Genomic DNA, 56,256 nt, shown 5'->3' on the forward strand with positions numbered 1-56,256 from the left:
TATCGCCCACGTCGCTGCATTCCACCACCGCGACGTGGAACTGGCGCGGCAGGCAGACGATGGCGAGGAACCCGAGCAGCGTCTGCGCGATGAAACCCACCGGTGGCGCGTTCTCGAACAGCGTGCGTGCCGAGTCCGTCACCCGGATCTCATTGCCATCCAGCCACAGGTAGGCGAACACGCCGACGGCGATCATCGCCACCAGCTTGACCACCGATTCCAGCGAGATGGCGAGCATCATGCCGTGGTGGTGTTCGGTGGCATCCACCTGGCGGGTGCCGAACAGCGCGGCGAACAGCGCCATCAGCAAGGCGACATACAGCGCAGGATCGGTGAAGAAGCCGTGCGCGCTGTCGCCGCCTTCGCCGCTGAGCACGCTCAGGCTCATCGCCACGGCCTTGTACTGCAGGGCCAGGTACGGCACCACGCCGATCAGGGCGATCACCGTGACCAGCGCGGCCAGCCGCCGCGAGCGGCCGTAGCGCGAGGAAATGAAATCGGCGATCGAGACCGTGTTCTCGCTGCGCGCGATCAGCGCCAGCCGTTCGATGATGCGCCAGCCGAACAGCAGCAGCAGGACCGGCCCGAGATAGATCGGCAGATAGCCCAGGCCGTTGCGGACCGCGCTGCCGACCGCGCCGTAGAACGTCCACGACGAGCAGTACACGGCCAATGCCAGGCTGTAGACCACCGGGCGCAGCCACGGGCGGTCGGGGTACATCGGGCGGCGGTCGCCCCACCACGCCACGCCGAACAGCAGCGCGGCATAGCCGATCGACACCAACAGCAGGATCCAGCTGGAAACCAACGCCCTCTCCCCCGGCGCTCAAGCCGTCGCCGAGTGTACTGCGTGGCGTGCGCTCAGGCGGCGTCCGGTCCGAACAGTCCGCGCACCGCGGTTTCGGCCTGGCCACGCAGTTCGGGGATGGCGATGCTCTCCCAGACGCAGCCGATGCGCAGGCTGCCGAGGATGAATACGCGCGGTTGCGACACGCCCTGCGCATCGACCATCCGGCCATCGCGCGCGGCCTTCAGGCCGATGCCGTGCGGTCCGCCCTGTGCATGGCCCTTGCCGAGCAGATCGTGCAGCAAGGGGCTGCGCATGGTCTGCGCGCGCATTTCCACACCGGTGGCGTTGACCACGTAATCGACGTCGAACTCGTCGATCCGGCCGTCGCGTGCATGCGTGCTGACGCGCAGGCGATGGCCTTCCGCCATCACCGTATCCAGGCGGCCGCGGTGCAGGCGCAGCTGGCCGCGCTCGAGCAGCGCCTGCAGGCGCGCATGCACCTCGGGGGCGATGCGGTGGCGATGCACGTCCCACTGGCGCACCACGTGGCGCAGGAAGCGGCGCTGGTCCGGTAGCGAAAGCGATTGCCACAGCGCCTGGCCGTGCGGGCGGATGCGCTCCATCACCGACTGCCACGGCAGGCCGTCGGCCACGGCCTGCTTCGCCGACGCACGCAGGAAGCGCATGCGCGCGCGCAGGCCCATCGCCTGCAGCGGCGCGGGATCGTACGTGGCGGCCGGGCCGTGGCAATGCGGCAACGGCAGCAGGGCATGCCGCGACAGCACATGGATCGTGCCCGCGTGGTCGTTGTCGGCCAGGCTGAGCACGGTGTCGACCATGCTCAGGCCGGAGCCGACGATGCACAGGTCGGCATCGGCCGGGATCGCCTTGATCGCATCGAAATCCCAGGCGGCCAACGAGCGCCCCGCCGGCAACTGCGGGGCGCCCCGGGCCGGCAGCGGCTTGGGCGTATTGCCTACCGCCAGCACGACGCCCTTGGCACGCAATGCGCCGTGCGCCTCGAGGCGCAGCGTCGCGCTTTCGGCATCCGGTTCGAGTTCGGTGACGCGGTCCTGCACGATCTGCAGCGTCGCCGGACTCGCCGCGATGGCTTCGCCCAGCCGGACGCGCAGGTAGTCGCCGTAGCGTCGGCGCTCGATGAACGCATGCGCCAACGTGTCGCGATCGGGGCCGCCGGGCGGCGTGGTGGCCACCACGTAGTCGAGGAAGTCCGCGGGCTGGTCGTCGAAGGCGCTCATCCGCGCGGCCGGCACGTTCAGCACGTGCTCGCCATGCGTCGTCGCATACGCCACGCCCTGCGCGAGTACATCGCGGGGCTCGATCATCACGATGCGCAGCGGGCCGTTGGCCTGGCGCAGCGCCTGCATCGCGACCAGCACGCCGCCGGCGCCGCCGCCGATGATCGCAAGGTCGCAGGGCGGCAGCGGGGCGGTCGGGGTGTCTTCGCTCATGCGCCCATTGTAGCGAATGGCCCGCGTTGCCCCGGTCCGGATGGCTACATCAGCGAGTCCGCCAGGCGCGCGATGCCTTCGCGGCTGCGCTGCCAGCCGGGGCGCCGGCGCCATGTCCCTGCTTCCACGACGTCGGCATGCGCCAGGTAGTCGGCTTCGATGGCGCGGATGCGCGCCACGACATCGGCGTCGTAGCAGACCAGCCCGATCTCCGCATTCAGCGCGAACGAGCGGATATCCAGGTTGATCGAGCCGACCAGAGCGATGTCGTCATCCACGGTCAGGTGCTTGGCATGCAGGAAATGCGGGCGATAGAGCGCGATCTTCACCCCGCAGGCGAGCAGTTCCGCGTAGTAGGACTGCTGCGCCCACGCCGTCAGCGGCTGGTTGTTGGTGGCCGACAGCACCAGCTGCACGTCCACGCCCGACAGCGCCGCGATGCGCAACGCGCTCAGCGTGGCGTCGTCGGGCACGAAATAGGGCGTGGTCAGCACCACCTTGCGGCGGGCCAGGTGGATCAGCGCGTTGACGGTGTCGCGCGCGTTCTCGAACGGATAGGCCGGTCCGCTGGGCAGCAGTTGCGCGGGAACATCCTGCGGCTGCACCGAGAGGTCCGGCGGCACGTCCAGCCGCTCGCCGGTCTCGATGTACCAGTCGCTGGCGAATACGGCCTCCAGGTGCGAGACCACCGGCCCCTGCACGCGGGCCACCAGTTCGCGGTTGGGATGGCCGACGACGAAGGAAGCGTCGGCCAGATTCTGCGAGCCCACGTAACCGATGCCATTGTCGATCACCGCCACCTTGCGGTGGTTGCGCAGGTCCATGCGGCCGCTGCGCCGCCAGCGCAGGCCACCGGGGAGCATGTCGTGCACGATGACGCCGGCCGTGCGCAGTCGCGTGCGATACGCGCGAAGACCGCGCTTGGCGCCGACGGCATCCAGCAGCACCCGGCACGTCACGCCCCGCGCGGCGGCGTCGCACAGTGCCGTGGCCACCGCCTCGCCGACAGCATCGTCGAACATCAGGTAGTACAGCAGGTGGACCTGGCGCTTCGCGGCGCCGATGTCGTCGAGCAGCGCACGCAGCGACGCGTCGTAGTCGTCCAACAGCGCCACCGCATTGCCGTGGGTGGGCATGAACGCGCCCTGGCGTTCGATCAGCGGCGCCATCTCGGCGGCGGCACCGTCGCGCGGTGTCCAGCGCAGCGCGCTGAGCGGGCGCTGTTCTTCGCGGATCACATCGGTGGCGCGGGCCTGCCGGGCGATGCGTTCCCGCGACAGCCAGGGATGTCCCAGCAGCAGGTACAGCGGCAGGCCGAGCAGCGGCACGAAGCCGACCAGCAGCAGCCAGCTGCGCGCGGCGGCCGGAGTGGTCCGGCTGGGGATCCACCACAGCGCCGCCAGCCGGATCAGCCAGTCGATGATCAACAGGGCGGTGCCGAATGACCACTCCATGCGGCGCTACCGTCGGAAGGGGATGTGCCGATTCTGCGCAGGCACGCGGGCAAAAGAAAACCCGAGTAGCTGCTCCTTCTCCCCGCATCCGGGGAGAAGGAGCCCGAAGAGCCTGCCCCGCACTTGATACGGGGGCGGATGAGGGGCAGCTTTCCTGCGTTGCTGGAGCCGGAAAGAAAAAACCCCGCCGAAGCGGGGTTTTCGTTGAGACGCGGGATCCCCGCCTGCGCGGGGATGACGCCATGACACCGGCGAACGCGCGAGCGCGTTCGCGTCATGGCGTCACTTGATCTTGCCTTCCTTGTAGATCACGTGCTTGCGCACGACCGGGTCGTACTTCTTGATTTCCATCTTGCCCGGGGTGTTCTTCTTGTTCTTGTCCGTCGTGTAGAAGTGGCCGGTGTTGGCCGAGGAGATCAGACGGATCTTGTCGCGCTTGGATGCCATGTGTAGTTACTCCTCAGACCTTTTCGCCGCGGGCACGCAGCTCGGCCAGAACGGAATCGATGCCGTTCTTGTCGATGGTGCGCAGCGCGTGCGCGGACACTTTCAGCTTGATCCAGCGGTTTTCGCTGGCGACCCAGAAGCGGCGCTCGTGCAGGTTGGGCAGGAAACGACGACGGGTCTTGTTGTTGGCGTGCGAGACGTTGTTACCGGTCTGCACACGCTTGCCGGTGACTTGGCATACGCGGGACATACGCACCTCGATAGGTAATTGTGTCGCCCATAGCCCGGGAGACGGCGGCCCGGCGGACGTCCTGCAGGGCAGGACGGACACCACGCGAAACGGTGGAAAACCGCTGCAGACACAAGCCGGAATCGCGTTTCCGGCCGCAGATCCGGACAGACCGGACGCAGCGAGCCGCGCATTATGCGTGACTTCCCCTTTGTGCGCAAGCACTTACGGCAGGTCCGGGGAGGGCGCCTTGGGCTTCCGGCCCCCAACCCGGGGTTATGGGGTCCGCATGGTTTTCGATTGGCCGCCTCCCGGGCGCTTGGTTACGGTGGATGGGCCGGATACGCCGGCATCCTGGAGGAACACGCATGTCCGAGCCCGCCAGCTGGGGTCCCCCTTACCTGCTCTATCTGGGTAACGCGCAGGACGACCTGGCAGCCAAGACCGCCCGGGGACTGGCCTACTGGCGGCCGACGTGGTGCGTGGGCCAGGTGCGCGGACCGCGCTGCCAGACCAGCGTCGGGCTGCCGGACCTGGATTTCGCCCAGGCACGGGCCGCGGGGGCGCGGACGCTGCTGGTGGGCGTGGCCAATGCGGGCGGGGTGATGGATGCCGATACCGTGGAAGCGGTACTGGCGGCGATGGAGGCGGGGTTGCACGTGGCCTCGGGCCTGCACCAGCGCCTCGCCGACGAGCCCCGTATCCGGGAGACCGCCAGCCGACTGGGGCGCGTGCTGTTCGATGCCCGCCGCCCGCCGGTGCTGGACGTGGGCAAGGCGGTGCGGCGCGTGGGGCGGCGCCTGCTCACCGTGGGCACCGATTGCTCGGTCGGCAAGATGTACACGACGCTGGCGCTCGAACGCGAACTGCGGTCCCGCAACGTGGCGGCGGACTTCCGCGCCACCGGGCAGACCGGCATCTTCATCGCGGGCGGGCATGGCGTGCCGATCGACGCGGTCGTCGCGGATTTCATCTCGGGCGCGGCCGAATGGGTGTCGCCGGCACGCGACGACGACGGCTGGGACCTGATCGAAGGCCAGGGTTCGCTGTTCCACCCCTCGTTCGCAGGCGTATCGCTGGGTTTGCTGCATGGCGCGCAGCCCGATGTGCTGGTGCTCTGCCATGAACCCACGCGCCAGCACATGCGTGGGTTGCCCCATTACGCGTTGCCCAGGCTGGAGGACTGCCTGGCCGCGAACCTGCAGGCCGCGCGCCTCACCTCGCCCGGCGTGCAGGTGGCGGGCATCGCGATGGACACGTCCCGGTTGCCGCGCGACCAGGCGGCCAGCCTGTGTTCGCATGTCGAAAGGCGCTTCGGCCTGCCATGCCAGGACCCGCTCGCCGACGGGGTGGCGCGCATCGCGGACCGGGTGCTGGAGCTTCATCCCGCCGCGTGAGGACAGGGGTGCAGGGTCCGGGCCTACGTATGATGCGGACCATCAGGAGGAGGGACGCATGCGCCTGCGCCATATCGAACTGTTCCAGGCGCTGCTGCAGGCCGGCACGCTGACCGGCGCCGCGCGGCTGCTGCACATCTCGCAGCCGGCGGCCAGCAAGTTGTTGCAGCATGCGGAGGCGCAACTGGGATTCACGCTGTTCGAACGCGTGAACGGACGATTGGTGCTGACGCCGCAAGGCCTGCTGATGCGCGAGCACATCGAGCGTGTCGGGGATGAACTGGCCGACCTGGACCGGCTGGCGCGCAACATGGTCGCCCCGGGCAGCACGGCGCTGCGCGTGGTCGCCACGCCCACGCTGGCCGGCGCGTTGTTGCCGGCGGCGATGCGCGCGCTGTCGGCGCGCTACGCCGATGCGCAGGTGCAACTGCTCACGCAGCACACGCGCGAGATCGTCGATGCGCTGCGCCTGCGCGATGCGGACATCGGCCTGACCCTGCAGGCCGTGCACGTACCCGGCATCCGCCTGCTGGCCCTCGGCGAAAGCCGCGCCCATGCCATCGCACCGCCCGGGTACTGGAGTGACGAAGCGCTGCGCGAACCGCTACCCCGTGCCGCGCTGGCCGACCAGGCGATGGTGGGTCTGGACGTGAGGGACGCGCTGGGCCGCGCTGTCCGCCAGCACCTGCAGGATCTCGCGCCGCCGCCGCGCCTGCGCATACGCGTGCAGACCTATCCGCTGGCCCGTGCGCTGGTCGCCGACGGTCATGGGCTGGCGGTCGTGGATGCATTCACCGCGCGGACGCCGGGCCCGGCGGTGCAGGTGCGGCCGCTCGATCCGCCACTGCCGGTCACGTTGCACGCGCTGTTGCGCGACGGCGAGCCGCCGATGCCGGTGCAGCGGCACTTCATCGACAGCGTGAAGCGGTTGGCGCGCGACTACGGCTGAGACGCGACCGCCTGCCGGCGCTCGCGCACCCAGGCGCGGATCTGCTCTTCCAGCACGGGCAGCGTGACGGAACCCTGCTTCAGTACGGCATCGTGGAAGGCCTTGATGTCGAACTTCGACCCCAGTTCCCGCTCCGCCTCGCCACGCAGGCGGACGATGGCGATCTCGCCCAGCTTGTAGCTCAGTGCCTGGGCCGGCCAGGAGATGTAGCGGTCCACCTCGGTGGTCACTTCGTGCTCGGACAGGGCGGTATGGTCGCGCAGGTAGGCCAGGGCCTGGTCGCGGGTCCAGCCCTTGTGGTGCACGCCGGTGTCGATCACCAGGCGGGCCGCGCGCCACATCTCGTAGGTCAGCCGGCCGAAGTCCTCGTAGGGCGTCTCGTAGATGCCCATCTCCTTGCCCAGCTTCTCGGTGTACAGCGCCCAGCCTTCGCCATAGGCCGAGATGTAGTTGTCCCGACGGAAGGCGGGTTGTTCACCCTGCTCCTGCGCCAGTGCGGCCTGCAACGAGTGACCGGGCGAGGATTCGTGCAGGGTCAGCGCCGGCAGGTTGTAGAGCGGGCGCGAGGGCAGGTTGTAGGTGTTGAGCCAGTAGGTGCCCAGGCCGCCGCGACCGGCGGTCCAGAACGGCGCGATGTCGGCCGGCACCTCGACGATGGTGAAGCGCCCGCGCGGCAGCGTGCCGATGTACTTGCCGACCTCGCCATCGACGCGCTTGGAGATCCACGCCGCGCGGTCGAGCAGTTGCTGCGGCGTCTTCGCGTAGAACTGCGGATCGGTGCGCAGGAAGGTCAGGAATTCGGCGAACGTCCCCTTGAAGCCGGTCTGCTTGATCACCTCCTGCATCTCGGCCTGGATGCGTGCGACTTCCTTCAGGCCGATGGCGTGGATCTGTTCTGCGCTCAGGTCCAGCGTGGTGTATTCGCGGATCTGCTGCGCGTAGAAATCCTTGCCGCCCGGCATCGCTTCGGCCGCCAGCGTGGTGCGTGCCTGCGGCACGTACTCGGTGCGGAAGAACGCCAGCAGCGCGCCGAACGCGGGCACGACCTGTTCGCTGATGGCCGCGCGCGCCTCCTTGCGCAGCGCTTCCTGCTCCGCCGCGGGGATGCCGGCCGGCATCTTCTTGTACGGTGCGTAGAAGGTGGACTGCTCGGGGTCGCGCTGTTCGGCCACGGCGGCGATCGAGACATCGCGGCCGTCCAGCACCGCGCGCGGCACGGTGAAGCCGCGCGCCAGGCCGGCACGCATGTTGGCGATGTGCTGGTCGAAGTGGCGCGGCACGTCGCGCAGGCGCGCGGCATAGGCGCGGTAGTCGTCCGCCGTCTTCATCTGGCGGCGCGCCATGAACGACAGGTTCGACCAGAACGACGAATCGGAATTGAAGGGCATCTCGTATGCGCGCAGGCGCACTTCCGCCGCCAGGTTCTCCACCTGCGGGCGGTAGATCGCCAGGTTGATGCGGTTCTCGGCCGACAGTTGCGTGGCGTCGATGCCGTCGAGGTCCTTCAGGACCTGCTCCCATACCTTCAGCCGCGCCTGGTGGGCGGAGGCGCCGACATCGGGCAGGCGGGTGTTGTCTCCGCTGGTGTCGGTGTCCTCGTCGGCCTGGCCGGTCTGTTCCTGCCGCCACTTCCATTCCTTCTCGTAGAGCGCCTGGAAGCGCTGGTCGGCGTCGGAGGGCGTGAAGGCGAGCGCCTGCAGGGGCGCGCAGGCCAGCAGGAGGGCGGCGATGCGGAGGTTCAAGGCGTACATCCGGTGGAAGCAGAAACCGGATGGTAATGCAGCGGCGCCATCGGTGCTTTTTGTAGGAGCGACGTAAGTCGCGACTGTGGCATCGACACACCATGACGCCCGCATCATGCAGTGAGCGGGCGGCCTGAGGCTGGGTTCTTGCGCAGCGCTGCGCTGAGAGGCGCCGTAGCCTGAGGGCGTGCGGTCGCGACTTACGTCGCTCCTACAGAAACGCCCGCGTCAGGCGCGCGTGCGCAGGCGCTCCAGCACGCCGTCCAGCGTGTCCAGGTCGGTGTACTGGATGACCAGCTTGCCCTTGCCGCCGCGCCCGTGGGCGATGGTGACGCGGGTGCCCAGGCTCTCGGAGAGTTCGGTTTCCAGCGACGCGATGTCCGGCTGCGGCGCGGCCTTGGCAGGCTTGGCCTTCTTGCCGTTGACCGGTACCTTGCCGGCGGCGAACTGCTGCGCGCGATGCTCGACTTCGCGCACCGACCAGCCCTGTTCGGCGGCGTCGGACGCCAACTTGCTGGCCAGGTCCGGCGACAGCGTCAGCAGGGCGCGGGCGTGGCCCATTTCCAGGCGTCGGGCTTCGAGCAGGGCGCGGATTGCGGGCGGCAGTTCCAGCAGGCGCAGCAGGTTGGAGACCGCCGCGCGCGAACGGCCGACGGCTTCGGCCGCTTCCGCATGCGTCAGCGAGAATTCGTTGATGAGGCGTTGCAGCGACTGCGCCTCTTCGAGCGGATTGAGGTCTTCGCGCTGGATGTTTTCGATCAGCGCCATCGCGATGACGGTGCGGTCGTCCAGTTCGCGCACGACCACCGGCACTTCGGCCAGCCCGGCTTCCTGCGAGGCGCGCCAACGGCGTTCGCCGGCGACGATCTCGAACTTGCCCGGCGACAGTTCGCGCACGACGATCGGTTGGATGACGCCCTGCGCCTTGATCGATTCGGCCAGCTCGGTGAGCTTGGAGGCATCCATCTGCATGCGCGGCTGGTACTTGCCCGGCTGCAGCTGCTGCACGGGCAGGGTGCGCAGCGCCTCGCCCGGTTGCGCTTCCGGCGGCGGCGTCTCGGCGGCCTTCGGGCCGAGCAGGGCTTCCAGTCCGCGACCCAGGCCGCGCTTCTTCGGGGCGCTCATCACGCATGCTCCATGTGCTGCTGTTGCTTCTTGCGGTCGGCCTGGCGGCGCAGGATCTCGCCGGCCAGGCCCAGGTAGGCCACGCCGCCGCGCGAGGCGCGGTCGTAGCCGACGATGCTCTGGCCATGGCTGGGCGCTTCGGCCACGCGCACGTTGCGCGGCACGATGGTGCGGAACACCTTGTCGCCGAAGTGGGTGGTCAGTTCGCCGGACACGGCATTCGCCAGGTTGTTGCGGATGTCGAACATCGTGCGCAGCACGCCTTCGATCTCCAGGCCCGGGTTCAGGCGCGCGCGCAGCGCGTCGATCGTCTCCATCAGCGCGGACAGGCCTTCCAGCGCGTAGTACTCGCACTGCATCGGCACCAGCACGGAGTCGGCGGCGGTCAGTGCGTTGAGCGTGAGCAGCGACAGGGCCGGCGGGCAGTCGACGATGATGAAGTCGTAGTCGCCCCGGAGTGGCTGCAGCGCGCTCTTCAGGCGCTGTTCGCGGCCGTCCGAGTCCATCAGCTGGATCTCGGCCGCGGTCAGGTCGATGTTGCCCGGCATCAGGTCGAAGCCTTCGGCCGTGGTGACCACGGCCCCCTTCGCTTCCACTTCGCCCAGCAACACGTCGCAGGTCGATGCTTCGACTTCGCGCTTGTCCACGCCGCTGCCCATCGTCGCATTGCCCTGCGCATCCAGGTCGACCAGCAGCACCCGCTGCGGCGCGCGTGCGAGCGCGGCGGCGAGGTTCACGGCGGTGGTCGTCTTGCCGACTCCGCCTTTCTGGTTGGCAATGGCAATGATGCGGGCCATGCGAGGGCGCCTTATCGATTACGGGGTGGGTAGGGGATTATGGGGGGTCGGGAGCGGGCGTGCGAAATCATCCCAACGGGCGTACCGGCCACACCCGGTCATGAGCCCGCTTCCCCACGTCGCGATGACGTAGGTCGCTCAGTCATATCAAAGGGTTACATCGCGCGCACCGGCGCGGTGCGGGGTTCAGTCGCGACGGACGACAACCATGTGACGTTCACCGACCAGCCCGGGCACGGCCAAGGGCTGGACCGTGGCCGCGGTCCAGCCCGTCGGCAGGGCCGCGATCTCGTCGTCGGGGCGCACGCCCTTCATCGCCAGCAGCGCACCGCCGGGCTTCAGCAGGTGGCCGCCGACCTCGATGATCCCCGCCAGCACGTCCAGCGCGCGCGCGGTGAGCGCGTCGTAGGCCTGCGGTTCGTCCAGTGCTTCGGCGCGCGATTCGGCCACACGCGCATTGTCGAGCTTCAGCGTGCGCACGGCTTCGCGCAGGAAGCGCGCCTTCTTGCCGTTGCTCTCCACCAGGGTCACGCGCAGGCCGGGCTTGGCGATGGCCAGCGGAATGCCCGGCAGGCCGGGACCGGTGCCGAGATCGGCGAGCGCGCCGCCCTTCGCCGCCAGCGCATCCACGAACGGATGCATCGCCAGCGAGTCCAGCAGGTGGCGGGTGACCATCTCGCGCGGGTCGCGGATCGCGGTGAGGTTGTAGGTCTTGTTCCAGCGGTCGAGCAGGGCCAGGTAGGCCAGCAGGCGCGGCGCCAGCGCATCGGCGTCGAGGTCGAGCGCGACGAGTCCGCGATGCAGGGTGTCGCGCAGGTCGGCGGGAAAGGCGGTGTCGTTCATCGCTGCATTATCGCAGGCCTTCGCGCCGGCCCCGCGGGTGCCACGCGAGCGCGGCCTGGTACTCCGGCCGCGGCGCCCATTCGTGCAGGCGCCAGTCCTCGGGCCGCCCCAAGCTGGGATCGCAGGCGGCCAGGCGCGGGCCATTCCCGTCCAGCACGACATGGAAGCGATGCAGGCCGAAGGAAATTCCCTGGCCATGCGCCTTCAGCACCGCTTCCTTGCAGCACCACAGGCGCACGAATGCCAGCAGGCGCGCATCGTCGTCGTCAAAGTCGCGCAGCCAGGCGGTCTCTTCGGGATGGTAGAAGCGCTCCGCCAGTTCCATCGCGCGTGGACGCGGGCGCAGGCGCTCGATATCGACGCCCAGTTCGATGTCTTCGCCCAGGGCCAGCAGCAGGGCCTCGCCGCTGTGGCTCCAGCCGGTTTCCAGATGGTGCAGCGGTGCGATGAAGTGCGGCCGCCCCTGCGCGTCGCGGGTGATCGGCAGGGCCTCGGGCGCGAGCCCCAGCGTGCGTGCCAGCGACTCGCGTGCCTGCGGCTCGCCGCGTTGCCGTGGCGCGTGCGCCAGCAGCCACATCGCGATGCCGTCATGGCGCCAGTCGGCGGGTGCCTCGCGCCAATTCATGCGGTCTCACGCGGCGCGTGGTGCGGCACGGCGTGCAATCGCGGCGCGACAGCGGTATCCAGCAACGGCAAGGACGCGTCCCCCATGTGAGTTAACGGTGGTTTCACGCCGGACGGTAAAGATGCAAGCGTGCCCCGCAGCGTGGGGTTCTGTCCATCAAGGGAGGAAGCGGCATGAATTTTCTGATCTATCTGATCGTGGGTGGCGTCGCCGGCTGGCTGGCCAGCATCGTGATGAAGCGCGACGGCTCGCAGGGCATCATCCTGAACATCGTGGTCGGCATCATCGGCGGGTTCCTTGGCGGCTGGCTGCTGCCGACGCTGGGCCTGGGCCTGGGAGGCGGCTGGGTTGGCTTCCTGATTACCGCCTTCATCGGCGCGGTGGTCCTGCTGCTGATCGTCAACCTGCTCAGCCGGGGTCGCGCCCGGTAGCGGTTCCGCTGCGGCCGCGTGCGCGTTCGAGACGCACCCAAGGCCCGTGGCAAGGAGAAGGCCCGGCATCCGCCGGGCCTTCTTCGTTTGCGTCGCTCAACCGCCCAGGCGCACCCATGCCGGAGCGTGGTCGCTCGGGCGTTCCCAGGTGCGCGGTTCGCGGTCGATGCCGGATTCCACCGCCTGCCCGCGCAGCGCATCGGAGACCAGCGTCAGGTCGATGCGCAGGCCCAGGTTGCGGCGCAGGCCGCCCATCCGGTAGTCCCACCAGCTGTAGACGTTGGCTTCCTCGCTGTGCAGGCGGAAGGCATCGTGCAGGCCCAGCGCGTACAGGCGTTGCAGGGCGGCGCGCTCGGCCGTGGAGGTCAGGATGTGGTCGTCGTTCCACACCTTGGGGTCGAACACGTCGCGGTCGTCCGGGGCAATGTTGAAATCGCCCATCACCACCAGCTTCGGATGCGCCTGGAGTTCGGCGGCCAGCCAGTCGTGCACGGCATCCAGCCAGCGCAGTTTGTAGGCGTACTTGTCGGTGCCCACGTCCTGGCCGTTCACCACGTACAGATTGACGATGCGCACGTCGCCGACGGTCGCGGCGATCACGCGCTTCTGTTCGTCGTCGAAGCCGGGAATGCCCACCTGCACGTCGCCGATCGGCTCGCGCGACAGCAGCGCCACGCCGTTGTAGGTCTTCTGCCCGGCGAATACGCTGCGGTAGCCCAGCTCGGCGAGCGCGGTGTCGGGGAAGCGGTGGTCTTCCAGCTTGGTTTCCTGCAGCCCGACGATGTCCGGCGCGAATGCGCCGAGCCACTGCGTGAGGTGCGGCAGGCGCACGTTGAGCGAATTGACGTTCCAGCTGGCGATGCGCATGTTCGTTTTCTGCGTGCTCGGGAAGAGGCGTGTGTCCGCGGGCGCATCTTACCGCGGCCCACTCCCAGCAAGCGGCGGGCTGGCCCTCGATGGGCCAGCCCTTCCATGCGACGCCTCAGAACGACCAGCTGAGGGTCACGCGCGCATTGCGGCCCGGTTGCGACCAGCGCCCGATGCCGGCGGCACTGGTGGAACCGGAGAACACCGCGTTGCCGGCCCCCGCCGTGCGCACGCGGTTCCACAGGTAGTACTCCTTGTCGAACACGTTGTAGACGCCGGCGGTGAGGTGCAGGTTCGGCGTGATGTCGTAGCTGCCGAACAGGTCCAGCAGCGTGTAGGCGCGCGCCTTGTAGGCGTACACCGGCACGACTTCCGCGCCGTAGCTGGAATTGGTGATGCTCCTGCCGTAGTCCGAGGGATCCTTGTCTTCCTGGTGGGTGACGTTGGCGGTCAGGTTCCAGCGCCGCGACGGCGCGGCGTAGTTCAGGCCCAGCACCGCCTTGGCCGGCACGATGCTGCCGAGCGGCTCGCCGTCGTTGTCCTCGCCCTCGTTGTACGAATAGGCCAGCCGCGCCATCCAGTCGTCCGCCAGCAGCCACATGCCTTCCGCCTCGACGCCCTTCACCTTCACCTCGCCGCGGTTGATCGGCATGGTGTAGATGTAGCCGTTGGTGACGACCGTCTGGCCGCCCACGACGGTGCTGTACTGCACCGTCGGATCGCCGACGAACTCCGCGGTGTCGATGAAGTCGCTGTAGGTATCGTGGAATGCGGACACGCCCAGGCGCAGGCGATCGCTGCTGTAGCGCCAGCCCAGTTCGATGTTGAAGCTGCGCTCGGCATCGAGATCCGGATTGCTCTTGCCATCCGGCACCGTGACGAGGGCGCCGTCGGACACGCGCGTGACCTGCGTGGTCGATGACGTGCCGTACATATCGTTGACGCTCGGTGCCCGGAAACCGCGGCCGAGCTGCGCCCACAGCGACTGGGTGTCGGTGATGCGGAAGTCGGCGCCCAGGTTCCATGTCGGCGAGCGGAACTCGGATACGCCGACGCTGCCGCCGCCGTCCGTGTAGCCGGAATCGCCGTCCGCGCCGGGGCGCACCTTCGGCGTGTACTTGTAGCTGTCGTAACGTAGTCCACCGGTCAGCGTCAGGCGATCCTCCAGCAGCCGCACCTTGTCGCGGGCGTACAGCGTCCACGCGGTCTCGCGGGTATTCGGCCACAGCGAGGGATCGGTATCGCGACTGACCAGTTGGCCCGCGTTGTTCCAGCGCGAGTCGACCGAGTTCCAGTCGATGTCGGCCTGCTGCCAGGCGGCGCCATAGACCAGTGCGTGGTGCATGCCGCCCGCGTCGAAGGACTTGTCCAGGTCCACCGCCGCGCGGTCTCGGTCCTGCGTGTCCCAGCGGAATTCCTGCCGTGAACAAAGCGCCGCCACCGAGCAGCGGGTTCCGCCCGACGTGCCGCTGGCTACCAGGACGTTGGTCTGGCCCTGGATGTAGTTCTCCTGGCGGTCGACCGTGGCTTCGAGCGTGTCGAACGCCGCCACGCCGGCCTTCCAGGTGTACTTCAGGCCATAGCGGTCGCGGTCGCTGCGATCCACTGCGGAGCGCTCGTAGTACGAGCCCACGCCATCGCTGCGGGTCCAGTTGTCGACATGGCCGGTGGTGCGCGCGCGCTCGTAGATCAGGCCGAACGTCTGCGTGTCGCTGATCAGGACATTCGCCTTGGCCAGCAGGTTCTCGCTTTCGCGATCGATGGGGTCCGGCGTGCGGCGGCCCGGCCCCATGCGGTTGATCGTGGTGTCGTACCAGGACTCGGTTTCGTGGCCTTCGCGCTTGGTGTAGATCAGCAGCGACTCGAACCGGCCGGTGCGGTTGGCGAGGGTCAGCGTGCCGGCGTTCTCGTCGTTGCTGCCGGTGTACGCATACTTGAGCGCGCCCGCGGTGTCGTTGCCGGTGGGCTTGAGGAAATCGGACGGGTCCTTGGTGGTGAACATCACCGCGCCGCTGAGCGCACCGCTGCCGGCGGTGATTGCGTCGGCGCCCTTGATGATCTCGACGCTCTTCACCGCTTCCATGTCGACGCTGCCGCGCCCCGAACGGAAGAACTCGTAGGGCTGGTAGGTGCCGGGGTCCATGCTCTGCGGGAAGCTCAGGCCATCCAGCGTGATGGAGACGCGGTCGGCTTCGAGCCCGCGGATGTTGAAACCGTTGAAGCCGGCACGGCCCAGATCGACCATCTCGACGCCGGGCACGTAGCGGATCGCATCTTCCATGCTCTGCGCGCCCTGCTGCTCCAGTTCCTTGCTGGTCAGGGTGGTGACGCTCTGGTTGGTCGATCGCTGCTGCTCGCGCTTGGCCTTGACCTCGATGGTGTCCAGCGTCTGGGCGCCCTCCGGATCGGCGGGGATTTCCGCATGGGCGGGCATCGACAGGCACGACGCGATGGCCAGCGCCAGCAGGTGGGGGGACAACTTCATGGTGTGACTCCACAGTCAGGAAAAAACATGCGCTTCGATGGGAGCGCTCCAATCCTGGCTGCGGCCGCGATGGCGGAAGTACGTCGCTGGGATGGCGCGGGATCGCGCCGACGAAAGAAGGGTCGCGCTACGTCTTGTCGTAGCGCAGCAGCAGGCGGCCGATCTCGGCCTGGCCCTGGTGCCGCAGCGGCGACGTGGTGCCGCCAAGCGGGAACGGCAGCGCGATGTCCTCGTGGCCGCCGTGCTCGCGCGCGGCTTCCACGCGCAATACGTAACGACCCGCAGGCATCGGGTGGCCGCGATCGTCGCGACCATCCCACGCCAGCGTGTAGCGACCGGGCGCTCGGGTCGGGCGCGCGATCCCCAGTGCGCCGGCCGGATCGTTGCGACCGTAGTGGCGCCACCAGCGCGGCAGCTCGCTCAACCAGCGCGAACGATCGCCCAGCACGTGCAGTTGCCGTACGGCGCGTCCGTCCTCGTGTTCGATCCATACCGCGAGATACGGCTTTCGATAGCGATCCGCATCGATCGCGGGAATCTCGTAGTCGATGAGGACGGCAGGCGCGGAAAGCGGAGGCGCCCCTTCGTCCTTCGCTAACGCCGCCGGCCAGCGCGCCGAGGCGAAGGGAATGCCGGCGTCCGACACCAGCAGGGCCGCGGCGCCTTCGATGCGGTCGACGAGGGCGATGCCGTCGCGGATGGGCATCACCGTCAGCGCAGTGGCCAGCGCATCGGCCGTCGCGGCATCCGCGGCGATGACCGTGGCGGCGGGCGCGTAGCTCAGCGGCCAGCCGTCCTGGGGGTCGAGGATGTGGCTCAGGTGCCGACGACCGATGACGTAGCCACGGCTATGGTGGCCACTGGCCGCGACGGCTTGGGAGGCCAGTTGCACCTGCGCGATGCCGGGCTGGTTGTCGATCGGTCGCTTCGGGTCGGCCACCTCGACGCGCCACGCGTCCCGGCCTTCAGGGTGACCCCAGTACACGGCGTCACCGCCGATGTCGATGCGGATGCCGGATGCCTTGGGCGCGATGCGGCGCGCCCGTGCGAGCGCGCGGTCCAGGATGTAACCCTTGGCGATGCCATCGACATCGAAGCGCAGGCCCGCGGCCGGATCCAACACGCCTTTCGCGGGTGCAGGCAAGGCCGACAGCGCACGTGCCTGGCGACGCAGCGCGGCGCGTTCGGGCAAGCGGTCATCGGCATCCGCCTGGCGCCATTGCGCGATCAGGCCGCCGAGACGACAGCTGAAAGCGCCATCCGTCTCGACGCGCCAGCGCTCGCACTGCGTCAGTACATCGACGACCGCGTCGGGCAGGCGGTCGGCGGGCAGGCGGCCGTCGTTGTAGCGGGACAGCGCGCTGTCGTCATTCCATGTGCTGAGCTCCCGCTCAAGGCGGATGATTTCGTCCAGCGCGGCATCGACGGCGCGCGCGCCGCGTGCACCGTCGCCTTCGACCTGCATCTCGAACGACGTACCGAGCACGCCTTCCCGTTGCGCCTGCACGGGCGCCGCCATCACGGCCGGGCTGACCAGCGCCAGCCACAGGCCTATCCCCTGGAGTGTCATCGACGGCCGCATCCCCATGCGAGCTCTCTGCTCAGTTCGCGGCAGGCCGCTCTGGACGTGGAGGTGGCGGCAGTTTGGCGTCCGCCGCGTCCACCACGCCGTCGTGGTTGCGGTCGGCGGCGTCGAACGTGCGCTTGCCCGACACCTGGTACTCGGCGAAGGTCATCTTGCCGTCCTTGTCGGTGTCCAGCGCACCGAAGCGCACGCGCGTCTGCTTGTCCGAGCCGCCGGTCTGGGTGGCGATGTGGCGATCGAGCCGGTCCTCGTACTCGGCCAGGTACTCGTCCTGGCTGAGGCGACCATTGCGATCGGCATCCGTCCGGGCGAACTGCTCGGTGCGGGCACGATCGAACTCGCCGCGCTCCACCTTGCCGTCGCCGTTGCCGTCGTACAGGGCCAGGAATCCCTCGGCCGTGTGGCTGCTGGGCAGCGCCAGGCGGTTGGGGCGACGGTCGAAGCGCGCGGCCGCTTCGGCCGTCTTCTCCTCGTCCGCCTTCGCATCGCCCTTGCTGGCCATCGCTTTCTGGCCTTCGGTCCAGACGCGTTCGCCGGAGGCATCGAATTCCTTCTTCGACACCTGGCCATCCTTGTCGGCGTCCAGGGCCGCGAAACGGCGCCGGGTCTGTTCGACCTGTTCGCCACGGCTCTGCTCCATCTCTTCGCGCATGCGGTCCTCGAACTCCTGCACGTACTCCTCCACGTCGACCGTGCCGTCGCCATTGGCGTCGGTCGCATCGAAGCGGGAGCGGCGGAATGCGTCGAACTCCTGCCAGGTCAGGCGGCCATCGGCGTTGCCGTCATGCTGCGCGACGAAGGCGTCGATGTTGTTGCCGTGACCACCGACCAGGGGGCGCGGCGTGGGCGCTTGCTGGGCGAAGGCGGGAGCGGACAGCAGCACGCAGGCACACGCGCTGGCGAGCAGGCCAGGTTTCATGGGCATCTCCAGGGAAGGGGGGATTACTGTTCCAGCACGCGGAACGTCAGCGTGTAGCTGTTGCTGTATTCGTCGACCGGCGCGCCGGCCGGTGCCTTGGTGCGATGGCGTGTCAGGGCGAGCCAGGTGCCGGCGCGCTCGAGCTTGAAGCTGGCCTTGCCCTGCGCATCGGTCAGTACCGTCACTACCTGCGGCTTGCGGTCCGACGTCCATACCGCTTCGGTGATCTCCACCTTCTGGTCGGCCAGCGGCTTGCCGTCGTACTGCACGGTGAACTCGAACGACTCGCCGACGAACAGATCGTTGGGGTGGGTGCTCGGCACCAGCTCGATGCCCTTGCCGCGCGGCTGCAGCGCGGCCTGCCCGGGTTCGCCGACGGTGACGTAGGTTTCCGCCAGCGTCAGCGACTGGAAGTTCGAGAGCACCTTCGCGCCCGCGGGGATCTTCGCCGCCGGATCACGCGAGCTTTCCTGCTTGCCATTGAGCTCCCAGGTGCGGAACAGCGCGCCCAGGCGCGGCCCGGTACTGAAGCGGTAGGTGCCGGTCGTGCCCTTCGGCAGGGTGTACTCGCCTACCGCGCGGACCTTCAGCAGCTGCACGCTGTCCAGTGCGGCTTCCTTGCCGTCGGGACCGGTCACGGTGAAGCGGCTGTTGTCGAACACCGTTTCCGGAACGAAGAAGGTCTCGGCGAACGCGGCATCCAGCGCGACGGTATCGCCTGCGCGCGGCGCGAACGTACTGGGAGCGAGGTAGGGCGTGTGGGCCGAAGCCGTTGCAGCGAAGACGCAGGCGAAAACGCCGGCGAAGAGGGGCGCCAGTCTCATGTGCGGGTCCTGTCAGGCGGTGAATCGCTGGCGGGACCGGGAGAGACGGCCGAGTGCTGGCTGAACGCGGGCAAGTATGACGATGAACGATCGACGGCACAACAGGATCGCGTGCATGCCGGGGCGCGACGCCCGTGCATGGCGTCGCCCGTCGCGATGCGAGGCCGCGCGATCAGGCGTCCGTATCGGTCGCCATCGTCGCGGCATGACCGGCGCCTTCGCCGTCGCGCATCAGCCGCGCCGCCATCCAGGCCGCCAGCAGCATCATCGCCATGCCGAACACGGCGATCGCACGCATCGCGCCGGTGAAGGCGGTGCGTGCGGTCTCCACGACCGCCGCGCCTGCCGATCCGCCCAGTTCGCTGCCGACGGCAACGGCGCCACCGAGCGTGGACAATGCACGGGCCGCGTCGTTATCGGCGAGCGAGGCGGGAAGGGCGGGATCCAGCCATAGCCGGTAGGCCAGCATGCCGGCGCTGCCCAGCAGGGCGATACCGAGCGCGCCGCTGAGTTCGGCGCTTGTCTCGGCCAATGCGGACGCGGCGCCGGCACGCTCCGGCGGCGCGGTCGTGATGATCAGTTCGTTGCCGACGGTGAACACCGGCGCCATGCCCAGGCTCATCGCCAGCATGCCGGCGATGAGGATCCACAGCCCGTACGGCGGCACCACCAGCGCGGTGATGCCGAAGCCGACGGCGGCGAGCAGCAGGCCGCGCACCATCACCCGGCGCGCGCCCCAGTGGCGCGCCAGCCGTGGCGCCAGCAGCGACCCGAACGTGAAGCACAGCGACCACGGCACCGTCGCGATACCGGCCTGCAGCGGCGTCAGCCCGAGCACCAGTTGCAGGTACTGGGTCATGAAGATGTACACGCCCATCATCGACAGGCCGGCGAGTGCATACGCGACGATGGCGGCCGAGAACGCCGGTCGCCGGAACAGCGCCACGTCGAGGAACGGATACGCCAGATGCTTCTGCCGACGGACGAACAGCACGCCGAGGGCGAGGCCGACCAGCAACACCGCGAATCCGCGTGGATCGATGCCGAACTCCGCGATGCGCTTCAGCCCGTAGACGACGGCCAGCACCGAGAACAGCGACTGCACCATGCTGAGCGGATCGAGCTCGCCAGCGTCCGGGTCGCGGTACTCCGGCAGCAGCTTCGGCCCCAGTACCAACAGCAGCACCATCACCGGCACCGCAGCGAGGAACGCCGCGCCCCACCACCACCATTGCAACAGCAGGCCGCCGACCAGCGGGCCGATGGCACCGCCCACCGAGAACGCCGCGATCCACACGCCGATGGCGAACTGGCGTTCGTGTTCGTCATGGAACATGTTGCGGATCAGCGACATCGTCGAGGGCGCCAATGTTGCGCCCGCCACGCCAAGCAACGCACGCATCGCGATCAGCATCTCCGCGCTGCGCGAGAACGCCGCGATCACCGAGGCCGCCGCGAACGCCGCCGCACCGATCAGCAACAGCTTGCGCCGGCCAATCCGGTCGCCCAGCGTGCCCATCGTGATCAGGAAGCCGGCGACCAGGAAGCCGTACACATCGACGATCCACAGCAGCTGGCTGGCGCTGGGGTCCAGCTCGGCGCTGATCGCCGGCAGCGCGAGGTTCAGCACGGTCAGGTCCATCGCATAGACCATGCAGGGCAGCGCGATGATGGCCAGCCCGATCCATTCGCGGCGGGTGGCCTTGGCAGGCGGGTTCAGAATCGACATGGCGGTCCGTCAGGTAGGCGTCTTCCCGTCCGACGAACGGGAAAGGCGATTCTCGACGAAGCCGCGGACAGGCGTCGCCCGCGATGTCCGCGACGGGCTCAGCGGATGATGAAGTCGATGAACCGGGCGACCTTCGAGTAGGGCGGCTTCAGCAGGTCGCTGCCGGCGCGTCGCGGCTGCCACAGCACCGGCAGCGCCTTGCTCATCGCATCGAAGCCGGCCCGCCCATGGTAGGCGCCCATGCCGCTGGGCCCGACGCCGCCGAACGGCAACGCGTTGATGCCGAAATGCAGCACCGTGTCGTTGACGGTCACGCCGCCGGCGAGCGTCTTCTGCAGGATCTTCTCCACCCGGTCGCGGTCGTGGCTGAAGGGATACAGCGCCAGCGGTCGGTCGTGCGCGTTCACGTAGGCCAACGCCTCATCCAGCGAACCGACGGTGCGGATCGGCAGGATCGGGCCGAAGATCTCGTCCTGCATCACCTTCGCCTCGTCACCCGGCTCGAGCACCAGCGCGGGCGCGAACAGGCGCTGTGCGCGGTCGTGGGCGGCGGCGAGCGGGATCACCTCGTATCCGCGCAGGCGCGCGTCGTCCAGGTAGCTGTCGAGGCGCGCGAACTGGCCGTCGTTGATGATGCGGGTGTAATCGCCGGCATCGGACAGGTCGCCGTAACGTGCCGCCACCTGTTCGCGCAGCGCCTGCACCAGCGCATCGCGCCGGCTGCGGCCCACCAGCAAGACGTAGTCCGGTGCGATGCAGGTCTGCCCACCATTGAACCACTTGCCGGTCGCCAGCCGCGCCGCGGCCTGTTCCACCGGATAGTCGTCGCAGACGATGGCGGGCGACTTGCCGCCGAGTTCCAGCGTCAGCGGGGTCAGGTTCGGCGCGGCGGCCGCCATCACCTTGCGGCCCACGGCGGTGGAGCCGGTGAACACCAGGTGGTCGAACGGGAGCGCCGCGAACGCGGCCGCCACGTCGGCACCGCCGGCCGCGACGGTGACGCGTTCCAGCGGAAAGACTTCCGCCAGCAACGAGCGCAGGAATTCAGTGGTGTGCGGCGTGTGCTCGGACGGCTTCAGGTAGACGTGGTTGCCGGCGGCGATGGCCGTCGCCAGCGGGATCAGGGCGAGATTGACCGGATAGTTCCACGGCGAGATCACGCCGACCACGCCAACCGGCGCCTGCCGCACTTCGGCACGCGCGGGCCAGAAACGCCAGCCCACGCCGACGCGTTTCGGCTTCATCCACCGGCGCAGGTGCGAGGCCAGGTGGTCGATCTCGTTGAGCACCGTCATGCCGTCGGCGATCAGCGACTCATGGCGCGAGCGGTGGCCGAAGTCGGCGGCGACCGTGTCGGCCATTTCCGGCAGGCGACGCTTCAAGGCATCGCGCAGCCGCCGCAGATCGTCGCGGCGCTGGGCGTAGTCCGGCTTGCGGGCCTGCCAGGCTTGGCGCAAGCGTTCCAGCGTCGGCGCCAGGTCGGCCACCTGCGTGTCGCGCAGGGTGTGGCCACCCGGTGGCGGCGCGGCGGGCTCACCTCCCGCCGTGGTCGCCGTGATCGCGGCATTGGCGGCGGTGATGGCCGCGTTCGCGGCGGTGGTGGCGGCATGCGGAAAGGTCGTCATCGCCCGAGTGTATGCCTTCCCCTGCGAGCGGGCGCACTACAATCCCGGCATGACCGACACTCTGACCGCCCTGCGCCCCTATCTTGGCCGCTTTCCCGTCCTGGGCCCGCGGGTCTACGTCGATCCGGCCGCCACCGTGATCGGCGATGTGGAACTGGCCGAAGACGCTTCAGTCTGGCCGGGCACCATCCTGCGCGGCGACGTCAACTTCATCCGCGTCGGCGCACGCACCAACGTGCAGGACGGCACCATCGTCCACGTCAGCCACCACAGCCCGTACAACAAGGCCGGCTATCCCACGCTGATCGGTGCCGACGTCACCATCGGCCACGGCACCATCATCCATGCCTGCACGATCGAGGACCTGTGCCTGATCGGCATGGGCGCCTGCATCCTCGACGGCGCCACGGTGAAGAAGTACGGCTTCCTCGGTGCGGGTGCGGTGCTCGGCCCCGGCAAGGTGGTGGGCGAAGCCGAACTGTGGCTGGGCAATCCGGCCCGCTTCGCCCGCATGCTGACCGAGAAGGAAATCGAGAGCCTGCATTACTCGGCCGGGCATTACGTGCGGTTGAAGGATCATTACCTGCAGCCAACACCGCCAACGGCATGATGGTCGCGGCGCATCCCGCGCCGCCTGGGAGATCCGCATGGCCTGGAAACCGCACGGTTACACCTCCGCCGCCCCGTATCTGGTCGTCGACGGCGCGCAGCGCACGCTGGATTTCCTCGCTGCGGTGTTCGATGCAAAGCCGCTGCGCCTGCATCCGATGGGTGATCGCCTCGGACATGCGGAAGTCCGCATCGACGACACCGTGCTGATGCTGGCCGACGGCATGGAAGGCTGGCCGGCCATCGCCAGCCATGTGCATGTCTACGTGCCGGACGTCGATGCCACCTGGGCGCGCGCGCTGGCCGCCGGCGCCGAACCGGTGCAGCCGCCGGAAGAGAAAGGCGACGGCGACAGGCGTGGCGGTTTCCGCGATGCCGGCGGCACCACGTGGTGGATCTCGACGCAGGTGGCGTGAGCGGCAGCGGTCAGCGCGTCGGCGGCAGCCCGCGTTCGACGGCCCGCAACAGCAACGCGGTGGCCAGCGCCGCGGCCAGGATCACGAGCAGGGTGATGCCTACCCGGCCATAGCCCAGTGTGTCCGCGTTGAGGAACGGATACGGATACCAGCCGGTCAGCGCGCCATGCGCCATCGTGTAGGCGAGCCACGCCACCGGCCACGCGAAGGCCCAGCCGACGGTACGCAGGTCGATGCGCGGGCGCGGGCCCAGCAGCAGCCAGCCCGCGAGTGTCCACACCGGCGAAAACTGGTGGAAGCCGGCATTGATCCAGAGCCCGATGCCGGTGTGCTGCACGAGTCCGGCCAACAGGGTGGCGGCCACCACGCCGGTCACGGCGATGCCGAGCAACGCATCCAGCCGCAGTACCCGCCACAGGGCGCCGTCCCGCTGCGGATCGACGGCCAGGCTGACCGCGGCGGCCAGCACCAGCAGATTGCTCTGCACCGTGAAGTAGCTGAAGAAGCGGAGCAGCCGGGTCGGCAGCGCCACCGGGACCGCGGCGGTCGTGGTGTTCACGTCCTGCCCGCCGGAGACCAGCAATACAAGCTGCGCGACGATCGTCGCGCCGACGACCAGGGCCAGGATCAGGTTCCAGGTGCGCTGCATGCGGGGTCTCCACCGTGGAGCGGGCGCTGGAAGGGTGCGGTCGCCTGTTCGAGTGCGGCCAGCAACGCCATCGCTTCCTGTCGGCTATGGCCGCACATGTCCGGGCCGGGCTTCAGCGTGCCGCAGAACGCCGGCCGTTCCGGTCGCCCGAACAGCCGGCAGCGCAGTGCGTCGTCCAGTTGCACGCACGGGATGCCTGCCGGCTTGCCATGCGGCATGCCGGGGATCGGCGAGGTGATCGACGGCGCGGTGCAACAGGCCGCGCAGCCCGATCGGCAGGAGAAGACCGTGTCCACGGGGGCGGAGTGTAGTGCGGCTGGGCAAGCGTGGCGCGTCCGGCTAAAGTCGGCGGGTACAGGGGATCCCGCATGGAAAGCGCCGACGAGCAAGGCAATCCGTATGCCGCGCCAGCGACCGTCATCGCCACGGTCGCGGAGGATGTGCCGCGCGTGTTGGCGGGCCGTGCGGAACGCCTGGGAGCCGTCATCGTGGACAACCTCATGGCCAGTGCCCTCCTGTTTCCCGGCTACATGCTGCTGCTGGAAGCCGCGCCCGAGTGGACGCACGTGCTGGTGCCCGCCGCCTGGGTGGCGACGCCGCTGGCCCTGGTGCTGGTCGGCATCAACGTCTTCCTGCTGGTCCGCGATGGACAGACCGTGGCCAAGCGATGGTTGGGTCTCCGCATCGTGCGCGCGGATGGCACGCGTTGCGCCGCCGCCCGGCTGCTGGGGCTGCGCTACGTCGTGCCGACCCTGATCGCGGTACTGCCCTGCATCGGCCCGCTGTTCTCGCTGGTGGATGCGCTGACGATCTTCCGCGAGCAGCGCCGGTGCCTGCACGACGACATGGCCGACACGATCGTGGTGCGCGCCTGATGCTGGATACCTACCGCGAAGTCGTCACGCCCGAAGGCGTTCCCCTTCATCTGCCTGCCGCCGGTCCGGTGCCGCGCGCGCTGGCGTGGAGCATCGACTTCGCCATCCGCCTCGGCGTGCTGAGCATCCTGGGCACCGTCCTGGCGTTGCTGGGCCAGGCGGGCGTGGGGTTGTATCTGATTGGCCTGTTCCTCATTTTCTGGGCCTATCCCATCGTGTTCGAAGCGGTGTGGAACGGGCAGACGCTGGGCAAGAAGGCGCTGGGCCTGCGCGTGGTGTCGGCCGATGGCGCACCGGTGGGCTGGTTGGCGGCCATCACCCGCAACCTGCTGCGTACCGTGGACATGCTGCCGTTCGGCTACGCCGCGGGACTGGTGGCATGCCTGACCGACACGCATGCGCGCCGCCTGGGCGACATGGTCGCCGGGACACTGGTGGTGCACACCGTGGGCGAACGCGAGCATGTGCCGGCACCGGCGAACGAGATCTTCGCGCTGCCTGCGGGCCTGTTGCCCGAGGAGCAGGGCGCGGTGGTGGCCTTCGGCGAGCGCGCGCCACAGCTGACGCCCTCGCGACAGGAGGAACTCGCCAACCTCGTGGCGCCGGTCACCGGTGCGCGCGGCCAGGTCGGCGTGCAGCGCCTGTACGGCATGGCCAACTGGCTACTGGGGCGGCGATGAGGCAGGAGCAGTTCGTCGCCCGCCACCAGGCGGAATGGCTGGCCTTCGAATCCTGGTTGCAGGCGCGCGGCGAGAGTGCGCGGCGCGCGCGCAAGGAGCGGAACGCCGGCGTACTGACCGATGAAGACGTCCCCGCGCGCTACCGGCGTATCTGCCAGCAACTGGCGCTCGCGCGCGCGCGCGGCTACAGCCCGGTGGTCGTGGACCGGCTGCAGGCGCTCATGCAGCAAGGCCATGGCGTGCTCTACCGCACGCCCGCGCCGCGCTGGCAGCGTGCGATGCGTTTCCTGCTGGCGGATTTCCCGAAGCTGGTCCGCAGCGAGGCGGGCTGCATGGCCGTGGCCGCGGTGGCGTTCGTGTTCCCGCTGGTGCTGATGTTCGTGCTGCTGCAGGTGCGCCCCGAACTGGTGTACAGCATCGCCTCGCCCGCGGACGTGCAGGGATGGGAGCGCATGTACGACCCCGGCGATCCGCGACATGCGCTGGGCCGCGAAAGCGGCACCGACTGGCAGATGTTCGGCGTCTATATCTGGAACAACATCAGCATCGGCCTGAAGACCTTCGCCGGCGGCCTGGTGGCCGGGGTGGGTGCGTTGTTCGTGCTGATCGCCAACGGCATCGGCATCGGCACGGTGTTCGGGCACCTGCACCAGATCGGTTCCGGCGATCCGCTGTGGCGTTTCGTCTGCGGGCATGCGCCGTTCGAACTCACCGCACTGGTGCTGGCCGGCGGTGCCGGCCTTCGGCTGGGACTGGCGCTGATCGCACCGGGCCGACACCGGCGCATCGATGCGCTCGCCATCGCCGGCAGGAAGGGCGCACGGCTCTGCCTCGGCGTGGCCTTCATGCTGCTGGTGGCGGCGTTCATCGAGGCATTCTGGTCTTCGACGCAATCCATCCCTGCGGTGGTCAAGTACAGCGTGTCCGGCGTGCTGTGGACGCTGGTGGCGCTGTGGCTGGGCCTGGGCGGACGCGGAGTGGCCGATGAGGATTGAAGAACTCACCGTCCGCCTGCGCGCGCGTTCGGGCTGGGAAGCCATCGAGCTGGGCATGGCGCTGGTGCGCCGGCATGCCGCGGCGATCTGGAAGCCCTGGTTGTGGCTGACGCTGCCGGTGTTCATCGCGCTCAACCTGGGCGCGTGGTGGCTGGACATGTTCTGGCTGGCCGCGCTGCTGATGTGGTGGCTGAAGCCCGCGTTCGACCGCGTGCCGCTCTACGTCATCTCGCGCGCCGTGTTCGGCAGCGTGCCGGATACCCGCGATACGTTGCGCGCGCAACGCCAGTGGGGCCTGCGGACGATGTTGCACCTGCTCACATGGCGCCGCCTCAGCCCGGTGCGTTCCCTCTACCTGCCGATCGACCTGCTGGAAGGCGTGCAGGGCGAACGCCTCGGGCAGCGCCGTCGCGTGCTGGGCGGCCAGGCCTACGGCACCGCCTTCCTGCTGACGCTGGCCTGCCAGATGTTCACCCTGGTGCTCGTGCTGGGCGGCGTGGTCGCCGTGCTGGTCTACCTGCCGCGGGACCTGCTGCCCGACAGCATGCAGGCGGCCTTCCGGATCATGGCGATCGAATGGCCGGTGTGGCTGCACCTGGCGTGGAATGCGTTGTTGTGGGCGGCGATCAGCGTGACCGAGCCGTTCTTCATCGGCGCGGGTTTCGGGCTGTACCTCAATCGCCGCACCGAGATCGAAGCCTGGGACGTGGAAATCGTGTTCCGCAAGCTGCGCGCGCGGCTCGCGGCGGCGGCGCCGGTGCTGCTTGCCGCCGTGCTGCTGGCGGGCCTGCCCGGCCATGCCGGTGCGCAGGAACGCCATGGCGCACCGCGGCCGACGGTGCCGGCCACGGAAGCAACGCCCGACAAGCCGACGCCCCCCACATTGCCGATCGTGTTCGCCGACCAGCGCGTCGACGAGCGGGCCTTCCGCGAGGCGGCCGACCGCGCGTACCGCGACCCGCTGCTGGAACGCAAGCACATCCAGGGAAGCTGGGAGCCGCGGAAGAAAGCCGAAAAGAAGAAAGACGACGGCCTGCGCGACAACGCCCTCCTGGCGGGCCTGGGCAACGTGCTCGCCTTCATCGGCGAGTGGGGGCTGTGGCTGGTGGTTGGCGTGCTGGTCCTCGTGCTGCTGGCCACCGCGCGTTACTGGTGGCCGTGGATGCGCGGCATGGGCCGCGCGCCGGCGCCGTACCGCGAGAGCCCGCAGGTCGAGGCGCTGGTGCTGCCGGAGGCGTTGCCCGATGACATCGCCACCGCCGCGCGCGCGCTGTGGCGCGAAGGGCGTCCGCGGCATGCGCTGGCGCTGCTCTACCGCGCGAGCGTGGAGAGCATGAGCGCCCGCGCGGAGATCGCGTTGCCGCCGGGCGCGACGGAATCCGAATGCCTGCGCGCCTCGCGGCGCATGCCGCGGGCCGAGGACCGCCAGGCGTTCGCGCTCATGGTCCGCGTGTGGCAGTACGCGGCGTACGGCCAGCGTCTGCCGGCCGACAACGAATTCGATGCGCTGGTGGGCGAACTGCAGCTGCGCTACGGGTGGGCGTCATGACCGCCGCGCGTCGCAATGGCCGCATCGTCGGTGGCGGCCTGGTCGTGTCGTTCGTGCTGCTGGCGCTGGTGGTGATCTGGTTCCGCCACACGTACGTCCGCGTGGAGAAGACGCTGTACCTGCCGCCCAGTGGCGAAGCGGCGTACAACCCGCTCTACGCGCTGGCCCGCACGCTCGAGGCCGATGGGGTCGAGGTCAACGCGCGCCAACGCCTGATGCTGGACGACAACGCGCTCGGCGCGCGCGACACGCTGCTGCTGTTCAACGATCCGCGTGCGCTGTCGCCGACCGAAACCGAGCGGTTGCTCGCATGGGTGGAGCAGGGCGGACACCTGATCGTGCGCACGCCGATGCGCAGTTTCGAGGACGGCCTGGCCGACGGCGACGTCCCGCACACGGAACTGCTGGACCAGCTCTCCGTATGGCTGGTCGAGGAAGATCCCGATTGCGAGGCCTTCCAGGTGGAAGGCGAAGGCCATCACGTCGAGTTCTGCCGGGGCCGCCGCTTCGCGTTCGACGGCGTGGTGCCCGAGCTCTCGTGGGGCAATCTGCAGGCGGGCTACGTCTACGCGCGCGTGGCGCATGGACGTGGCAAGGTCGATGTCCTGGCCGACCTGGATTTCCTGGTGAACACGGGCGAACGCGGGGGCATGGACGGATCGGTCGAAGCCGCCCCCGAGGGCGGGCTGCGCGACGGCCCCCATCGCGCGTTGGCGCGACAGGTGCTGGCCCCCAACTACGGCCGGGGCACCATGCACCTGGTCTATGCGGCGGAGATGCCCACGCTATGGCGCACGCTGCTGCTGCGCGGCTGGATGGTGTGGATTCCGCTGATGCTCGCGCTGGCCGCCTGGCTGTGGATGCGCATGCAGCGCTTCGGTCCGCCCGTGCCGTCGCCGGCCGGCGAGCGTCGGTCGCTGCTGGAGCACGTGCGCGCCAGCGGCGAACACCTCTACCGCTATGGCCGGGGCGTGATGCTGTACAGCGCGGTGCGCCAGGCGTTCCTCGCGCAGCTGCGCCGGCGCGATCCCGTCGCTGCCGCACTCAGCGGCGACCCCCAGATCGAGGCCGTCGCTGCACGCACCGGCCTTCCCGCCGAGCGCATCCGCACGGCCCTCAACGCGCCCGCCTCGCACGACCGGAAGGCGTTCCGCGACCGTATTTCCCTGCTGATCCAACTGAGAAACCGCCTATGAACGACGAGACCGCCGCTGCGCCTCCCGCGCTCCCGCCGACGCCCGGCAACGCGTTGTCGGCCCGCGCCGACGCCGTGCGCGACGAAGTGGCCAAGGCCTTCATCGGCCAGGCCGACGTGCTGGACCAGATCCTGATCGCCCTGCTCGCCGGCGGCCACGTGCTGATCGAGGGCGTGCCCGGCCTCGGCAAGACGCTGCTGGTACGCGCGCTGGCGCAGGCGCTGGAACTGACCTACGCGCGCGTCCAGTTCACCCCCGACCTGATGCCGAGCGACGTCAGCGGGCATGCGGTGTACGACCCGAAGACCGAGAGCTTCAAGATCCGTCGTGGCCCGGTGTTCACCAACATCCTGCTCGCCGACGAGATCAACCGCGCGCCGGCCAAGACCCAGGCCGCGTTGCTCGAAGTGATGCAGGAAGGCCAGGTGACCATCGAGGGCAAGTCCTTCGAACTCTCGCCGCCCTTCATCACCCTGGCCACGCAGAACCCGGTGGAGCAGGAAGGCACCTATCCGCTGCCGGAAGCGCAGCTGGACCGCTTCCTGCTGAAGGTGCTGATCGACTACCCCGCGCTGGAGGACGAGAAGCGCATGGTCGATGCGATCACCACCGGCCGCACCGCCGCCGACTTCGACCTGTCGAAGGTCAAGCGCGTGCTGGGGCCGGACGACATCATCGCGATGCAGCGCGACACCGCCGCCGTGCAGGTGGACGAACAGGTGATCGACTACGCCGTGCGCATCGTCGCCGCGACGCGCAAGTGGCCGGGCATCGCACTGGGTGCGGGTCCGCGCGGCAGCCTGGCGCTGGTGCGCGCGGCGCGCGCGCAGGCCGTGCTGCAGGGGCGCGACTTCGTCACGCCCGACGACATCCGCGACATCGCGCGGCCGGCGTTGCGCCACCGCATCACCCTGGCCCCGGAACTGCAGATCGAGGGCCAGTCGCCCGACGACGCCCTGCGCGCGCTGCTCGCCAAAGTGGATGCGCCGCGGAAATGAGCCTGTGCCGCATCCGTGACGCCATGGCGCGCGCAGCGGGCGGATCGCGCGCGTGAGGCCTGCGCCGCTCCTGATCCTGCTGCTGGCCGGCTGGGGCTTGGCCGGACTCGCCGTGCCGTTCCTCGGCTGGCCGTTGTGGCAATGGCAGGTGGCCGGCGCCGTCCTCGCCGTGGTGGCCGCGTTCGATGCCTGGTGGTTGCGCGGACGGCCCACGCCCGAGGTGGTGCGTGAAGTCCCCGAGGCGCTGCCGCTGGGGATCGAGCGCGAGGTCGGGTTGCAGCTGGAATCCCACGTGCGGCAGCGGGTGGAGGTGTTCGACCTGCATCCCGGCGGCTGGGTGGCGTCCGGGCTGCCGCACCGCCTGCAGTTGGCGCCGCTGTCGGCCACGCGCATCACCTACCGCCTGCAACCGAATGCGCGCGGCGATGCCACCTTCGATGGCGTGATGCTGCGCCTGCGGTCCCTGCTGTGGCTGTGGCGGCACGTACGCGTGGCCGGCGCGCCGCAGCGCGTGCGGGTGTATCCGAACTTCGCCCCGCTGACGCGCTTCGCGCTGTTCAGTGCCGAACAGGCGTCGCGCCTGGTGGGTGCGCACCTCAAGCGTCGGCGCGGCGAAGGCACCGACTTCCACCAGATGCGCGAGTACCGCGTCGGCGACAGCCTGCGCCAGATCGACTGGAAGGCGACCGCGCGCTCGCGCAAGTTGATCTCGCGCGAATACCAGGACGAGAAGAACCAGCAGCTGGTGATGCTGATCGACACCGGCCGCCGCATGATGGCGCGCGAGGACGCGCTGGGCCATTTCGACCACGTGCTCAACGCGTCGCTGGTGGTGTCCTACCTGGCGCTGCGGCAGGGCGATGGCGTGGGCCTGCTTGCGGCGGGCGGGGATCGCCGCTGGGTGGCGCCGCAGCGGGGCATGGGCGCCATCGACACGTTGCTGCGCGCGAGCTACGACCTGCAGCCGCGCGCCGTCGCCACCGATTACCTGGCCGCGGCGACCGAATTGAGCCTGCGCCAGCGTCGTCGCTCCTTGGTCATGCTGGTCACCAACGTGCGCGACGAGGACATCGAAGACCTGCTGGCGGCCGTGCGCCTGCTCCAGCGCCGCCACCTGGTCTGCGTGGCGAGCCTGCGCGAGACCTCGCTGGACGACGCCCTCGGCGACGAGGTGCGCGACCTGCAGGGCGCGATCCATGCCGGTGCCGTCGCGCGCTACCTGGAACAGCGCAAGGCCGCGCACGAAGCGCTGCGCAGCCATCGGGTGATGGTGCTGGATGTGACCAGCGACGAGCTGCCCGCCGCCCTGGTGGAACGCTACCTGGCGGTGAAGCGGGACGGCGTGCTGTAGTGGCACGCATGCGTACGAAGGCGATTCCCCTGCTCGTGATGGCGGTCTGCGCGCCGGTCTTCGCGGCCGATGCCGCGGATGTCGAACGCATCCGCCTGCAGTCCCGTGATGCGGTGCTCGAAGTCACGCCGGCGCTGGGTGGACGCGTGCTCGCCTTCGGCCTGGCCGGGCGTCCGAACCTGATCAAGGTCGGCGATCCCGTCGTGTCGCAGCCGACGCCCGAGGTGTCGGCGACCGCGGACGATATCGGCTACCTCGGCCACGATGTCTGGCTGGGCCCGCAGAGCGGCTGGTGGTCCGATCAACACGTGAATCCTGCGCGCCGCGCCGCGCGCGCCGTATGGCCGCCGGACCCCTACCTGGCGTTCGCACAGACCCGGGTGGTGGCGCAGTCGCCGGAGCGGCTGGTGCTGGAAGGCGTCGACAGCCCGGTCACCGGCGTGCGGCTGCTGAAGTCGTTCGCCTTCGATCCCGCCGATCCGGCCACCCTCGAAGTCACCGCGCTCGCGCGCAACATCCGCGACCGCTCCATTGCACGCGACCTCTGGTTCAACACCCGCACCTCGGCCGCCACGCGCGTCTACGTGCCGGTCGCCGATGTCGCCGACGTCCGCGTCGAAGCCGTGAAAGCGATGGCGCCCGCGTGGCGCATCGACGCGGGGGTGTTCTCCTTCCTGCCGCCATCGACGGCGAGCACCGCGCGGCGCGGCAAGGTGCTGTTGCAGCCCTCGGCGGGATGGATGGCCGGGTTCGCCCATGGCCAGGCGTTCGTCATCCGGTTCGATCATCGGCCGCGCCGCGACATCCATCCGCAGCAGGGGCAGGTGGAGCTCTACCTCGACCACGGCGCGGACATCGCCGCCGGCCTGCTGGAGATGGAAGTGCATGCGCCATACCGCACGCTGGCGCCGGGCGAGGCCATGCAGGCGCGCGAGCGCTGGACCGTGCTGCCGTATGACGGCGCGGATACGCCGCAGGCGCACCTCGCTTTCCTGTGCGGCCGCATGCAGGTGTGCGCGGCACCCGCGGCGGACTGAAGCCTCAGCGCGCTGCGTCGATGCCCTTGCCGGTCGCGGCCCACCAGAGGCCGCCGTACAGGTGTTCCAGGTACAGCGGATCGTCGTACAGCGCCGGTGTGTGGCCCAGTGCCGTCACGAACACGCGCCCGCCGTCATAGCGGTGGTACCACGCCACGGGATGGTGCTCGCCCATGCCCTTGGCGGTCTGCCCGGGCCAGATGCGGGAGGGGTCGTACGTCGCTTCGTCCACGCTCAGCACCGTGCGCAGGCCGCGCGTGACCGGCGCGTTGAACTCGTACCACTCGTCCGTCCACACCCAGCGCGCGGGCAGGCCGAAGGCCGCGGGGAACGCGGCATCCTCCACGCGCACGGTCGCCGTCTGCACCATCGGATGGATGCGGAACGTGCGGCCGATCAGGCGTTCGAACCACGGCCACTCGCCCGGCGGGTTGAAGATCAGGGCGCGATGCACCGCGACCACGCCGCCGCCCTTGCGCAGGTACGTTTCGAAGTTCGTGCGCTGCGCGCCCTTCAGTTCATCGCCCGGCGTGTTGAGCAGCACGATCGCGGCGTACGGCGACAGATCGCCATCGAAGGGCGCGCTGTTCCAGGACCAGGTCAGGTCGAAGCCATGCCGCTGCGCCATGCGCTCGAACTGCGGTTTGGCGACCACGGCGTAATCGTGGTGGTAGCGGTTGGGGATGGCCACCACCAGCACCTTGAACTGGCCCTGGGCGAGAGCGATGCCCGGCAGCAGGGCCGCCAGGCAAGCGAGGAGGATCAGCAGGCGTCGGGTCATGCCGTGATGCTAACGGTCGGTGCCGCACACGGCACGCGTGCAGCTATTCCGATTCGCGCCGCGGGTATGCGGTTATCGCCTAGGCGGGTGCGCGGGCCGCCTGCATCGCCTTGCTGGCGCCCCAGGCCAGCATCACCAGGCCCGCCGCGGACACTACGCCGAGCAGCATGCCGACCGCGCCGAACAGCGACACCATCCCGCTGATCGAGCTGTAGCCATCGGCGGCGCTGTGGATCAGCCAGGCCTGCCAGACGCTCATCAGGCCGCGCAGGACGGTCGCCGCCAGCATCAGTCCCGTGCCCGCCAACGCGAGCGTGCGGCCCGGCGCGGCGGGTGCCCACATCAGCAGCATCGCGACGCCGGCCACGCAGGCCAGCAGTTCGGGAAGCTGGTAGCCCAGCATCGTCAGCAGTTGGGTGAGGAAGCCGTCCATGCATCATTCCTTCGTGTGGAGTGGGAATTTGAGCGAACTGACCGTCAACAACGGGCTTGCCCCGAGCAGTAACAGGAGCGCCGCGTCGCAGGCGGCCAAAGTTTGTTGAGCGTGGTCGAATTCATCGAGACGGTCGAGGGCGACCGCCGCGTTGATGCCGGCGCCGTGCTCGGCGGCCGACGCAGGTTGCAGCAAGTGAAGGGTCAGTGCGGATTGCCCCCACCCGATCCAAAGCGCATTGGCCCCGAGTGCGAACAACAGCAAGGCGCTGGCGCGGTTTCGCAGCCTTAGGTGGAGTAGCAGGCAGGCTGCGGGAAACGTCAGCAGGGCGATGGCATAAAGGACCTGGATCCAAAGATCCATAGCCGGTGTCCCCTCAATCCGCCGTCACCAGCACCTTGTCCCTGTCGCGCAGCGCGGCATAGACCGCATCGGTTTCCGGGCGGACGCCGTGCCAGTGCTCGAACGCTTCGGCGGCCTGTTCGACCAGCATGCCCAGACCGTCAACGGCGTCGTGGCAGCCGGCCGCGCGCGCCCAGGCGAGGAAGGGGATGGCCGCTTCGCCGTAGTTGAGGTCCACCGCCAGCGTGCGTGGTGTGGCCAGGCCGAAGGGCAGGGTGAATTCGCCCTGGTCTTGGCGTGCGGCCGAGGTCGCATTGATGATCAGCGAGAAGTCGCCGAGGTTGCGCAGGTCGTCCCAGTAGCGCGAATGCGCGCGATCCGGTTCGCCCAGCGCATCGGCGAGCGCATCGGCGCGCTCCGGCGTGCGGTTGACGATGATGAGTTCGCTGACGCCGGCATCCAGCAGGGCCGGGGCGACGCCGCGCGCCGCGCCGCCGGCGCCGATCATCACCGCGCGCCGCGCCCGCAGGTCCAGGCCATGGCGGCCGGTCAGGTCGCGCACCAGGCCCGCGCCATCGGTGTTGTCGCCATGCCACTGGCCATCGTTGCGCGTGAGCGTGTTGACCGCGCCTGCGCGCCGCGCGCGGTCGGTGGCCTGTGCGCAGATCGCGAATGCGGCTTCCTTCAATGGAAGCGTGACGTTGGCGCCCGCACCGCCGTCACCGGCGAACCGGTCCAGCGTGGCGACGAAGTCGTGCGGTGCGGTGTCGATCGCCGTGTATTCCAGCGCAATGCCGACCTGCCGCGCGAAGGCCGCGTGGATGCGGGGCGATAACGAATGGGCGACGGGATGGCCGAAGACGGCGTAGCGATGGCTGGACATGGCATTGGACCCCGTCGGAAAAAGAATGGGTTGCCGCAGGGGCGCGCCGGGAACCTGGAGGGCCGCTGCCGCTTCGATCCGAGTCTACCGCGCACGGCCGCCGGCTTGACAGGCGGCCGTATCGGGCCGCACTGTGCCGCCGCCGAAGGGGGCGCCAGGGATCAAGGCGACAGGCAGGCGGGGCTGGGGAGCCCGGCCGCCATCCATCGAACTCTGCAGCTGCGAGGACGCTCGCCGACCACAGCGGTCGGACAGGATGCCCACGCACGCGTGCCCTCCGGTCGTATCCGCAACACACCATCCACCCCGCCGGTACCGCAAGGACGCGGGGACATCACCATGACCGAAAGGGGAAATCCGATGAAGCCGCTGTTCCGTTGCCTGCCGTTCGCGTTGGTCGCCTTCACCCTCCACGCCCAGGCCCAGTCCGTCTCGCCTGCCTACGACGCCTTCCGCAAGAAGGAAACGCCGGCCCCGGCGCCTGCCCAGCCTGCGCCGTCGTCGGCGCAGACCGTTGCCGCGCCGCCGGCCCCCGCTCCGGTCGCAACGCCGGCCCCCGCGCCTTACGTGGCACCGGCCGCTCCGCCCGCGCGTGAGCAGGACAACGGCGGCTTCTTCGTCGGCGCGCAGGTCGGCCAGGGCTGGATCTATGACGACGTGGAACAGGACGCCGTCGCCGTGAGCGCAGGCTACCGCTGGCAGGCCGGTCCCTGGACCCAGGTGGGCGTGGAACTGTCGGGTGGCCGACTGGACGAAACCACCGATGGCGGCTTCCGCTTCCCGAAGGCGACCTACAAGGCCGTGGGCGCGAATGCCCGCATGAACTTCGGCGAGAGCCCGTGGTTCGCGGTCGTCCGCGGCGGCTACTTCGATGCGGAGCAGGACTTCCCGGGCGGTGGCGACTTCTCCACCGACGGCGGCTATGCGGGCTTCGCGATCGGTGTGGACATCAATCGCCATCTGAACGTCAGCCTGGGCTACACGGCCTTCATCTACGCCGACGAGTACTACTACGACGACTGCGACGACTACAGCGATTGCGAGTTCAATCGTGCCGACACGGTGATGCTCGGCCTCGAAGCGCGCTTCTGATGCTGTAACGGAAACGGGAGCCGAAAGGCTCCCGTTTCTCCATGCAGCCGGCGCGTGTCAGGCGTCGCGCAGCCAGCGCGCCGCATCCAGCGCGAAGTAGGTCAGCACGCCATCGGCGCCCGCGCGCTTGAACGCGGTCAGGGCTTCCAGCGCGCAGGCCTTTTCGTCCAGCCAGCCGTTCGCGGCGGCGGCCTTGATCATCGCGTACTCGCCGCTGACCTGGTACGCGAACGTCGGCACGCCGAACTCGTCCTTCACCCGGCGGATCACGTCCAGGTACGGCAGGCCCGGCTTGACCATCACCATGTCGGCGCCTTCATCCAGGTCCAGCGCGATCTCGTGCAGCGCTTCGTTCGAGTTGGCCGGGTCCATCTGGTAGGTGAACTTGTTGCCCTTGCCCAGGTTGCCGGCGCTGCCCACCGCGCTGCGGAACGGGCCGTAGAACGCGCTCGCGTACTTGGCGGCGTACGACATGATGCGCGTGTTGATGTAGCCCGCCTTCTCCAGCGCCTCGCGGATCGCGCCGATGCGGCCGTCCATCATGTCGCTGGGCGAGAGGATGTCCACGCCCGCGGCGGCGTGGGCGAGCGACTGCTTGACCAGTGCTTCGATCGTCTCGTCGTTGAGGATGTAGCCGGCGTCGTCGATCAGTCCGTCCTGGCCGTGCGTGGTGTACGGGTCCAGTGCCTGGTCGGTCATCACGCCGAGTTCGGGGAAGCGCGTCTTCAGCGCGCGGATCGCGCGCGGGATGATGCCGTCTTCGTCCCAGGCGATGCGGCCATCGGCGGTCTTGGCCGCCGGGTCCGGCACGCCGAACAGATCCAGCACGGGCACCCCGAGTTCCAGCGCTTCTTCGCCCACGCGCAGCAGTTCATCGATGGAGAGCCGCTCGACGCCCGGCATCGACGCCACCGGCACCCGACCTTTCTCCTCGTGCACGAACACGGGATAGATCAGGTCGTTGGTGGTCAGCACGTTCTCGCGCATCAGGCGGCGGGAGAACTCGTCGCGGCGCATGCGGCGCGGGCGGGTGTAGGGGTAGGCCATCACGGGCTCCTGGCAGAGCGCCGCATGATACGCCCGCAAGGCCTGGCGCGACCTGCGACCGGCGGTCGCAGCGCGGAACGCGGTGTCTGGCGGGGCGTCAGAAGACGCCGCCGCCCAGCGACAGGCGGACGATGCCCACGATGATGACGATCCCGTTGAGCACCAGCCCGGCCTTGGCGCGGCCACGGTTCTCGGCACGGGTGAACAGGATGCCGACCGCCGCGATGATCGCGCCGACGGCAGCGAAGGGAATCACCAGCCAGTTCGCGGCCCCGAGCAAGGGGATGAGGGCGAGGATCATGAGCACCATCGCCACGATGCCCCACAGCAGGCTGATCAATCCCATCGATGCGTCCTTCCGGCTCGGCCCGCGACGCGGCGCCTCATGCCTGCACTATGCGGACGCCGCCGCGGCGCTTCAAGCACCGACGCCGTGCATGCCTTCGATCTCGACCAGCAGTTCGCGGCGGCAGACGTCCGCATGCAGCATCAGCCATGGCACGCGCGTGCCCAGCCGGGCCTCCAGTTGTGCGGCGACGGCATCGGCATCCGCCTCATCGCGCACGTACACCTTGAGCCGCGAGGTGCCGTCGAGGTGCGGCGACAGTGCCGGCATCCGCTCGCGCGCGGCGCCCAGCAGGCTGTCGAGATTGGTCAGCGTTTCATCCAGCTGAGCGCGCAGCGAGTCGGCGTGCTGCGACGCATGCCCGACGATGCTCGCCGTGCCGGACAGCAGCAGCGGCACCTGCGGCGAGGGGGGCAGCAGGGCGCGTGCGAAGCTCGGCGACTGCGGGCCGTACTCGCGCGGATACCGGTAGGCGCTGACCTGGCGCGGATTCTCCAGCGGCAGGCCGGGTTCGCGCGCGGCCAGCCAGTACACCTGCAGCACGCGACGACCGTCGCGACTGCCTATCGCGGTGGCCGCGGGCAGCGTGCGCGTGTCCACGTCGCCCAGGCCCTGCACGCGCCCCACGCAGAACTGCCGGTAGCGCTCGGTGTCGCCTTCGCCCAGGGTGATCGCATCGAAGTAGTTCCAGATGCGCAGCAGGTGCGGGTAGCCGCTGTCGCGCCAGAACGCCACCATGGCCGCATAGGCATGGGCGCTGGCATGCAGGATGCCGCCTTCGGGCTCTTCCCACTCCATGACGCCGAACATCAGCGCGCCATCGTGGCTGTAGCGGATCGCGCCTTCGCGTCCGGTCGCCACCGGGCCCGCCGAGCGCCACACTTCGTAGGGGGCCGCGGCTTCGCGCAGGGGCGACAACGGCACGTGCAGGTAGCGAGCGTCGTCGATGGCGGCCGACGACGGGGCGAGCGTGCCGAAGCCGAACACGGCCAGCGTCTCGGGCATGCCGAGCAGCGCCTGCGGCGTGGGGGCGTGGATGTAGTCGACAGCCAGCCGCTGCGGCGCGGGCGGGAGGTCGGGAGCGGAGCTCATCGTGCGGGAAACAGGCGCATGGTCAGGGCGAAATGATAACCCGCCGTCCCGCGACGCCGCCCGGCGGCGGGATATGCCAGTATTCAGCCGGTGCGGCGGAAGATCGCCGCAAGGCCACCGGGAGAAGCCGCCATGTCGTTCCGTACCGCCGCCATCGCGTTTGCCGTCCTGCTCGTCGCCGGGTGCGCCGGCAGTTCCAAGGTCATGCTGGGCCAGGCGCGCGCGCCCATCGACCCCGCCCAGGTGCAGATCTACCGCACGCCACCCGTCGGTGCGCTGGAAATCGCACAACTCGAATCCAAGAGCGCCGTCGGCTTCGGCACGCAGGGCCAGACCGACGCCGCCGTCGCGCGCCTGAAGCGCGAAGCCGCCGCCCTCGGAGCCAACGGCGTCGTGCTGCTGGGCGTGGGTTCCAGCGGCTCGCCGGTGGGCATGTCGGTAGGCGCAGGCAGCTACGGCCGCCACTCGGGCGGCGGCTTGAGCATGGGCATCCCGACCACCCAGAAACAGGCCGCGGGCGTGGCGATCTACGTGCCGCCGGGCACGCCGGTGGATCCGTCCATCGTGGTGCCGGCAACGCCGCCGAAGGCGAAGTAAGTCGGTCTTCCACCCTGGCCTCGCGGGCCGGGTGGCGTTCGTGCGCGATAGCAGGCAGCATCGGCCCGGGACGGATACCGATGGGGTGCGGCATGGGGAGTCGGCGCGTCGTGGCGTGCGGTTGGCTGTTGGGTATGGCGAGCTGGTCCTTTGCCGTGCAGGCGGTGGAACCGCCGGTTGAAGCCGACTTTTCGTACGCGGCGATCGAGCTGGAGTTCGCCGAGCCGATGCAGATCTGGGACAACCAGATACACCGGGATCTGGTGCGCACGACCCCCCATCTGCCGCTGACTTGCCACTGGAGCGGCGACGTCCTCCTCGAGTGCGCGATCGAGCCGCCGGCGAAGGCGAAGCCCGCCACCCGTTATCGCATCGAACTCGGCCCTGGCCTGCTCACCCAGGAGGGCAGGCTGTTGGGTAGGCAGGTGCTGCACGCCGAAACCGAGCGCCCGTCCTTGCATGCCTATGTGGACCGGTGGGAAGAGGGCATGCCCCACTTCAACATCATCGGCAACATGGCGATGGCAGTGGAGGAGGTGCGTGCGGTACTGCATGTCCGCGATGGCGAGCGGGCGGTGCCTTACACACTCGAACCCCTTCCGCGATACGCCCACGAAGATGACGAGCGCCGCTTCCTGTTGCGCCTGTCGGGCGATGTCGGGCCCGACGCCCGGCTCGACCTCCGTGTCGCGCCGGGTCTGCGAAGTCCGGACGGTGCGTTGCGCGGAGAACAGGACGAATCGCTGCTCGGCGTGCACGTCAACGAAACATTCCGCGTGCGCAGTGTGGCATGCCAGCAGCGCGACGATGTCCACGCCTGGACCGTAGAGGGCGCGCGCGCGTCACTCGACTGCCTGCCGGGCGAGCCGATCGTCCTGACGTTCTCGCAGATGCCCGACGACGCATCGCGTGCGCACTTTGCGCAGCGCCTGCCTGCAGGCATCGCGCTGGGCGAATGGCGCGAAGGCAGCCCCGACTACCGGCGTGGCGGGGAGAAGCGGGACCTGCTCGCATCGGGCGCCATGCTCCGGCTGACCGTCGCGAAGGCCAACACGCGCGTCGCACTGGCGCTGGACGGCCTGGCCACGGCGGCGGGCCAGACGCTGTTGCCGCTGACGCTCGATGTGCGCACCACCGATGCAAGACCCATGCTGGAGGCGCGCGGCGAACGTGTCCTGCTGGATGGCGACGCGCTCCCTGCGGGCCGTTTGCAGGGCGTCAATGCCACCGGGACACGCCTGCGCGTCACCGCCCTGGGCCGCGATCTGCTCACGGACGACGTCAGGGTGCCGGCAGCAGAACCCAACACGAAGGTGACGGTACCGTCGGAGGCGGATGATCGCGTCCTCCGCGAGGGAGGATGGACGCGATGGGCCGTCCAGATTGCGGATGCGCGGCAAGCGTCGTATGCACGCCATCGAAGTGGCGTGGAGTTCGCCGCGCCCGACTTCGACCTCGCCGTGTGGGCGGGCCGGCGCGAAGTGATCGCCTGGGCGCAGCCATGGTCGGAGCAGGGAGCGATCGTCGGCGCACGTGTGGAGCTCGTGACCCAGGCATCACCCCAAGCGCTGCCGCAGACGACGGTCGAGGCACAAACCGATGGAGATGGCGTCGCACGGCTGTCGCTGCCGGAGGGCTACGTGCTTCCGGAAACGACCGATGGCGCGTATCCCCGTTGGTGGGTGCGGGCCACGCACGGCCGGGGCGGCAAGGCTGAGCGCGCAGTGTTGCCGTTGAGCGGGGGCTATGGCCTGACGCTAGGTTCGGCGCCACGTCGCTACCTGTGGGGCGTCAGTGATCGCCCGCTGTATATCGCCGGTAGTACGGTGCAATACCAACTGTGGCAACGCGCGCGCGTGGGGGGGCGTCTGCAGCACATCGTGCAGCCGGCCCCACTGGCGCTGGCGCTGCTATCCGTCGAGGAAGAGAAAACCCTTCTGCAATGGCAAGCGACGCCCGATGCGGACGGCGTCATCCATGGGGCATTGGCGTTGCCAGTGCACCTGACCGATGGCACCTATTGCATCGGCATGGCGGATGCCGATGAAGAAAGCGGCGCCTGCTTCTTCGTGGGGACTTACCGCGCGCAAGACCTGTGGGTGCGTGCCGAAACGGAGGCGCATGTGCTCGGAGAGGGCGAGACGTTCGTGTTCGACGTCGAGGCCGGCTACTACTCCGGCGGGCCCGCCGCCGCCATGCCGCTCGAACGGATCAGTACGATGCTGACCGGACTGCCACTGAACGAAGCCTATCCCCGGTATGCGGACTATGCCTTCATCGATGTCTGGTCCGGCCTGGGTCGTGGCGGCGTGGCGCTGGCGCCGACGGCGACCCGGTTCCGGACGGATGCAGACGGCAAGGCGCGCATCGCGTTACCGATCGCGTTTCCGGCACGGAACGACGCCGATCTCGAGCCGCCCGCTTTCGGCACGCTGCAGGCCGTGGTGGAGGTGAAGCCGAGCGAGCGGGAAAGCACCGTGAGCAACGCCGCGAAAGTCCGCTATGCCCGACACGCGCGATACGTGGGTCTGCGCAGCGAGCCACGCTGGTGGGATGGCGCGACACCGCTGCAGTTGCAGGCCGTCGTGATCGACGCGCAGGGCGATGCCGTCGATGCGGCATCCGTCGAGGTGCAGGTCGACTATCTCGGCGAGGGCTGGACGGAGCGGGAGGACAAGGCCGGCCAGCGCGTGGCGAGCTGCGTGCTGGTCGCAGGCCAGCCCTCCGCGTGCGAGGTGCCGCGCAAGCAGAGCGGCCGATACCGCCTGGTTGCGCGCAGCGGCGATGCCGCGCCTGCGACGATGACCCAGTATGTGTGGGTAGGGGGCGCGGGTTCGATTGCGTCGCGCGAGATCAGGTTGGCGCAAGCGCGTGGCGAACGGGTGGCAGGCGAGCCTCTTACCGTCGAATTGACCCAGCCGCAGCCGGAGGCCACCGCGCTGTTCGTGTTCCGCCAGCATGGCGCGCTGATCGGTCATCAGGTCGCCGATGTCCGCGCGGGAACCCAGGAGGTCGTGCTGCACCTGCCGCCTGGCACCCAGGGCGCGATCCACGTCGGCGTGCATATCCGCGATCGCCACGACGTCACTGCGGCGGCGCCTGGTTACCGGACGCCGATCCCGATGCGCAGTGCCGGCATCGACGTCACGCTGGCCCGGCCCGACGGTGCGCGGACGCTGAAGGTGTCTCTGCACGCGGAGGACGCGCGCCCCGGACAGCCTGCACGCCTGGTGCTGACCAATGCCGGCGACCGGCCGCGACAGGTGGCCGTGGCCGTCACCGACGACGCGTTGCGCGCGATGGCGGGCGAGTGGCTTGCTTATGCCGACCCGTGGGGGCCTCACTGGCTGGGTCGCGAACCCGGATACGAGTACGGGTGGTCGACCGGCTTCCATCAATGGCTCAATCACCGGTGGACCTGGTCGCTGCCCTGGCCGTCGTCATCGGGAGAGCAAACCGAACGCTCCCAATCGGTGAAGTCGAAGTCAGCCCAGTGGAATTCGCCGCTGCCTCCTCCGCCCGGGGCGCCGCTGATGAGTCTCGCCGAAGCGCGTCCTAGCGACATTGTGTCCCCGCCATCGCCTGCCGCACCCCCGGCCCAGGCGCCTTCCGACGGCTTCGGTTCCTTTGGCGAGACCGGGGGCTCGACACTCGACAGGATCCAGGTCACCGGCTCGCGCATCGATCTCGCCGAGGTGTTCCATGCGGGCGCGCAACCCTCGACGGATCTGCGGCCCCGGGAGCCGGGGATGGCGCAGTCCCCGATGGCACGGGTGCGCACGCGTTTCGCCGACACGGCGTTCTGGCAGGGCGGGATCGTGCTGGCGCCAGGCGAATCGCGCAGCTTCGACGTGGTGCTGCCGGACAACCTGACCCGCTGGCGTGCCGTGGCGTGGAGTGCCGACGCGGACGATGGCTTCGAGCAGACGGATGCCGCGCTGGAAGTCGGGCTTCCGGTGGAAGCGCGCCTGCAGACACCCGTGCGACTCTATCCGGGCGACAAGGCCAGGCTGGCCGCGCATGTGCGACAGGCCGGCGACACCGCCATGCCGGTGCAGGCGCGGATCGACCTCCAGGGCGACGGCATGGCGCAGGGAGACGAAGCTGGTCATTCCCTGACGCTGGTGCCACGCGGCCAGGCCAGCATCGCCAGGATCTTCCAGCCGACCATGGTGGGTTCGGTGCAGGCGGTGGCGTCGGTGGACGGGCAGGCGGCTCGGGATGCCGTCGCCGCCCCCATCCAGATCGCGTCGCCGCTCGTCTCCGCACGCCGCGTCCAGGCTGGCTGGCTGGACCAGGCGAATGTCGCGCTGCAGGTGCCGGGACTGCCTGCCGACGCACGGGATGCGCGTCTGGCGATTGAAGTCAGTCGTGGCGGTGCGGGACTGATCGAGCGCTGGACGCGCGACCTGCACGCTTACCCGCACCGGTGCTGGGAGCAGATCCTCAGCCGAGCGGTCGGCGCAGCGCTGACCATCGAACGCGGCGATGGCGATGCCTGGCCGGACGCGGCCGCGACGGTCAAGGAGGCGCTCGACAATGCGGCGGTCTTCCAGGGCGAGGAGGGCGGCATGCGTTACTTCGCGGCTGAAGAAGACCTGGATGACCTCGGGTTCGGCGCACGCGACGAGGTCGCGTTGACGGCTTACACGCTGCAGGCCTTTGCGTGGCTGCGGGCGTGGGGTCATGCGGTGCCCGTGCAGGTCGAGCGCGATGCGCGCGACTTCCTCGCTGCCCGGCGTCTTCCCTCGGAGGCGGTGGAGCCGCGCCGCAAGCGCGAACCGCCTGCGGGCGTGGACGCTGCGACGCGGGCCGCATTCGAAGCCGCTGAAGCCGCTGCGGCGGCAGCAGATGCAGCAGTGGCAGCAGCAGATGCCGCAGCGGCAGCCGGTGAGGCGGCTGCCTCGCGATCGCAGGGTGATGCGCCCGACGGTCACGACGATGCTGCGATTGCGGTCGCCGCCGTCCAAACAGACAAGGCCAGTCTCGATAGCCTCTGGCGTGTGTGGGAAGGACTTGCATTGCCGGTGCGCATCAACGGACTGCGTGCATTGGCGGGTGCACGGCATCCGGCGGCACCCGATGCGCTGGCGTCCGTGCTGACACGCTTCCCGGTGCGCGGCCTGGCCCGCCGGATCGATGGCGACGAAGACTGGACCCGCTGGATGGGCTCGCGGATGCGCGAGCAATGCGCCTTGATCGGGGTGCTCGACGAGCATCCCGAACTGGCCGGGAGGCAGGTGCGCGATGCGCTGCTCAGGGGTCTGGTCGATCTGTACGCGGGCGGTGCGCCGAGTGTCGACACCCAGACCGGCGCGTATTGCCTGATGGCGATGCATGGCGTGGCTGCATCCGGCCCGGTGCAACCGGCGACCGTGCAGGCGGCGATAGGCACGCAGCAGGCCACGCTTTCCCTGGCCGTCACCCAGCCGCGCGCGCGGTGGTCCGTGCCGCAGGCACCGACCGCAGGGGCTACGCTGACGCTTTCCCAGGCGCCGGACCAGCACGCATGGCTGGGTTACGTGGCCGAGATCGGCTACCAGGAAGACGCTTCCAGGGCGCGCGAATCCGCCGTCGGCATGTCGTTGTCGCGTCGCTACGAGGTCCTGCGCGCGGGACGATGGCAGGCGCCGGGCAAGCAACCCGTGAAGGAGGGCGACTGGATTCGCGTGACGCTGGCGATGCAGACGGCATCGCCGCGACACTTCGTGGCCCTGACGGATGATGTGCCCGGCGGGCTGCGCCCCACCGATCTTGCACTCTCGGCCGTGGCCGGCCTTGACCTCCAGCAGGTGTCATCGACGGGCAGCCTCATGTTCCGTACGCGCAGGCTCGATCCGCGGTCGCCGAAGTTCTACGCGGAATACCTGCCGGCGGGTCGCCACGAGGTGCACTACTTCGCGCGCGTGGCGAACGCGGGCGACTACCTTGCAGCGCCTGCCACGGCAGAGTTGATGTACGGCAACACCAGCCATGCACGCACGGCGGCGGATCACCTGCACATCGTGCCGTCGCATTCGCCGTGAATCGGATACGCGACGGCCTTCGGGCCGTCGTCCTGATCGCCCGGGGTCGTCAGTGCGCTTCCGCGGACGCCGCCGTGTCCACCAGCACGATCCGCTCGCCGCCGTCCACGTTGACGGCCAGTGTTTCGTAGCGCCATTCGCCGGCCTGCTTCTTCGCGACGACGAACAGCGTGCCATCGGCTTTCGGGCCGTCCAGCGGGATCGCCAGGTTGGCTTCGCCGTCGGGGCCGTTGCTGCTGAAGTTTCCCTGCACCAGCCAGCCGGCCTGGATCGGCGTGCCGAGCGCGGCCGTCACGGCGGGATCGGCTTCCGCCCGTGCCATCGCGTGCTGGTACGGGCCCGAGGACTTCATCGCGCCGAAGACCAGCGCCAGGATGCCGAAGATGAAGGCGGCGAACAGTGCGAACAGCAGCGCCGCGATCACCGGCACGCACCACTTCCAGTTGCGGCTCCACCAGGAGGTGGAGGGCGGGGTCGTCGTGTGCATGCGCGAGCTCCGGTCGTTCCCCGTTGAACGCTTACGGCTTCAGGCAGCGGCCAAGGAAATCCTCGGTCAGCCGGTAACGGTGCAGCAGGTCGGTGCCGCGCAGGCCGTGCTTGGCGCCGGGGTACGTCATCAGTTCGAACGGCGTACCGCGCTTCTGCAACTCGCTCATCAGCTTGGTGGAGTTGGTGAACAGCACGTTGTCGTCGGCCATGCCGTGGACCAGCAGCAGCTTGCCGGCGCCGATGCCGTCCACATGGGTGAACACGCTGGCTTCGCGATAGCCGGCTTCGTTCGCCTTCGGCAGGTCCATGTAGCGTTCGGTGTAGTGGGTGTCGTACAGCGCCCAGTCGGTGACCGGCGCGCCCGCCACGCCGCAGGCGTAGGCCTCGTCCTGCTTGGCCAGCAGCATCAGCGTCATGTAGCCGCCGTTGGACCAGCCGTATACGCCGATGCGCGCGGGATCGACGAAGGATTGCGACTTCAGCCACTCGACGCCGCGCAGCTGGTCGTCCACTTCCACCGTGCCCTGCTTGCCGTACAGCGCGCCGCCGAAGGCCGCACCACGACGCGGCGTGCCGCGGTTGTCCAGCGAGAACACCACGTAACCCTGTTGGGCCAGGTACTGGTTGAAGAAGGCATCGCTGCGGCCGGGCCAGGCGCGGGTGACGGTCTGCGCGGCGGGGCCGCCGTAGACGAAGACCACGACGGGGTACTGCTTCTTCGCATCGAAGCCGGCCGGCTTGATCAGGCTGTAGTGCAGTGGCGTGGTGCCATCCGCCGCCGTCAGCGTGCCGTAGGTGGTCGGCTGGTGCGCCGCGCGGTACTTCGCGTAAGGATGCGCAGCATCGGCCACGTCGTTGGCGAGCAGGGTCGCCAGCTTGGTGCCGTCGGCCTTGAAGAGTTCGATCTGCGGCAGCACGGTGTCGCTGGACCAGCTGTCGACGAAGACGCTGGCGTTGCGTGCGAACGCAGCCGCGTGCACGCCGGGCGCCTGCGTCAGCCGACGCGGTTCGCCACCGGCCAGCGGCACGGCGTAGACATGCGTTTCGGTGACGCCGTCGCGGGTGCCGCCCACGTAGGCCAGGCCCGCGCCTTCATCCAGGGCGAGCACACCATCGACAACCCACGCCCCCTGCGTCAGCGCCGTCAGCGTCGCGCCGTCTTCCGACGCGACGTACAGGTGTTCGAACCCGCTGCGCTCCGACGACCACAGGAAGCGCCCGTCCTTCAGGAAACGCAGGTCGCTGTGCAGCGGGACCCAGGTCTTGGACGTCTCGGTCACCAACGTGCGCTGCGTGCCGGTCGCCACAGTGGTTTCGATCAGGTCGAGCTTCTTCTGGTCGCGCGACTGGCGCTGGAACGTCAGTCGCTGCGGATCGCGCCAGTCCACGCGGGCCAGATAGATGTCCGGATTCTTGCCCAGATCGATCCAGCGCGGCGTCGCGCCGGTCTTCGGCGCGATCACGCCCAGCTGCACCAGCACGTTGTGGTCGCCGGCGGCCGGGTAGCGCTGCTCGACCACGTCGGTGCGATCGGGATAGACCTCGTAGCGCTTCTGCACCGGCACCGGGGTTTCGTCGATGCGGGCGAAGGCGATGGCCGAATCGTCCGGCGCCCACCAGTAGCCGGTGTGGCGGTCCATTTCCTCGTCGGCGACGAATTCGGCTACGCCGTTGCCGATCGTGTCGCTGCCGTCGCGGGTGAGCTGCACTTCCTTGCCGTCGGCCAGGGCGATGACCCACAGGTTGCGGTCGCGGATGAAGCTGACGAAGCCGCCTTTCGGCGAGATCTTCGGATCGGTGGCGAAGCCGCCGCCGTTCGTGAGCTTGCGTACCGCGGCCTTGCCGGTCTTCGACAGGTCGTAGAGGTACAGCTCGCCACCCAGCGGGAACAGCAGCGCCTTGCCGTCGGGCGACCATTGGTAATCGACGATGCCGGACAACGCCGCGATGCGCTGGCGCTCGCGGCGCGCCTTCTCTTCGTCGCTCAGCACTTCCTCACCCGGCAGCACTACCGACGAATCCACCAGCAGGCGCGTCTGCCCGCTGGCGACGTCGTATTCCCACAGATCCAGCCGGTTGCGGTCGCGGTCCTTGCCGCGCAGGAAGGTCACCCGCGCGCCATCCGGCGCGACCTGCGGCTTGGTCAGCGTGGGGCCCGACAGCGGCGCGCTGCCGGTGATGGCTTCCAGGGTGAGTTTCTCGGCGTGGGCGGGCAGGGCGGTGGCGACGGTCATCAGGGCGAACAGGGCAAGGCGCATGGGACTTCTCGGGCGGCAGGGCCGGTCAGTCCCGGATTATGACGCGAACGCCGCCGCCGGTTTTCAGGCCTTCGGTGCGCCCTGTCCGAACAGGTGCTTGCGCTCTTCGTCGCTGAGCGGCTGGCCGGCGTTCGGATTGACCTGCGATTTCAGCGCATACGCGCGCTGCACGGCAGGACGCGCGGCGATCTCCGCGTGCCAGCGCTGCAAGGCGGGATAAGGCGTCAGGTCCAGCGGGGCCTTGTCGTAGGCGTTGATCCAGGGATGCGTGGCCATGTCGGCGATGCTGTAGTCCGCCCCGGCGATGAAGGCGCTCCGTTCCAACTGCTTGTCCAGCACGCCGAGCAGACGCTGCACCTCGCGCGTGTAGCGGTCGATGGCATACGGGATCTTCTCCGGCGCGTACACGGTGAAGTGGCCGTACTGTCCGGTCATCGGCCCCAGGCCGCCCATCTGCCACATCAGCCACTGGTTCACCGCCACTTTCTGGCGCGTATCGGCGCCGAAGAAGCGCCCGGCCTTGTTGGCCAGGTACAGCAGGATGGCGCCGGACTCGAACACGCTGATCGGTTCACCGCCGTCGGCGGGCGCGTGGTCGATGATCGCCGGCATCTTGTTGTTGGGCGAAAACGCGAGGTACTCCGGCTTGAACTGGTCGCCCTTGCCGATGTCCACCGGCACGATGCGGTAGTCCAGCTTCGCGCCGGCCTCCGCCAGTTCTTCCAGCATCAGGGTGATCTTGTGGCCGTTGGGCGTGGGCCAGTAGTACAGATCGATCATGTCGGTTCCTCGCGGGGGAGAGCCGCAGTCTAGCGGCGGTGGTGGACTTGGCAGCGTCAAATCCGGCCGCTACCCTGCGCCATCCTTGGAAAACACTGTTCCCCATCGCCCATGTCGCAGCCCACCAATGCCCGTCTCGGTTTCCTGCCCAACCTGATCTTCGCTTCGCGCTGGCTGCAGCTGCCGCTGTACCTGGGCCTGATCATCGCGCAAGGCGTCTACGTGTTCCTGTTCCTCAAGGAGCTCAAGCACCTGGTGATGGACGCGAACAGTCTCACCGAGCAGGGCATCATGCTGCTGGTGCTGGGTCTGATCGACGTGGTGATGATCTCCAACCTGCTGGTCATGGTGATCGTCGGTGGCTATGAGACCTTCGTGTCGCGCCTGCGCCTGGAAGGGCACCCGGACCAGCCGGAGTGGCTGAGCCACGTGAACGCCTCGGTGCTGAAGGTGAAGCTGGCGATGGCGATCATCGGCATCTCGTCGGTCCACCTGTTGAAGACCTTCATCGGCGCCGGCGAACTCGGCCTGCCGCTGTGCGGCTCGCCCGATCACCTGGCGGCGCTCAATACCGTCGCCACGGCGTTGCAGGCCGGCTACACGGTGGCGGCCGCGAAGTGCACGGCGGTGACGACCACGGCGGTGATGTGGCAGACGATCATCCACGGCGCCTTCATCCTGTCCGCGATCGGCATCGCCTACACCGACAGGATCATGAGCAACGGCGCACCCGCCAAGCACGCCACGCACTGAGCCCAGCGTGGCCGGCACCGCCATCCTCCGCGATGCGACCGAGGCCGATACTGCGGCCATCGTCGCGCTGAACGCGGCGGAAGTCCGTCACACCAGCCCGATGGATGCGGACAGGACGCGCGTGCTCGCGTCGTTGTCCGCCTACCATCGCGTCGCCGAAGTGGAGGGCCGCGTTGTCGCCTTCCTGATGGCGATGCGCGCCGGTGCGGACTACCGCAACGACAATTTCGCGTGGTTCGCTGCGCGCTACCCGGATTTCCTGTACGTGGACCGCATCGTCGTGGACGCGTCGGTGCAGGGCCTGCGGTTGGGCTCGACGCTGTACGCCGACCTGTTCGCCTTCGCCCGCGCACAGGGCATTCCGCGTATCGCCTGCGAGTTCAACGTGGTGCCACCGAACGAGCCCTCGCGCCTGTTCCATGCCCGCCACGGCTTCGTCGAAGCGGGCAGCCAGTGGCTCGACGCGGGGCGCAAGCAGGTCTCGATGCAGGTGACCGAGCTGGCCTGAACCGCGCGCCGTCCCAGGGTCTGGGCGCCGCAGGCCGTAAAATGGTCGGATGGATGTCTCCCACCTGCTCGACCACCTGAATCCGGCCCAGCGCGAGGCCGTCTCCGCCCCGCCGGGCCATTACCTCGTCCTCGCCGGCGCCGGCTCCGGCAAGACCCGCGTGCTGACGCACCGCATCGCCTGGCTGAACGAAGTGCACGGCGTGCCCGCGCACGGCATCCTCGCGGTGACCTTCACCAACAAGGCCGCCGGCGAAATGCGCGCGCGTGCGGACATGCAGCTGCGCACCGGCAGCCGCGGCATGTGGATCGGCACCTTCCACGGCCTGGCGCACCGTCTGCTGCGCCTGCACTGGCAGGAAGCGAAGCTGCCGGAAACCTTCCAGGTGCTGGACAGCGACGACCAGCAGCGACTGGTCAAGCGCGTGGTGCAGGGGATGGAGCTGGACGAGGCCAAGTACCCGCCCAAGCAGCTCGCCTGGTGGATCAACGAGCAGAAGGACGAAGGCCGACGTCCGGAGCACATCCAGCCCGCACCCAACGACGACTGGCTGGACGTGCGCCGGCAGGTCTACGCGGGTTACCAGGAGCGCTGCGACCGCGCCGGCCTGGTGGACTTCGCCGAACTGCTGCTGCGCGCCCATGAAGTGCTGCGCGATACGCCAGCGCTCCTGGCGCATTACCGCGCACGGTTCCGCCAGATCCTGGTGGACGAGTTCCAGGACACCAACGCCATCCAGTACGCGTTCGTGCGCGTGCTCGCGGGCGACACGGGCCAGGTCTTCGTGGTCGGCGACGACGACCAGAGCATCTACGGCTGGCGCGGTGCGAAAGTCGAGAACATGCAGCAGTTCCTGCGCGACTATCCCAGCGCGCAGACGATCCGGCTGGAACAGAACTACCGCTCCAGCGCCAACATCCTGGGCGCGGCGAACGCGGTGATCGCACACAACCCGGGCCGCATCGGCAAGCAGCTGTGGACCGATACCGGCGATGGCGAACCGATCGATCTGTACGCCGCCTACAACGAGATGGACGAAGCGCGCTTCGTCGTCGAGCGCATCCGGCAATGGGTGCGCGAGGGCGGCAGCCTGGGCGATGCGGCCATCCTGTACCGCAGCAACGCGCAATCGCGAGCCTTCGAAGAGGCGCTGCTGTCCGAGCAGCTCCCGTACCGCGTCTATGGCGGCATGCGCTTCTTCGAGCGTGCCGAAATCAAGGATGCGCTGGCCTATCTGCGCCTCGTCGCCAACCGTGCCGATGACGCGGCGTTCGAGCGCGCAGTCAACACGCCGACGCGCGGCATCGGCGAGCGCACGCTGGATGAAGTCCGTCGGCTGGCGCGTGGCGCGCGCGTGTCGCTGTGGGGCGCGGCGATGCTGGCCGCGCAGGGCACGGAGCTGGCCGGGCGCGCGCGCAACGCGCTGGCCGCGTTCCTGTCGCTGGTCGAGCAACTGGCGGGCGAGACCGCCGAGATGGACCTCGCCGAGCGCGTGGACCACGTGCTGGTCCGCTCCGGCCTGCGCGAGCATTGGGCGAAGGAAAGCCGTGGCGGACTCGATTCCGAATCCCGCACCGAGAACCTGGACGAACTCGTCTCGGTGGCGTCGCGCTTCGTACGCCGCATCGACGATGACGAAACGACCGAGGGCATGAGCGAGCTGGTCGCCTTCCTGTCCTATGCCGCGCTGGAAGCCGGCGAAGGCCAGGTGGAAGCGGGCGAAGATGGCGTGCAGCTGATGACGCTGCACTCGGCCAAGGGCCTGGAATTCCCGCTGGTGTTCCTGGTCGGGCTGGAAGAGGGCCTGTTTCCCAGCAACCGCTCGCTCGACGAGAGCGGCCGGCTGGAAGAAGAGCGGCGCCTGGCGTACGTCGGCATCACCCGCGCCCGCCAGAAGCTCGTGCTGACGTTCGCCGAGGCACGACGCCTGCACGGACAGGACATGTACGGCATCCCGTCGCGGTTCCTGCGCGAGATTCCCGCGTCGCTGGTCAATGAAGTGCGCCCCCGCGTGCAGGTGAGCCGCGCCGCGCCGGGCTTCGCGACGCGTCCCGCCGCCGGCCATGCCAGCCTGGAAACCCCGGGACTCAAGCTGGGCCAGACGGTCACCCATGCCAAGTTCGGCCACGGCGTGGTCACCGACTACGAAGGCAGCGGCGCGCATGCGCGCGTGCAGGTCAACTTCGACAGCGAAGGCAGCAAGTGGCTCGTGCTGGCCTACGCGAACCTGCAGGCGGTGTAGCGCATCCGATTGATTCAGATCACGGCGGACTAAGCCCGCCGGGCGTGTAATGGCCGCATCCCATCGTCATGAGGTGCGGCATGTACCGGCATATCCTGATCGCCACCGATGGCTCCGAGCTGGCCGGCAAGGGCGTGGAGCACGGCCTGACCCTGGCGGCACGCCTGCAGGCGCGTGCGACCGTGCTGACGGTCAGCGAGCCCATCAACACCGGCTTCGACGACGCGCTCGGCTGGAGTGCCGTGGGCACCTCGATGCCGGAATTCCAGACGGCCCGTGAAGAAGCCGCGCGCAAGGTGTTGGCCGGGGCGTCCGCGCAGGCCGCGGGCGTCGGGGTGGACGCCGCCACGCTGCACATGGCCGACCGCTATGCCGCCGAGGCCATCGTGGAAGCGGCGGAACGCCAGGGCTGCGACCTGATCGTGATGGCATCGCACGGGCGCCGCGCGTTGGGGCGCCTGTTGCTGGGCAGCCAGACCAGCGAAGTGCTGGCGCGCTGCGGGGTACCGGTGCTGGTGATCCGCTGAGCGCGGCGCCTCACCAGCCGTAGAGCTTCCAGTACACCGGCGAGATGTCGCTGTTGTCCTTGCTCTTGTCCAGGCGGCCGTCGCCATCGGAGTCGTACAGGAAATAGGGCGCGCCGCGCGACGGCGTGACCTTGACCATGCGCAGATTGCCGGCCACCCGGTATTCCTCGATGGTGTCGCCGTTCTTCTCGGTGCGCACGGCGACCTGGGCATTGGCGAGATCGACGCCGGTCGGTGCACTGGCGCCACCGGTGGAAGCGCAGCCGGCCATGGCCAGCACGCAGGACAGCAGCAGGGCGCGTTTCAGCGAGCGGGTCATGGGGGCATCCTGGCGGGGGTAGTGGCCGGATTATGCGCCCAACGCGTGGTGCGCGCGTGACGCCGGCCCGGGAGGCGCGGCGTAGAATGCGGGCATGACACGACTCGTACTGATCGACGGTTCCAGCTACCTGTTCCGCGCTTTCCACGCGCTGCCTCCGCTCACCAACGCACACGGCGAACCGACCGGTGCGCTGTTCGGCGTGGTCAACATGCTGCGCGCGACGCTGAAGGAGAAGCCGGACTACGTGGCCTTCGTGCTGGATGCCAGTGGCCCGACGTTCCGCGACGAGCTCTACGCCGATTACAAGGCGAACCGTCCGCCCATGCCGGAAGACTTGCGCGCGCAGGTCGAACCCATGCGACGCATCGTACAAGCGCTCGGTTTCCCGCTGCTGTGCATCGATGGCGTGGAGGCCGACGACGTGATCGGCACGCTGGCGCTGCAGGGTGCGGCGCAGGGGATGGAGGTGACCATCTCCACCAGCGACAAGGACTTCGCCCAATTGGTGCGCCCGGGCGTGGCACTGGTCAATACGATGAGCGGCAGCCGCCTGGACTCCACCGAATCGGTGATGGAGAAGTTCGGCGTGCGGCCGGACCAGATCGTCGATTTCCTCGCCCTGATGGGCGATACCGTCGACAACGTGCCGGGCGTGGAGAAGTGCGGCCCCAAGACGGCGGCGAAGTGGCTGGGCGAGTACGGCACGCTCGACGCGATCATCGACAAGGCCGGCGACATCAAGGGCAAGATCGGCGACAACCTGCGCGCCGCATTGCCGCGCCTGCCGTTGAACCGCACGCTGGTGACCATCAAGACCGACGTGGCGCTGGACGGCGGCCCGGAGACGCTTCCGCTGCGCGACCGCCATGTCGATGAGCTGCGCGAACTCTACGCGCGCTACGGCTTCAACCAGGCGCTGAAGGAGCTCGAGGGCGGCGCCCTCGACGCGGCCTCCGTCGTGGAGAAAGAGCCGGGCCGGGCCCGTGGCACGGGGCGCGTCGCGGCGGCAGCGGTCGACGAAGGTCCCGTGGATGCTTCGCTGGGCGTCGAGGGCGAGTACGCAGCCGTGACCGAACCCGCGCAACTGGATGCGCTGGTGGTGCAATTGCAGGCGTCGGACGAATTCGCGTTCGACACCGAAACCGACAGCCTGGACCCGATGCAGGCCCGTCTGGTCGGCCTGAGCTTCGCCACCGAGACCGGCAAGGCCGTGTACGTGCCGGTCGGGCACGACTATCCGGGCGCTCCCCCGCAGCTCGAACGCGCTCATGTGCTGGACGCGCTCGCGCCGGTGCTCGCGGATCCGGCGAAGCGCAAGCTGGGCCAGCACGGCAAGTACGACCTGCATGTGCTGCGCCGGTATGGCGTGGACGTGCAGGGCTACGCCGACGACACGATGCTGGAAAGCTTCGTGCTGAACGCCGGCAGCAACCGCCACGACATGGACAGCCTGGCCAAGCGCTTCCTGGGCTACGACACGATCAAGTACGAGGACGTGGCGGGGAAGGGCGCCAAGCAGATCCCGTTCTCGCAGGTGGCGATCGACGATGCCACCCGCTACGCCGCCGAGGATGCCGACATCACCCTGCGCCTGCATCGCGCGATCGCGCCGAAGCTGGCGGCCGAGCCGGGACTGGAAAGCGTGTATCGCGACATCGAGATGCCGCTGGTGCCGGTGCTGGCGCGCATCGAGGCCAACGGCGTGATGATCGACGGCGCCGAGCTGCGCCGGCAGAGCACCGACCTGTCCAAGCGCATGCTGGCTGCGCAGCAGAAAGCGATCGAACTCGCCGGACGCACCTTCAACCTCGATTCGCCGAAGCAGCTGCAGGCGCTGCTGTTCGATGAACTCAAGCTGCCGGTACTGGTGAAGACGCCGACCGGCCAGCCCAGCACGAACGAGGAAGCGCTCGAAGCCATCGCCGACCAGCACGAACTTCCGCGCGTGATCCTGGAGTACCGCGGCCTGGCCAAGTTGCGCAGCACCTACACCGACAAGCTGCCGGAGATGGTCAATCCCGACACCGGCCGTGTGCACACCAGCTACCACCAGGCCGGCGCGGCGACCGGGCGCCTGTCGTCCACCGATCCGAACCTGCAGAACATCCCGATCCGTACCGAGGACGGGCGCCGCATCCGCAAGGCCTTCGTCGCGCCGGCGGGCCGCAAGCTGGTGGCCTGCGATTATTCGCAGATCGAGCTGCGCATCATGGCCCACCTGTCGCAGGATCCCGGGCTGGTGCGCGCGTTCGAATCCGGCGCCGACATCCACAAGGCGACCGCGGCGGAAGTATTCGGCCGCAAGCTGGAGGACGTGACCGGCAACGAGCGGCGCGCGGCGAAAGCGATCAACTTCGGCCTGATGTACGGCATGAGCGCCTTCGGCCTGGCGCGCCAGTTGGGCATCGGGCGCGGCGAGGCGCAGGACTACATCGCGCTGTACTTCAGCCGTTACCCGGGCGTGCGCGACTACATGGAGCGCACCCGTCAGCAGGCCCGCGAGCACGGGTTCGTCGAAACCGTGTTCGGCCGGCGCCTGTACCTGGAATACATCAACAAGGGCACGCAGGGCCAGCGCGCCGGTGCCGAACGCGCGGCGATCAACGCGCCCATGCAGGGCACCGCGGCCGACATCATCAAGCGCGCGATGATCGGCGTGGACGCGTGGCTGGCCGGCTACCGCGAGCGCGCCCTGATGATCCTGCAGGTGCACGACGAACTAGTGTTCGAGGTCGATGCGGACTTCGTGCCGACCCTGCTGCAGGAGGCGACGGCCCGAATGGCGGCGGCGGCGCAATTGAGCGTTCCGCTGGTGGTCGACAGCGGGGTCGGCGACAACTGGGAAGAGGCCCATTAGCCGGGCCTGAAAACGTTTTCCCTTCCGGAACATGGGCTTGCGGAAGGTTCGGGAAAACCCTGTCAGGTATATTTGTATACCGACCAGTTCAATAAAATGAATTCCCCCTGAATCTTACGGTTTTTTAACCGGAATCTTCACGAACCATCCATGTGCGGAGTGGTCATATAGCTCGCGACAGATGCAACGTC

51 protein-coding genes and 1 pseudogene (1 of these 52 cut by a window edge) are annotated in these 56,256 nt (G+C 68.9%); 22 read left to right on the forward strand and 30 right to left on the reverse strand.

All coding sequences use genetic code 11. The annotated features are described in order from the left end of the window. From ASD72_RS19160 to rpmB, 5 genes are all read right to left on the reverse strand, one after another. Positions 1–808, reverse strand: partial view of a PAS domain-containing hybrid sensor histidine kinase/response regulator gene (locus tag ASD72_RS19160; protein ID WP_056881576.1) — the 5' portion only. Its footprint begins 2,663 nt before the window's first position; 808 of the gene's 3,471 nt are visible here — the first part of the coding sequence; its start codon is at positions 806–808; the stop codon falls past the left edge of the window. 53 nt (positions 809–861) lie between these two features. After that, positions 862–2,262, reverse strand: a complete 1,401-nt coding sequence (locus tag ASD72_RS19165; protein WP_056881577.1) for an FAD/NAD(P)-binding protein — start codon at positions 2,260–2,262, stop codon at positions 862–864. A 44-nt stretch (positions 2,263–2,306) separates the two neighbouring features. After that, entirely contained in the window at positions 2,307–3,716 is a 1,410-nt protein-coding gene (gene cls / locus ASD72_RS19170) for a cardiolipin synthase (protein WP_056881578.1), read from the reverse strand. Positions 3,717–3,998: 282 nt separating this feature from the next. Continuing rightward, positions 3,999–4,163 carry a 50S ribosomal protein L33 gene (gene rpmG / locus ASD72_RS19175; RefSeq protein ID WP_027070918.1) on the reverse strand — a complete coding sequence of 55 codons (165 nt, stop codon included), beginning with the start codon at positions 4,161–4,163 and terminating at the stop codon, positions 3,999–4,001. Between the two features lie 13 nt (positions 4,164–4,176). Then, complete coding sequence (rpmB, locus tag ASD72_RS19180; RefSeq protein WP_056881579.1) at positions 4,177–4,413, reverse strand: 50S ribosomal protein L28; 237 nt, start codon at positions 4,411–4,413, stop codon at positions 4,177–4,179. Between the two features lie 347 nt (positions 4,414–4,760). Between rpmB and dgcN the strand changes: the two genes are divergently transcribed. Continuing rightward, positions 4,761–5,789, forward strand: a complete 1,029-nt coding sequence (gene dgcN, locus ASD72_RS19185; protein ID WP_056881580.1) for an N-acetyltransferase DgcN — start codon at positions 4,761–4,763, stop codon at positions 5,787–5,789. Between the two features lie 58 nt (positions 5,790–5,847). Then, entirely contained in the window at positions 5,848–6,738 is an 891-nt protein-coding gene (locus tag ASD72_RS19190) for a LysR family transcriptional regulator (protein WP_056881581.1), read from the forward strand. Here ASD72_RS19190 and ASD72_RS19195 read toward each other — a convergent pair. The 5 genes from ASD72_RS19195 to ASD72_RS19215 all read right to left on the reverse strand — a co-directional run bounded on the left by ASD72_RS19195 (position 6,729) and on the right by ASD72_RS19215 (position 11,870). Beyond that, the gene (locus ASD72_RS19195; RefSeq protein ID WP_056881640.1) at positions 6,729–8,468 is read right to left on the reverse strand and encodes a DUF885 family protein; all 1,740 of its coding nucleotides are present in this window, start codon (positions 8,466–8,468) and stop codon (positions 6,729–6,731) included. The two genes, ASD72_RS19190 and ASD72_RS19195, sit on opposite strands and share 10 nt — an antisense overlap. Positions 8,469–8,708: 240 nt before the next feature. Continuing rightward, complete coding sequence (locus tag ASD72_RS19200; protein WP_056881582.1) at positions 8,709–9,605, reverse strand: ParB/RepB/Spo0J family partition protein; 897 nt, start codon at positions 9,603–9,605, stop codon at positions 8,709–8,711. Further along, on the reverse strand, positions 9,605–10,402 hold the full coding sequence (locus ASD72_RS19205) for an AAA family ATPase (RefSeq protein WP_056881583.1): 798 nt from the start codon (positions 10,400–10,402) through the stop codon (positions 9,605–9,607). Before ASD72_RS19205 ends, ASD72_RS19200 begins: the two co-directional genes overlap by 1 nt. A gap of 186 nt (positions 10,403–10,588) precedes the next feature. Further along, positions 10,589–11,245, reverse strand: a complete 657-nt coding sequence (gene rsmG, locus ASD72_RS19210; protein ID WP_056881584.1) for a 16S rRNA (guanine(527)-N(7))-methyltransferase RsmG — start codon at positions 11,243–11,245, stop codon at positions 10,589–10,591. A gap of 7 nt (positions 11,246–11,252) precedes the next feature. Beyond that, the gene (locus tag ASD72_RS19215; protein WP_056881585.1) at positions 11,253–11,870 is read right to left on the reverse strand and encodes a 4'-phosphopantetheinyl transferase superfamily protein; all 618 of its coding nucleotides are present in this window, start codon (positions 11,868–11,870) and stop codon (positions 11,253–11,255) included. Positions 11,871–12,043: 173 nt separating this feature from the next. Between ASD72_RS19215 and ASD72_RS19220 the strand changes: the two genes are divergently transcribed. Further along, a complete protein-coding gene (locus ASD72_RS19220; protein WP_056881586.1) occupies positions 12,044–12,301 on the forward strand; it encodes a GlsB/YeaQ/YmgE family stress response membrane protein in 258 nt (85 codons plus the stop codon). Positions 12,302–12,397: 96 nt separating this feature from the next. Here the strand turns inward: ASD72_RS19220 and xth are convergent, their stop codons facing one another. The 7 genes from xth to ASD72_RS19255 form a co-directional block, all read right to left on the reverse strand. Continuing rightward, on the reverse strand, positions 12,398–13,168 hold the full coding sequence (gene xth / locus ASD72_RS19225) for an exodeoxyribonuclease III (RefSeq protein WP_056881587.1): 771 nt from the start codon (positions 13,166–13,168) through the stop codon (positions 12,398–12,400). A gap of 115 nt (positions 13,169–13,283) precedes the next feature. Further along, entirely contained in the window at positions 13,284–15,653 is a 2,370-nt protein-coding gene (locus ASD72_RS19230) for a TonB-dependent hemoglobin/transferrin/lactoferrin family receptor (protein ID WP_056881588.1), read from the reverse strand. A 127-nt stretch (positions 15,654–15,780) separates the two neighbouring features. After that, the gene (locus ASD72_RS19235; RefSeq protein ID WP_056881589.1) at positions 15,781–17,223 is read right to left on the reverse strand and encodes a DUF2271 domain-containing protein; all 1,443 of its coding nucleotides are present in this window, start codon (positions 17,221–17,223) and stop codon (positions 15,781–15,783) included. A 31-nt stretch (positions 17,224–17,254) separates the two neighbouring features. Then, entirely contained in the window at positions 17,255–18,157 is a 903-nt protein-coding gene (locus ASD72_RS19240; protein ID WP_056881590.1) for an EF-hand domain-containing protein, read from the reverse strand. 23 nt (positions 18,158–18,180) lie between these two features. Further along, positions 18,181–18,981: a DUF4198 domain-containing protein gene (locus ASD72_RS19245; protein ID WP_056881591.1), complete on the reverse strand. Its 801-nt coding sequence runs from the start codon at positions 18,979–18,981 to the stop codon at positions 18,181–18,183. 172 nt (positions 18,982–19,153) lie between these two features. Next, complete coding sequence (locus ASD72_RS19250) at positions 19,154–20,710, reverse strand: MFS transporter (protein ID WP_155944759.1); 1,557 nt, start codon at positions 20,708–20,710, stop codon at positions 19,154–19,156. A gap of 98 nt (positions 20,711–20,808) precedes the next feature. Next, positions 20,809–22,335: a coniferyl aldehyde dehydrogenase gene (locus ASD72_RS19255; protein WP_081420473.1), complete on the reverse strand. Its 1,527-nt coding sequence runs from the start codon at positions 22,333–22,335 to the stop codon at positions 20,809–20,811. 61 nt (positions 22,336–22,396) lie between these two features. Between ASD72_RS19255 and ASD72_RS19260 the strand changes: the two genes are divergently transcribed. Then, positions 22,397–22,945: a gamma carbonic anhydrase family protein gene (locus tag ASD72_RS19260; RefSeq protein WP_056881643.1), complete on the forward strand. Its 549-nt coding sequence runs from the start codon at positions 22,397–22,399 to the stop codon at positions 22,943–22,945. Positions 22,946–22,982: 37 nt separating this feature from the next. Beyond that, positions 22,983–23,360, forward strand: coding sequence for a VOC family protein (locus ASD72_RS19265; RefSeq protein WP_056881592.1), 378 nt, complete (start codon positions 22,983–22,985; stop codon positions 23,358–23,360). A 10-nt stretch (positions 23,361–23,370) separates the two neighbouring features. On the opposite strand, the gene ASD72_RS19270 is transcribed toward ASD72_RS19265, so the two are convergent. Then, on the reverse strand, positions 23,371–24,009 hold the full coding sequence (locus ASD72_RS19270) for a Pr6Pr family membrane protein (protein ID WP_056881593.1): 639 nt from the start codon (positions 24,007–24,009) through the stop codon (positions 23,371–23,373). Further along, positions 23,988–24,305, reverse strand: coding sequence for a YkgJ family cysteine cluster protein (locus ASD72_RS19275; protein WP_081420475.1), 318 nt, complete (start codon positions 24,303–24,305; stop codon positions 23,988–23,990). Before ASD72_RS19275 ends, ASD72_RS19270 begins: the two co-directional genes overlap by 22 nt. Before the next feature lie 72 nt (positions 24,306–24,377). On the opposite strand from ASD72_RS19275, the gene ASD72_RS19280 reads away from it, so the two are divergent. Genes ASD72_RS19280 through ASD72_RS19315 form a run of 8 tightly spaced genes read left to right on the forward strand, consistent with a single transcriptional unit; the run spans position 24,378 to position 32,690 of the window. Further along, positions 24,378–24,884 (forward strand): RDD family protein, encoded by a 507-nt coding sequence (locus tag ASD72_RS19280; protein WP_056881595.1) that lies wholly within the window; start codon positions 24,378–24,380, stop codon positions 24,882–24,884. After that, complete coding sequence (locus ASD72_RS19285) at positions 24,884–25,564, forward strand: RDD family protein (protein ID WP_056881596.1); 681 nt, start codon at positions 24,884–24,886, stop codon at positions 25,562–25,564. Before ASD72_RS19280 ends, ASD72_RS19285 begins: the two co-directional genes overlap by 1 nt. Then, positions 25,561–26,559: a stage II sporulation protein M gene (locus ASD72_RS19290; RefSeq protein WP_056881597.1), complete on the forward strand. Its 999-nt coding sequence runs from the start codon at positions 25,561–25,563 to the stop codon at positions 26,557–26,559. Before ASD72_RS19285 ends, ASD72_RS19290 begins: the two co-directional genes overlap by 4 nt. Then, positions 26,549–28,108, forward strand: a complete 1,560-nt coding sequence (locus ASD72_RS19295) for a DUF4129 domain-containing protein (protein WP_056881598.1) — start codon at positions 26,549–26,551, stop codon at positions 28,106–28,108. The genes ASD72_RS19290 and ASD72_RS19295 overlap by 11 nt, the downstream gene beginning before the upstream one ends. Continuing rightward, positions 28,105–29,304 (forward strand): DUF4350 domain-containing protein, encoded by a 1,200-nt coding sequence (locus ASD72_RS19300; protein WP_056881644.1) that lies wholly within the window; start codon positions 28,105–28,107, stop codon positions 29,302–29,304. The genes ASD72_RS19295 and ASD72_RS19300 overlap by 4 nt, the downstream gene beginning before the upstream one ends. Then, on the forward strand, positions 29,301–30,302 hold the full coding sequence (locus tag ASD72_RS19305) for a MoxR family ATPase (RefSeq protein ID WP_056881599.1): 1,002 nt from the start codon (positions 29,301–29,303) through the stop codon (positions 30,300–30,302). The genes ASD72_RS19300 and ASD72_RS19305 overlap by 4 nt, the downstream gene beginning before the upstream one ends. Positions 30,303–30,354: 52 nt before the next feature. After that, entirely contained in the window at positions 30,355–31,653 is a 1,299-nt protein-coding gene (locus ASD72_RS19310) for a DUF58 domain-containing protein (protein ID WP_056881600.1), read from the forward strand. 8 nt (positions 31,654–31,661) lie between these two features. After that, positions 31,662–32,690 (forward strand): DUF4380 domain-containing protein, encoded by a 1,029-nt coding sequence (locus tag ASD72_RS19315; RefSeq protein ID WP_056881645.1) that lies wholly within the window; start codon positions 31,662–31,664, stop codon positions 32,688–32,690. A gap of 4 nt (positions 32,691–32,694) precedes the next feature. Here ASD72_RS19315 and ASD72_RS19320 read toward each other — a convergent pair whose 3' ends face one another. The 4 genes from ASD72_RS19320 to aroE all read right to left on the reverse strand — a co-directional run bounded on the left by ASD72_RS19320 (position 32,695) and on the right by aroE (position 35,129). Then, positions 32,695–33,471 (reverse strand): ThuA domain-containing protein, encoded by a 777-nt coding sequence (locus ASD72_RS19320; protein ID WP_056881601.1) that lies wholly within the window; start codon positions 33,469–33,471, stop codon positions 32,695–32,697. 79 nt (positions 33,472–33,550) lie between these two features. Then, positions 33,551–33,904 (reverse strand): hypothetical protein, encoded by a 354-nt coding sequence (locus tag ASD72_RS19325; protein ID WP_056881602.1) that lies wholly within the window; start codon positions 33,902–33,904, stop codon positions 33,551–33,553. Between the two features lie 3 nt (positions 33,905–33,907). Further along, on the reverse strand, positions 33,908–34,267 hold the full coding sequence (locus ASD72_RS19330; RefSeq protein WP_056881603.1) for a hypothetical protein: 360 nt from the start codon (positions 34,265–34,267) through the stop codon (positions 33,908–33,910). Between the two features lie 13 nt (positions 34,268–34,280). Continuing rightward, positions 34,281–35,129: a shikimate dehydrogenase gene (aroE, locus tag ASD72_RS19335; RefSeq protein WP_056881604.1), complete on the reverse strand. Its 849-nt coding sequence runs from the start codon at positions 35,127–35,129 to the stop codon at positions 34,281–34,283. A 360-nt stretch (positions 35,130–35,489) separates the two neighbouring features. On the opposite strand from aroE, the gene ASD72_RS19340 reads away from it, so the two are divergent. Next, a complete protein-coding gene (locus ASD72_RS19340; RefSeq protein ID WP_056881605.1) occupies positions 35,490–36,221 on the forward strand; it encodes an outer membrane beta-barrel protein in 732 nt (243 codons plus the stop codon). Positions 36,222–36,278: 57 nt separating this feature from the next. On the opposite strand, the gene hemB is transcribed toward ASD72_RS19340, so the two are convergent. The 3 genes from hemB to ASD72_RS19355 all read right to left on the reverse strand — a co-directional run bounded on the left by hemB (position 36,279) and on the right by ASD72_RS19355 (position 38,619). Beyond that, positions 36,279–37,268, reverse strand: coding sequence for a porphobilinogen synthase (gene hemB, locus ASD72_RS19345; protein ID WP_056881606.1), 990 nt, complete (start codon positions 37,266–37,268; stop codon positions 36,279–36,281). Positions 37,269–37,365: 97 nt separating this feature from the next. Further along, complete coding sequence (locus ASD72_RS19350) at positions 37,366–37,614, reverse strand: hypothetical protein (RefSeq protein ID WP_056881607.1); 249 nt, start codon at positions 37,612–37,614, stop codon at positions 37,366–37,368. Between the two features lie 72 nt (positions 37,615–37,686). Beyond that, positions 37,687–38,619: a pteridine-dependent deoxygenase gene (locus tag ASD72_RS19355; protein WP_235578067.1), complete on the reverse strand. Its 933-nt coding sequence runs from the start codon at positions 38,617–38,619 to the stop codon at positions 37,687–37,689. A gap of 219 nt (positions 38,620–38,838) precedes the next feature. On the opposite strand from ASD72_RS19355, the gene ASD72_RS19360 reads away from it, so the two are divergent. The 3 genes and pseudogenes from ASD72_RS19360 to ASD72_RS21605 all read left to right on the forward strand — a co-directional run bounded on the left by ASD72_RS19360 (position 38,839) and on the right by ASD72_RS21605 (position 45,329). Then, a complete protein-coding gene (locus ASD72_RS19360) occupies positions 38,839–39,303 on the forward strand; it encodes a hypothetical protein (RefSeq protein WP_056881609.1) in 465 nt (154 codons plus the stop codon). 3,500 nt (positions 39,304–42,803) lie between these two features. After that, positions 42,804–42,917, forward strand: a pseudogene (locus tag ASD72_RS21600) (energy transducer TonB); the annotation flags it as partial. A gap of 150 nt (positions 42,918–43,067) precedes the next feature. Then, complete coding sequence (locus tag ASD72_RS21605; protein WP_235578068.1) at positions 43,068–45,329, forward strand: alpha-2-macroglobulin family protein; 2,262 nt, start codon at positions 43,068–43,070, stop codon at positions 45,327–45,329. Between the two features lie 49 nt (positions 45,330–45,378). Here ASD72_RS21605 and ASD72_RS19370 read toward each other — a convergent pair whose 3' ends face one another. The 3 genes from ASD72_RS19370 to ASD72_RS19380 form a co-directional block, all read right to left on the reverse strand. After that, a complete protein-coding gene (locus ASD72_RS19370) occupies positions 45,379–45,816 on the reverse strand; it encodes a cytochrome c oxidase assembly factor Coa1 family protein (RefSeq protein ID WP_056881611.1) in 438 nt (145 codons plus the stop codon). Positions 45,817–45,847: 31 nt separating this feature from the next. Next, positions 45,848–48,076, reverse strand: coding sequence for a S9 family peptidase (locus tag ASD72_RS19375; RefSeq protein WP_056881612.1), 2,229 nt, complete (start codon positions 48,074–48,076; stop codon positions 45,848–45,850). Between the two features lie 63 nt (positions 48,077–48,139). Further along, positions 48,140–48,856 carry a glutathione binding-like protein gene (locus ASD72_RS19380; RefSeq protein WP_056881613.1) on the reverse strand — a complete coding sequence of 239 codons (717 nt, stop codon included), beginning with the start codon at positions 48,854–48,856 and terminating at the stop codon, positions 48,140–48,142. A gap of 111 nt (positions 48,857–48,967) precedes the next feature. On the opposite strand from ASD72_RS19380, the gene ASD72_RS19385 reads away from it, so the two are divergent. The 4 genes from ASD72_RS19385 to ASD72_RS19400 all read left to right on the forward strand — a co-directional run bounded on the left by ASD72_RS19385 (position 48,968) and on the right by ASD72_RS19400 (position 52,886). Beyond that, entirely contained in the window at positions 48,968–49,609 is a 642-nt protein-coding gene (locus tag ASD72_RS19385; protein ID WP_056881614.1) for a TIGR00645 family protein, read from the forward strand. Positions 49,610–49,616: 7 nt separating this feature from the next. Next, positions 49,617–50,117: a GNAT family N-acetyltransferase gene (locus ASD72_RS19390; protein WP_235578065.1), complete on the forward strand. Its 501-nt coding sequence runs from the start codon at positions 49,617–49,619 to the stop codon at positions 50,115–50,117. Positions 50,118–50,166: 49 nt separating this feature from the next. Continuing rightward, positions 50,167–52,359 carry a DNA helicase II gene (uvrD, locus tag ASD72_RS19395; protein WP_056881615.1) on the forward strand — a complete coding sequence of 731 codons (2,193 nt, stop codon included), beginning with the start codon at positions 50,167–50,169 and terminating at the stop codon, positions 52,357–52,359. Between the two features lie 80 nt (positions 52,360–52,439). Next, a complete protein-coding gene (locus tag ASD72_RS19400) occupies positions 52,440–52,886 on the forward strand; it encodes a universal stress protein (RefSeq protein ID WP_056881616.1) in 447 nt (148 codons plus the stop codon). Positions 52,887–52,896: 10 nt separating this feature from the next. Here the strand turns inward: ASD72_RS19400 and ASD72_RS19405 are convergent, their stop codons facing one another. After that, positions 52,897–53,205 (reverse strand): DUF2782 domain-containing protein, encoded by a 309-nt coding sequence (locus ASD72_RS19405; protein ID WP_056881617.1) that lies wholly within the window; start codon positions 53,203–53,205, stop codon positions 52,897–52,899. Positions 53,206–53,299: 94 nt separating this feature from the next. On the opposite strand from ASD72_RS19405, the gene polA reads away from it, so the two are divergent. Further along, positions 53,300–56,065 (forward strand): DNA polymerase I, encoded by a 2,766-nt coding sequence (gene polA, locus ASD72_RS19410; protein ID WP_056881618.1) that lies wholly within the window; start codon positions 53,300–53,302, stop codon positions 56,063–56,065. The last annotated feature ends 191 nt before the right edge of the window (positions 56,066–56,256 follow it).

It is taken from the genome of Pseudoxanthomonas sp. Root630, assembly GCF_001427585.1.
In the GTDB taxonomy this organism is placed as follows: domain Bacteria; phylum Pseudomonadota; class Gammaproteobacteria; order Xanthomonadales; family Xanthomonadaceae; genus Pseudoxanthomonas_A.

Coding starts and splice junctions, on each gene's coding strand:
- ASD72_RS19265 (WP_056881592.1), top strand. CDS start 22,983: ATGGCCTGGAAACCGCACGGTTACACCTCCGCCGCCCCGTATCTGGTC.
- ASD72_RS19270 (WP_056881593.1), bottom strand. CDS start 24,009: ATGCAGCGCACCTGGAACCTGATCCTGGCCCTGGTCGTCGGCGCGACG.
- ASD72_RS19320 (WP_056881601.1), bottom strand. CDS start 33,471: ATGACCCGACGCCTGCTGATCCTCCTCGCTTGCCTGGCGGCCCTGCTG.
- ASD72_RS19190 (WP_056881581.1), top strand. CDS start 5,848: ATGCGCCTGCGCCATATCGAACTGTTCCAGGCGCTGCTGCAGGCCGGC.
- ASD72_RS19380 (WP_056881613.1), bottom strand. CDS start 48,856: ATGATCGATCTGTACTACTGGCCCACGCCCAACGGCCACAAGATCACC.
- ASD72_RS19205 (WP_056881583.1), bottom strand. CDS start 10,402: ATGGCCCGCATCATTGCCATTGCCAACCAGAAAGGCGGAGTCGGCAAG.
- ASD72_RS19295 (WP_056881598.1), top strand. CDS start 26,549: ATGAGGATTGAAGAACTCACCGTCCGCCTGCGCGCGCGTTCGGGCTGG.
- ASD72_RS19350 (WP_056881607.1), bottom strand. CDS start 37,614: ATGGGATTGATCAGCCTGCTGTGGGGCATCGTGGCGATGGTGCTCATG.
- ASD72_RS19230 (WP_056881588.1), bottom strand. CDS start 15,653: ATGAAGTTGTCCCCCCACCTGCTGGCGCTGGCCATCGCGTCGTGCCTG.
- ASD72_RS19215 (WP_056881585.1), bottom strand. CDS start 11,870: ATGAATTGGCGCGAGGCACCCGCCGACTGGCGCCATGACGGCATCGCG.
- ASD72_RS19220 (WP_056881586.1), top strand. CDS start 12,044: ATGAATTTTCTGATCTATCTGATCGTGGGTGGCGTCGCCGGCTGGCTG.
- ASD72_RS19315 (WP_056881645.1), top strand. CDS start 31,662: ATGCGTACGAAGGCGATTCCCCTGCTCGTGATGGCGGTCTGCGCGCCG.
- ASD72_RS19300 (WP_056881644.1), top strand. CDS start 28,105: ATGACCGCCGCGCGTCGCAATGGCCGCATCGTCGGTGGCGGCCTGGTC.
- uvrD (WP_056881615.1), top strand. CDS start 50,167: ATGGATGTCTCCCACCTGCTCGACCACCTGAATCCGGCCCAGCGCGAG.
- ASD72_RS19245 (WP_056881591.1), bottom strand. CDS start 18,981: ATGAGACTGGCGCCCCTCTTCGCCGGCGTTTTCGCCTGCGTCTTCGCT.
- ASD72_RS19355 (WP_235578067.1), bottom strand. CDS start 38,619: ATGCCCGAGACGCTGGCCGTGTTCGGCTTCGGCACGCTCGCCCCGTCG.
- ASD72_RS19385 (WP_056881614.1), top strand. CDS start 48,968: ATGTCGCAGCCCACCAATGCCCGTCTCGGTTTCCTGCCCAACCTGATC.
- ASD72_RS19240 (WP_056881590.1), bottom strand. CDS start 18,157: ATGAAACCTGGCCTGCTCGCCAGCGCGTGTGCCTGCGTGCTGCTGTCC.
- ASD72_RS19370 (WP_056881611.1), bottom strand. CDS start 45,816: ATGCACACGACGACCCCGCCCTCCACCTCCTGGTGGAGCCGCAACTGG.
- ASD72_RS19250 (WP_155944759.1), bottom strand. CDS start 20,710: ATGTCGATTCTGAACCCGCCTGCCAAGGCCACCCGCCGCGAATGGATC.
- rpmG (WP_027070918.1), bottom strand. CDS start 4,163: ATGGCATCCAAGCGCGACAAGATCCGTCTGATCTCCTCGGCCAACACC.
- ASD72_RS19305 (WP_056881599.1), top strand. CDS start 29,301: ATGAACGACGAGACCGCCGCTGCGCCTCCCGCGCTCCCGCCGACGCCC.
- dgcN (WP_056881580.1), top strand. CDS start 4,761: ATGTCCGAGCCCGCCAGCTGGGGTCCCCCTTACCTGCTCTATCTGGGT.
- hemB (WP_056881606.1), bottom strand. CDS start 37,268: ATGGCCTACCCCTACACCCGCCCGCGCCGCATGCGCCGCGACGAGTTC.
- ASD72_RS19375 (WP_056881612.1), bottom strand. CDS start 48,076: ATGCGCCTTGCCCTGTTCGCCCTGATGACCGTCGCCACCGCCCTGCCC.
- ASD72_RS19340 (WP_056881605.1), top strand. CDS start 35,490: ATGAAGCCGCTGTTCCGTTGCCTGCCGTTCGCGTTGGTCGCCTTCACC.
- xth (WP_056881587.1), bottom strand. CDS start 13,168: ATGCGCATCGCCAGCTGGAACGTCAATTCGCTCAACGTGCGCCTGCCG.
- ASD72_RS19290 (WP_056881597.1), top strand. CDS start 25,561: ATGAGGCAGGAGCAGTTCGTCGCCCGCCACCAGGCGGAATGGCTGGCC.
- ASD72_RS19325 (WP_056881602.1), bottom strand. CDS start 33,904: ATGGACGGCTTCCTCACCCAACTGCTGACGATGCTGGGCTACCAGCTT.
- ASD72_RS19285 (WP_056881596.1), top strand. CDS start 24,884: ATGCTGGATACCTACCGCGAAGTCGTCACGCCCGAAGGCGTTCCCCTT.
- ASD72_RS19165 (WP_056881577.1), bottom strand. CDS start 2,262: ATGAGCGAAGACACCCCGACCGCCCCGCTGCCGCCCTGCGACCTTGCG.
- ASD72_RS19405 (WP_056881617.1), bottom strand. CDS start 53,205: ATGACCCGCTCGCTGAAACGCGCCCTGCTGCTGTCCTGCGTGCTGGCC.
- ASD72_RS19200 (WP_056881582.1), bottom strand. CDS start 9,605: ATGAGCGCCCCGAAGAAGCGCGGCCTGGGTCGCGGACTGGAAGCCCTG.
- ASD72_RS19255 (WP_081420473.1), bottom strand. CDS start 22,335: ATGACGACCTTTCCGCATGCCGCCACCACCGCCGCGAACGCGGCCATC.
- cls (WP_056881578.1), bottom strand. CDS start 3,716: ATGGAGTGGTCATTCGGCACCGCCCTGTTGATCATCGACTGGCTGATC.
- ASD72_RS19330 (WP_056881603.1), bottom strand. CDS start 34,267: ATGGATCTTTGGATCCAGGTCCTTTATGCCATCGCCCTGCTGACGTTT.
- ASD72_RS19280 (WP_056881595.1), top strand. CDS start 24,378: ATGGAAAGCGCCGACGAGCAAGGCAATCCGTATGCCGCGCCAGCGACC.
- ASD72_RS19400 (WP_056881616.1), top strand. CDS start 52,440: ATGTACCGGCATATCCTGATCGCCACCGATGGCTCCGAGCTGGCCGGC.
- ASD72_RS19235 (WP_056881589.1), bottom strand. CDS start 17,223: ATGACACTCCAGGGGATAGGCCTGTGGCTGGCGCTGGTCAGCCCGGCC.
- aroE (WP_056881604.1), bottom strand. CDS start 35,129: ATGTCCAGCCATCGCTACGCCGTCTTCGGCCATCCCGTCGCCCATTCG.
- rpmB (WP_056881579.1), bottom strand. CDS start 4,413: ATGTCCCGCGTATGCCAAGTCACCGGCAAGCGTGTGCAGACCGGTAAC.
- ASD72_RS21605 (WP_235578068.1), top strand. CDS start 43,068: ATGGCACGGGTGCGCACGCGTTTCGCCGACACGGCGTTCTGGCAGGGC.
- rsmG (WP_056881584.1), bottom strand. CDS start 11,245: ATGAACGACACCGCCTTTCCCGCCGACCTGCGCGACACCCTGCATCGC.
- polA (WP_056881618.1), top strand. CDS start 53,300: ATGACACGACTCGTACTGATCGACGGTTCCAGCTACCTGTTCCGCGCT.
- ASD72_RS19360 (WP_056881609.1), top strand. CDS start 38,839: ATGTCGTTCCGTACCGCCGCCATCGCGTTTGCCGTCCTGCTCGTCGCC.